Origin of the sequence: Pseudoalteromonas sp. UG3-2, assembly GCF_037120705.1 — a bacterium.
In the GTDB taxonomy this organism is placed as follows: Bacteria; Pseudomonadota; Gammaproteobacteria; order Enterobacterales; family Alteromonadaceae; genus Pseudoalteromonas.
The window spans coordinates 2,306,858-2,364,528 of the sequence record NZ_JAWLJU010000002.1; the positions used below are offsets into that span (position 1 = coordinate 2,306,858).

Here is a 57,671-nt window from a genome sequence, read left to right on the forward strand (position 1 = left end):
TGCACCGTTTCCTTATCTAAGTGTCCCTTTGAAGACTTTGCCTTAAGCTTTCCATTCTCAATGAAAACCAAAGCTCCCTCAGAGATCAGCTGGTTATAGAGGTCATTCATATTTTTCTCAATACCTTCATTTTTGTTATTCATTGTCTCAGCCAAACTAGATTTGACTAGATGCAAAAACAACGGAAACTGTTTTTGTACTCTACACGTCCCTTGCTTGTTTACCTGAGGCGCCTAAAACTAATTACTCTAATATCAGACAATCAGTTAAGTTGCTTCATGTGCGACCACAGTCGTAACAAGAAGATACAAGTAACTCTAATAAGCAACCAAATTAGATCTATCATGCCAACTCAAAGCAAAGTGTTTTATTATCTATTTTTTCTCTGATATCCCTTCAAGCTACCTAAGACATCATAAGTTGGTGAGCCACACACCTGTTAAGTTGTTAACTACTTCAAGACTTAGTAATGGAGTGGCGTATTCCATGAGATAAATCTCCAAAACGTATGCAAAACAGCTTACTTTAATCCACGTAAATAACGAAAAGCAAGCTATCTCATTGCGTATATAACTACAGCGCAAACTCACGGCTAAACGCATCGACTCACGCGTGAGACAAAAAGCGACTTACCTATCAAATCGTATCTTATGACATATTTAGAGTAAAACTATGCCATAAGATACGGCAACGTATTACAAGTTGCAACCGTTTTGCTCGAAATTCACTCTCATTGAGCACTAATCGTGCCGACCTAAAAGCAAATAATAAGATTGATTCTTATACACTTATAATACAAACCTTGTTAATAAACATAAGCATATCTCTATAGCTTAAACGGTTCGTTAGAATTCATATTCTAATGCCTCCTCAGATTTCATAAGCTCTTGGCGCAGCGCCTTTTCTTTATCAAATTGGTTACACATCTCACATAACTGAGCAATAGTAGAAATTTCATATAGACCTTTGAGTTCAATATTTGTATACCCCTTAGCTTTCAACTCCGCAATCAGTCGCATAGCCATGATTGAATGACCACCTAGCTCAAAAAAGCTAGCATTCATACTGATCTGATCAATATTCACTTGTAATAAAGCCGCTAAGATACCTACAACTTGAACTTCTACATCAGTAACGGGTGCAACATATTCTTTTTGTAATTCACTGCTATCTAGTGTGGGAAGTGCTTTTCTATCTATTTTACCATTGGCTGTTAACGGCCAATCCACTATTTCCACAAGAAAACTCGGCACCATATACGCGGGTAACTCACTGTCTAACGCCAACTTCACACTCTCTATTAGCGCGTTATTATCCGTTCCTGCATACTCGTTTGATGGTTTAAAATAACCAACCAATTGTGTCGAGCCAGAGAGCTGTTGCGCAATAACCAGTGCCGAGTCAACCATATCTAGGCTGCTTAATTGATGCTCTATTTCACCCAGCTCTATACGTAGACCATGAATTTTAACCTGATGATCTATTCTACCTTGATATTCAATTACACCGTCAGCTCTAAACCGAGCAAGATCACCCGTTTTATATAGCCGCTGGGAACAATTCTTTTGCTCCTCATTGTAAAAAGGATTTGCTATGAAACGTTCAGCGGTTAACTCTGGGCGATTTAAGTAACCTCTGGCTAAGCCGTCTCCCCCTATATGTAGCTCTCCCACAGCCCCTTCAGGAACTAGGTTCAAGTTAGGATCGAGAATATACAGCTGAGTATTATCAATAGGCTTGCCTATCGGTACTCCTTTGCTGATATCTCCAGAGCAATCCCAGTAACTCACGTCAATGGCCGCTTCCGTTGGGCCATATAGGTTATGCAATTGGCAACTCGGTAATACCTGCCGAAACGCTTCAACTTGGCTTTGTTGTAATGCTTCTCCACTACAAAAAACTTGTTTCAAGCTTAAGCAATCCGAAAACTGCTTCGTTTCTAATATAAGCCCTAACATGGAAGGCACGAAGTGCAATTTAGTGACCTGATGCTGCTCAATAAGTTGACACAAATAATCTGGTTCTTTATGCCCTTCAGGTTTAGCAACAACCAGTTGTGCACCATATGCAAGCGTCCACATAAACTCCCATACCGAGACATCAAAACTATAGGGCGTTTTCTGTAACACTCTGTCATCATTGCTCATACCATACTTATTATGCATCCAGTGAATGCGATTGAATAGTGCTTGGTGTTCAATCATGACACCTTTTGGCTTGCCAGTAGAGCCTGATGTATAAATCACATAAGCTAAATTGTCAGTACTCAAGCCCAACTCAGATTTAGCTTTCGTACTTGGGTCATATTGTGCAAACAAGGTATGGTTATCTAATGCTATGACAGGCACATCCAAACAGCTTGCAGCCGCTATACTACTTCCTTGAGCCAACACAACATTGAGTGCCGCATCTTCCGCCATGTATGCTAATCGGGATGAGGGGTAACTTGGGTCGATTGGCACATAAGCGCCGCCCGCTTTTAATATAGCTAGGATACCAATGACCATTTCTACAGAACGCTCAGCGCATAAGCCAACAATATCATCTGGCTGAATGTCATGCTCTTTACGTAAATAATGCGCTATTTGGTTGGCTCTAGCATTTAGTTCGCCATAGCTTATATACTCTTCAGAAAACACCACCGCCACACGCTCTGGTGTTTTCTCTGCTTGTTGCTCAAATAATTCATGAATACATTTGTCTTTCGGATAAGGCATCGCTGTATCATTCAGCTCACAGACCAAGCGTTCTTGCTCATTTATTGACAATATTGGCAGTGAACACAAGGAATCGCCTCCGCTGGCTACTATGCTAACAAGGCCATTCAACAGCTGACAAAGGTGCTCATTAAGCGCTTGAATTCTGTTCTCATTAAAAATACTAGTGTCATATTCCCATACTAAAGTCACACCAGAGTCACTCATACTTATGTCAACATCGAGATCAAATTTTGCGTGAATATAATCAGCATGGTAGGTCTGCAATTCGACATTGGGTAACTGGTATTTCTGCTCTGAGTTATTACCTAATGCATAGTCACTATTTGTGGTTAATAAAATCTGGAATAAAGGTGAGTGTGTTTGATTTCTTGGGATTTTTAGGCGTTCAACCAACTGCTCAAAAGGTACGTCCTGATTAGATTGAGCATCTAAGTGCACTCCTCTAATATGAGAAAAGTAGTCACTCAATGAGGTAAACCCTGTATTAGCTCTCAACACTAATGTATTGGCAAAAAAGCCCACTAAAGGCTCCAACTCAGGCTGGAGTCGGTTAGCGATAGGAGTACCTATAACAATATCATTGCTATTACTATGACGCGAAAGCAACAAAGAAAGCATACCATGTAGCAACATAAATGGTGTTAACTGATACGCCTTTGCAATATCACTCAACTCCTTAGCAACCGCTCCTGGTAACTGTCCATGTACAATACCCACACGACTGGAGCTACCTTCAGAGCGCGGCTTATCTAAAGGCAAAGAGTGCACTACGGGAAGCTCGTCTAACTGCTTTTCCCAGTACTCTAGTTGCTGTTCTAATACACCATTATTAAGATATGCTTTTTGCCAAAATGCATAATCCGAATACTGAATATTTAGTTCTGGCAAGGGGTGAAGCATGCCTGATATATATGAATGATAGAGTGTAAATAGCTCTTTTAATATGACTTCTATTGACCAACCATCTGATGCAATATGATGCATATTAAACAGTAAAACCCCGGACTTCTCTGCCCGCTTAACATAGCTGACCCGCAGCATAATATCATTACTTAAGTCAAACGATTGGCCTATGAGCTCTTCAACCGTGTTTTTTAGTGCTGCGTCTAACCGCTCCTCAGGCAAATGACTAAGATCCACTTCTTCAATATCAAAAGCAAACGAAGCCTTGTCTTTTACCTGCTGAACAGCGACCCCATCTCGCTCATGATAGGTTGTACGCAATATTTCATGCCGCTCCACGATTGTGCGAAATGCTCTTTTCAATACAGTTATGTCAAGATCACCACACACATCAAACGCCATGGGCATATTATATTCTTGAGTACTACCTTTTAAGTTATCAATAAACCAAAGACGCTGCTGAGCGTATGATAGAGTATTACTAAGGTCTGTTTGTTGAGACTTAATAACCTTTTTATATCCTTCGGTTCTGAGATAGTAAATAATTCGTTCTTTATTATCTTTTATTCGCTGTATCAACTCAGGGACGGCATATTCAAAGTTTATTTTAAGTTGATCATTCTCAGCTAGTTCAAATGAGATCTGAGCTTCGCTGCACTCAGCAATTAATTTTTTTATGTTTTCCACAGAAGTTTTACCTTTTTAAAGTAGTGTTAGGCTTACAGGAAGTCCCAAATAATTAATAAAACGTGTATTACAAAGCTTCATCGTACTAACACATGAATAAGACTTATCCTATGCCTGACTTGCGCAATGATAATATTACTCATTGAACAGTAAAACGCTTCACTGCTCAAAACGCAGCTACTGCGATACAATAACTACACATCAAAGCAACCAACCTCAATACTTGAGGTAAACGCACTCACTCAGCTCACAAAGAGTGTAGAGTCAACTTTTTTGTTCTTTGCTTTCCACCAACTTTCAACCACTAAGGTTCTTAATAACCAGCGATCTTTGCCGTCAAACTTTGGGTTGTAAGCGTTGCGAGAATGCACTACACGGCGATTGTCAAAAATTAACATCTCACCTTCCGCTAACGTTAAAGTCAAGTGTCCTTTATCTATAGACTTTTTGACTGCAGCAAGAGCTTGGGCTGAAGCATCACTGCATGCTTCCATATATGCTGGATCATAAACAATCTCAGGGTCTTTAGTGCCATCGAGTACTCTTACTCTGGTACTGCGTAAATCCCCATCATTAACGAACGTAATATCCTCCCAAATTAAGTAATCCGACAAACTCAGCTGCTTTCGCTCTTTGCCTGTTAGCTCTAAGTGATTTGCAGGCATTAAATATGTCTTCACCTCAGGATCATCTCTTAGGCATAATAACGTCACATAGTCAGCTTTTGTCTCATGAAAACCATCTTCAATATGCCATTCTAGAAATACACTATTGGTTCCTACCTGCTTACAAGAGTCTTTTTTAATCGGATAAATATCATCAACAAGCCCACTCGTGATTTTATCTTTGAAGTTATATACGTACCCAAGCGACACTGAAATTATTGACTGTAGCAGCGCAGCAAAGTCTCGCTCTTTGCCCTTAATTTCTCTTTTAGTTAAAGGGGTATCACGCAGCCCCTCTTGTAACGGTAAGTTTTGGATTAATAGATAGCTATACTCACCACCTTTAAACTTAAATTCCAATAACTTCTTTTTGACCCTACTTGGAAACTTGCTCCACGTTTCCAAGTAGCTAAATGTTATATCGGCACCGTCTGTAGACTTTTCGGCATGATGTTGCTTGACTAGCCGCTCTATTTGCTCTTTTTCTTCATCTAGTAAAGTGAGAGTCATACCCTCACAATCGCGCTTTATGTTTTTATTATACTTCTTGGGGCTAAGTTCTTCTGCCAATTCCATGTTTTTCTCCAAATCATTTGTATCACCAAGCCAAACTCGTGACTTGATGACAAGGGCTACACGATACTAAGTCGAACATAACCCTCACAATAATATTTTTGATGATTATATAGTTATCGAGTTTTTCTTTTCTGGTACAACGGTGCCTGCCTGGCTTTTCATGGCCGCTCTAGACTCTTCCACTAACCCAGCAATCGCTTTGATAGTGGGAAATTCGAATACATCTTTTAATGCTATGCTCACTTCATACTCTTCATTAATAGCTGCCACTAAACGACTGATTAGCAATGAATGTCCCCCTAATTCAAAAAAGTTGGCTTCTGTGCTAATTAGATCAGCATCAAGAGTAAGCAACTCGGACCAGATTTTTACAATATTAACTTCTAAATCAGTTTCCGGAGCAATATACTCTTGTCCTGAAAGTGCTCGGTCCGGTTCTGGCAGTGCCTTTTTATCTATCTTTCCATTTGCACTGAGGGGCCAAGTTTCTATCATCACAATGGTCGTTGGTAGCATGTACTCGGGTAACTTGTCTTTAAGTGCCGCTCTTAATGAGGCTGTAAAGTTTGTTTCTAACTCTTGTTGTGGCATGTCAGCAAAAGGAGCACTTAGTGGCTTAACGTATCCTACAACTTGCAGGTTACCTTTTATTTCTTTGGCTAAAGCGACTGCTGAGTCTACTTCATCTAATGCTGAAATTTGACCTTCAATTTCACTTAGTTCAATCCTAAACCCTCGAATTTTTACCTGTTCATCTGCTCGCCCTATAAACTCTAAACTCCCATCAGCTAAGTAACGAACAAGGTCACCGGTGCAATATAGCCTCTGCTCAGGAATATCATCACTTTCACAGCTTACAAACTTTTCGTCCGTTAGCGCTGAGTTATTAAAGTAGCCTTTTGCTAAACCATCTCCAGCTATGTACAAGGTACCTATGACACCTTGTGGAACCAATTGGTGTTCATCATCTAGTACGTAGAAAGAGGTATTTGGAAAAGGTACACCAAGAGGAATAGAGCCACTCTTTAGATCTTCGATACTATGAGCACCAGTGTCAAAGTAACTAGCATCTATTACAGTTTCTGTTTGTCCATATAAATTATAGATCCGAGTCTGTTTATCAATGACACTATGAAGTAGCTCAAGATCATCTACTTTCCAAGCTTCACAGCCAATGGATAGGTATTTAAGTCCACTTAAAAGTAGTTTATTCTGTTTCAGGTACTGCCCGAGCTCCCTTATAACACTTGGCACAAAATCCCCATATGATACTTTATGCTGCTCAATCAAAGTATGTAAGTCAGGCGCCGAAATCAATGTTTCATAAGAGCACACTATTAGCTTTCCAGCATTGCTACACAACGCCTTAATAATATCACCCAAAAGAATGTCTACTGAAAGCCCAGCCATTTGTAATACTGTTAGAGGCGATTTATCGATCGCAAAAATACTATCCCATCCAGCCTTTCTCGCGAGCAGTCCACTGTGCTGAACCATAATTCCTTTAGGCTTGCCAGTTGTACCTGAGGTATACATTACATAAACGAGATTGTCCGGCGTCAAACCCAATGACTCATTATCTAAGTTATCGGTTGACTGCTCTGAGAGTAGCGAATGGTTTCCCTCAACTAAGCCATCCATAGTCACTATTCTTGATTCTTCTATATTATCAATTTTAGTAACCAGTTTAGACTGTGTTAGAACAACTTTAGGTTCTGTTTCAGTAGTAATCTCTGTAAGCCGAGCACTGGGGTGACTCGGGTCCAGTGGGACATATGCCCCACCAGCTTTCAGAATACCTAAAATACCAATAACCATCTCTAAAGAGCGCTCAACGCACAGGCCAACTAGGGTGTCTGGTACTATGTTATGACCAGACCTTAAATAATGAGCCACTTGGTTTGCTTTATCGTTTAATTGAGCATAAGTCAGCTGTTGATCCGCAAATACCACCGCGACCTGATTTGGAGACTTTTTGACTTGTTGTTCAAATAGTTCATGAATACACTTATCGGTGCCATACGCTTGCTTAGAACCATTTAGCTCATGTACGAGATGCTTAACCTCAGACTCTGACATCATAGGCAATGACCGTGGCGTCATTTGTTTAGGCTCATCAACCTGACTAATTGCGTCAAACAGTGCACATAAATGTTGATTAAGTTGCTCAATATACTGGCTTTCAAATAAACCACTATCATAAACCCAGTCTAGGCTGGCTCCCTGTTCATTTATACTGACGTTAAGTTCGATATCAAACTTAGCTTGTACTTCTTCTAAATGACGAGCCCGTAACCTAGCCTCTGGCAAAATTAATGTTTGACTACCGGAACTGTCGTTGACACCAAAGTCGCTACTGGTTGTCAGCATAATTTGAAATAGTGGACTACACTCATTGCTTCTCGGTACTTGTAAGCACTCAACAAGCTGTTCAAATGGCACATCTTGATTAGATTGCGCCCCAAGATTGACTTGTTTTATGTGCTCAAAGTATTCACTTAGTGTCTTATGCTCTGTATTCGACCTTAATACTAGGGTATTTGTAAATAGCCCTATAAGCGGTTCCAACTGTGCTTGAGTACGATTGGCAATAGGTGTTCCAATAATAATGTCGTTGCTGTTACTGTGCCTTGATAGCAATAGCGAGAATACAGCATGCACTAACATAAATGGTGTTAACTGTAACTTACTCGCTGTTTCACAAAGCTTTTTCGCGACATCACTGGACAGCAGTCCCTGTACGAGCCCTCCGGTTTTTTGTTGATTTTTCAAACGAGGAAAGTCATACGGCAAACTATGTATCATCGGGGCATCTTGCAGCTGTTTTTGCCAGTAACTCAGCTGACTCTCCAGCACATCTCCAGCTAAGTATTCCCGCTGCCAATGACTATAGTCTGCATATTGAACCTCCAGCTCAGGTAAAGGGTTTGGATTCCCTTCACTAAATGCGTGATAAAGAGTAATAAACTCTTTGATTAATAGCTCTGTTGACCAGCCATCGGAGGCAATGTGATGCACATTAAATAGTAGCACTCCAGAGCTTTCAGATTTGCGAATATAGCTTACTCTCAACATGAGATCCTGCGCCAAGTTAAATGGTGCATTCATATCGATTGAAATAAGACTATTCACCTCAGACTCGAGCTTCTCACCCGTGAGATGCTCTAGATTTTCAACTGTAATTTCAAAGTCAACCTCTGATGTATCACGAATGACCTGACGTACCTCGCCAGAGTCAGAAAGATATACTGTACGTAGCACTTCATGGCGTTCAATAATTGTTTCAAATACACGTATCAGAATTTCAAGATCGAGCGTACCGATGATCTCAAATGCAACGGGCATATTATACTCAGCGGAGCCTTTATGCATACTATCAATAAACCAAAGCCTTTGCTGTGCAAATGAGGCTATATTAAGCTCATTATCTAGTTTTGGGCACGCGCTAATATTAGGAATATTGGAGCTTGCTTGCTGCTGAAGCAGCTCAACAATTTCACCTTTTTGGGCAACTATTTTTTCTTTGAGTCCTTCATCCATTGCGCCTGGCGGTGCTTTGAATGCCAAGCTCCCCTTATCCAGATATAAAATAATGCCTTTACTATTTACCTCTTTTAACAGCTCAACAACCTTCATAATACACCACCTTCCATATTTTCTAATTTTTCATCACTTGCACTATTTAAAAGCAGTAATGGTTCGATATATGCCGCAAGATCAGCGATCGTTTTGTTTTCGAATAGCACTCTTACGCTAATGTTAATATTGAACTCCCCTTGGATACGGTTTAACGCTTTCATAGCGAGCAATGAGTGGCCACCGATTGCAAAAAAATCCTGTGACGTACCAATCATCATTGAAGTATCTAGAAGCTCTTGCCAAATTTCAGCCAGCTTAACTTCAACTGCAGTCTTGGGGGGAACAAAACCGGCATGCGTATGATTTTGCGCAATTGTCGCTAATGCCTTAACGTCCAATTTACCATTAGATAAATATGGAAATGCCTCCTGCTCTATAAGCTGTGTTGGCATCATATATTCAGGTAGCTTGCTTGCGAGCAATTGAGTAAGTTCAGCTTCTGAAACTTTAGGTGCGATATAAAACAGGGCTAGGCTGCCCCCAACAGCAACACACTTAGCCTGCTCAGCAAGACCCGCATTAAGGATTACCATCGCAACTTCATCAGGCTCAATTCTATACCCATTTAGCTTAACCTGATTATCCAGTCGATCTAAATACATCAGATTGCCATCTGTTAATACTTGAACAAAATCACCTGTTTTGTAAAAGTGCAAGCATGTAGTATCACAATAGACCATCGCATCTGCAGTAAGTGATGTTTGACCAAAGTAACCTTTAAAAACTGAATCTCCAGCAATCTGTAGCTCTCCGGATTCACCAACCTCTGCAAGACAACCATCTTCTTTAATAACTCGACTATGCAAGTTATCTATAGGATAGCCGATAGGCACAAAGTCCGTTGATACTGTGTCATCATAACGCCAGAATAAAGCATCTATGCAGCATTCAGACGGCCCGTATAAATTAACAACCTCACAATTAAATGCTCTCATCGCTTTGTCTGCAGTTGCACGTTTGAGCGCCTCCCCGCCACAAAACACACTTGTCAATGCGTAGTCATTTGCCGCACCAACTTGTTCAAGTAATAGTTCTAGCAATGATGGCACTAACTGTAATCGCGTAATCGCATACTCTTGCATCGTGCGCTCAAATAAATTTAAGTTATAGTTAATGTCACTGGTCGCAATGACCATAGTCGCCCCAACCATCAGGGGGCTCCAAAACTCCCAAAGAGATGCATCAAAGCTCGCCGACGTTCTTTGTAAAAATCGTTCCTTAGCAGTAAAAGAAAACTCTCGATTGATCCAACTCATGTGATTGAGTAGTGCTTTGTGGCTTACGCTGACACCCTTTGCTTTTCCTGTTGAGCCTGACGTAAATAAGATGTAAGCCAAGTCATCTTCATGAATGTTGATGTCTGGTGCTTCGGTTGAATACAAGCTTAGCTCTAAACTTGTGTAATCGACATTATTACAATCAGGCAACGAGAAGTCGCCTAAGCTAATTACTGTACTAACCTCAGCATCTTTTAACATCCCCACGATCCGCTGCTCAGGCAAGTCAACATCAACAGGAACATACGTTGCTCCTAGTTTCATTATCGCCAACATGGAGATAACAAACTCAACTGAGCGCGCTAGGCACAATGCAACATTATCCCCTTTGCCAACACCTTGTTGCAGTAGGTGGTTAGCTAACTGATTAGCCGCTTTGTCCACCTCTAATAACGTTTTCTCTTGGCCGTCCAGTTCAATTACTTTTCCTTCACCTGAAGCAACTGCTTTATTGTAGTGGTCTAAAACTGTGGAGCCGGTCGCGGTTACATTTTGACCGCAACCGACATATTGCGGCGCAGTTTTAGGGCTAGATATACCAATATTGACAGACAAAGTGGTCTTTATCTGGGCAAGTAGATAAATAATGGTCTGTTGCTCAATATACCGGCTGTCATAGATTAATTGCAGACGACTTTCACTTCCTTGCTGAATAAACATAAACTGTAGCTTACAAACTTCAGTTACATGTTTTATTTGTTCGACTTGTAGCTCTGAGCTGTCCGTTGCTATAAGACTATCAAAAATAAAGCTAAATCCTGCGGTTTCATGGTCATGAGTTTTACTAAAACATTCGGCATAATCTTTCCCATTTTCGCTACAAATTTCCTCTTGCTTAAGCGCTTCATCAAAGCATTGCTGTGCGTTCGGGAATAAAGGTACAGCTCGACTGAGAGGCCCTATAACATCGGCCAAATCACTGTCTGAACGACTATCAAACATTCGCGCTAACTCTGCTTTGGGCGCAAACTTTTTAAGTGTTTGACGTAAGCTAGCACAGACTACTTCGGCGCTAGTTAGCCGGTGTTCAGCTGCATAGTGAGCGACTTCCCTATAGATATCTCCTAAGCCGATCTGCTCATCTTGGTATTCCTGTTGGCTTTCACCTTTGTAACGCTGTAATGTGCACTTATCTTCAAACGCAGCAACACTCTTGTCTCGATCCCAAAACTGACGTATGTCGGCTAACTCCTCATCTAATAAGAAATCTGCTAACCAAGGCGCCAGCTCTTCATACTGAATTACGTCATCTTGCAGCCAGGTTTCTACTTCATTTAAGCGCCCGCTGCCAGCTTTGGTGATGGACTGCAGTAATTGCATGAGAGTGAAGCTATCACAGTTTAAGGCCGGCAACTCAAGGTAGCACCAATGCTTTTCTCTTTGTGCTGCAATAACTAAACGCAACCAAGGAGTCGCGACCAGATCATCAGCATCACAACTGGATAAATTTGAGAGCTCTCGTTTCCTCTGAGCTATTTGAGCATCACTATAATCACTCCAATCCTCGGTTACTAAGTCTACTGTTGCATTTGAGCAAATGCGTTGCCAAAGCGCTCCATATTCATCCACTTCATAAGCTGTACGAAGGATGTCAAAGCGCTCTACAAGTTTGTTCAAGTAGATATTGATTGCTTCTATATCTAAGTCTCCGCTATATAAAGCACTAATTGCACCCTGACGCATTGACTTATCAGGATTATTTTTCAGCTGAATCCAGTGTGAGCTCTGAATTGGAGATGCCAATACTTTTTTATTCATTGGGTTATTCCTTATTTTTTTCTGAATCGCTCATGCAAAAATTGTTTATTACTATATTTTTTAATATCCACAACGTACTGAATCACCACTCAGAATCGATTTCAAAATTACAAACTGTTACTTCTTTGAAGCATTTGATTTTGGGTAGTCTATAATCACAAGACTTATTGACTCACCCTCTTCTATTTTCTGTTTTATACTATTTTCATTCTGCGCTATTAAAAGCTAAGTTAGCTTTACCTAAAGAAAGCCTGTTTCCATTTCTGACTCTGTTACTGGTTGAGAAGGGGGCGAAAAGCAACCATGGTGAATAAAGTGTGTGAGCTCTTCTTCTATTTCACTGAGTACTGCACAAATATTATTTAATTTATCCTGGTTTCTGCGTAGTTCAACCTGCTCACCGACAATACTGAAATCAATGTATTTTTTAAACGAAGTAAAGTCTTTAAACTGAGCGTAGCAACCCGTAAATAGACCTTCCCAGCCTGCAAATGGTGGCGGAAATCGAAACTCATCATGCTCCTTAAAACCATATTTAGGATTTGTAATAATAAACTTCATGGCAATACCGATCCGTTCAAATTTGGATGGCCCCGAGGAGTGGAATTGGTTTGCCCTAAATAAGTATGCATCACCTAGTTCAGGTTGCACAACACTGGTGCTAGTCATTTCGCTTTTAGGTAAAACCGCTATCTTTCCTTTAGCATCATGATAAAGGTAACTATGGCGAAGTGTTTCAACATCAACACCAGTAAACTCTCCAGCTAAAGCAAGGTAATCGGGTGCCTGAGTTGCCCCGTCGACGAGGAAGTTCGTTTTAGGTACATTATTTTTACCATAAAGGCTGGGGACCTCTTCCGAGGTCATTACTTCAAAGAGCGGTTGTTCATTAAGATTTTCTAGTGCTGATTGACGATAAAGAGGGATCCATAGGTTGTAACATGGTCCCATCCATTGATCGATAGAATCAACATGCCACTGATATTTGTTCTCTTTATTCAACTCAGTAACAGGCCTAACGGCAGAGTTCTGTAAGTTAACTGGCGCAACAAAGTCGTTCACATAAGCAATATCACCTTGGCAAATGCCTGGGTAAATTTCACTTAAGGAATCGACAACTATATTTAATAACTCATCACTGTGAGCCTCTACAAACCGTCTATTGACATAATGCAGCTGATTATAAAAACAGTCTTTTGCCTCAACTCCTCGAATTGTGGAGCGCACTAAAGCGAGTAAAAGCTCATGGGGAATAGCTTTGTCTAGTTTCAACATAAACATAGATCCTTTTATATCGTAAAATTATTTTTTCTGACTAACTGGCCTTAAAAAAGCGTAATTTAGATTTTAAAAAGTCAAAGAAAAACAGGCCGTGATTGCCAAAGCAGTATTCTAAAGAGCATTTCACGCTCACTACTACGCAAACTTTTTTGCTAGAATTTTAAATATACTACATGCACTAAATGCCAATACATTTAAACATCTAGTAACAGCCACCAAACATTTTTAAAACTAAGTAACAGAAAAACTCTGTTATTCAAAGGTTCAGTCAGCATCTCACACGTGAGATGCTGACTGAACCTATATTGAGATTTCATCCCATTGCCACGAGGACTCGGCGTTCACCTTTGAATGGCTTGCGACCATGGGCAACGAGCCAGTTATCTAGCAATAAAACATCTCCCTCACGCCAATTAAACTTCACCTCCTCGTTTACATATGCCTTTCTTAGCGCCTCAACAGTCATATCGTCAATATCACTACCATCGCCATAGCATGTTGAATACGGAAAGTCTGCAAGGGCTAGATCTTCTGCCATTCTAGCCCGTACATCAGGGCATAGATTATTTGTATGCCAGAATGATATATGATTGAACCACACCTTATCCTCACTTAAAGGGTGTTTGTGTACTGCCTTTCTCACCTGCTCAGTTACCACTTTATCATCTGAAATTGCTGTCACTTTTAGGTCTGCTTTCTCTGCATACGCTTTAATCTCTGCGATATTAGTCATGCCGAATGCTTTTTTAACCGTAGGTCCATAACCATTGCCATAATTTCTACGCAACAGCCATCCATCCCTTTGTTCAAATTCAGAAATAATGCCATCATCAATTCGTTCAAGCACTTTACGTACATCGGCTAACTGCGTCTGACCACCACTTTCGGGCGCAGTTAAACAGCAAAAAGCTAGTTTCTTAGGAGGTTCAGTAACATAGGACAATTCATTATGTAATGCAATTTCCTGATCTGAAGGAAACTCTGTAGCTGTATAGACACCCTTAGATAGTTTAGTTCTAGGCGTTGCGCCTTCAACATACTGCGCCGTGTCTCTGATACTGGCAGCAACAAATTGTTGAAAATCCTCTTCACTATGAATATTAAAACCTCGAAACAAAACAGCTCCAAAGCGAGCAAGATCTCGTGTGATTTCGGATTCATTTTGACTATACCAAGTCGGTAAATCAACGTTTGCTGCGCTACTCTTATACACAATTGGTAATGTTGGCGACTCTTCTAAAAAAACCTTTGAAACAAGTGAACTTTGCGGCGCTGTGTTGCCATTCTTTTTATTACGCCATTTGTTAAAACTCATGCTACATTTCCTTCAACTGAGAGTTGCTTCTTACTTCTCGCAGACTTAAATTTTCGCTTCACAGAGCGCAATTTGCTGCGGGCACCTTCATTCAATACCATTTTCACATCCGCTAACGTTTTACTCTGCATTTCATGCGATATTAACATCGCCATTATTTTTTCTATTCTGCTAAGACTAGACTGTTCAAAGCTACTGTTGCGTAGGCACCACTGGCCTTTTATTTCCTTACCATTAAAATCGTCCGCAATTAATAGGCTCACCGGACTATCGCAGGGAAAGTTATGCTTCTGAAGCAGCTCAGAACGTATGAACTTAAGTTGATAGACAAAAATAGAATCCCAGTTAGTGCCAAACTGCTTATTGTACTGTTGTGTCACCCAACTTTGCTCTAAAAATCCATTCTCTTCACTGCGTAGTAAACTCGTCAAAATATCATTAAGCTTTGTAAGTACATTCCCATGTTCGCTAAACGAACCTGACATAAAGCCAGCGCCATTAGAAGATGGTAATCCCGATACTGCAGTTAAAATACAACTACTTTCGGAATAAACAGCTAACGCTAAATTATAAATAGCAGCAAATGTGTGTGCTATCGAAGTATTATACTGGTTCGCTAGTCTACTGATTCCAGATGATACTTCCTTATTGCAGAAAAAATCAACTGTTTTTGTATTTATTCCTTGCTGATTAATACTCAACTCCAGTAATTCAGGCTGAGGCAAAACTTCTAATTCATCTTGCCAACCTCTGCTATGTCGCCACAGAGTATTGCGTTCAACAGTACCACCATCAGTTATAGGCATATTCGCTACCAACACGTATGAACTGGGCAATATATAGGTCGGCACCGACTTTTTTAGTGCTTGCTGCAATATTTGCAACTTCTCTTGCTGCTCTTGCTTATTGCCTTCCAACCTTAAATACACCACACCATCAACCACCGCGACTTGAGTTGTTTCAAACTGAGTGGATATTTTTTGCTCCAAGAAGAGATCATCTCGACTAGTCTTTGTTTCTCGAATGTGCACTAACTCGATAACTCCTTGATTTGTCTTCCTCACAAGTAATCCACTGTTCTCCAAATTGCCACTACTTTGTCCCGAAATGTATAAATAGCCTATGGCGCCATTAGGCACTTGATTAAATTCATCATACATAACTTTAGCTTGCTGTGTGTCACATAAGCTGCCTAGCATCACTGGTTCACCGGTCGATACTTGCCCTGAACATACATAATTAAGCAAGCCCACACTAAGTCCTGTAATGACCGGGTACAGTTCACTCCATCGCCACAACAGTGCATCCGCGCCGGATTCTGCATCAACAATGATTTTCTTTAATGCATAATCTGGACGCAGCGGTACATTTGCAAGAATCGAGTTTGACAATGTTAAGTGTGTGATCTGCCTTTGTACTAGTGTCTCTACTAACCCTTTTGTTTCTGTTAATAAGGATAGTTTTGAGCCTGCAACAATCGCTGCCAGCCAACTTGTTCTATAAACTTGTTCCATATGTGGATGGAGCAATAGAACTGACTCGCGGTCTAGCTCCATCAACTTTTGCTCTTTGAGCACTTGTTCTAGCAGCATACCTTGATTCATTTGGCCACTACTGGCTGCGCTATCAGCTAACGCAGAGTTGCTTTGCGAAACTTTAACCTCTTCAAGATCCAAGTTTTCACCTGAGTATGCTTTCAGGTCCGCTTCTGAAGGAAATAAAATACAGCCATTGGAGCTCATTTCTACGCCATTATTAGGTAGTAACACACTGCTATCAGGGTCTACCGTCAGTGTACCTAACCATTGGTTGTTTTGAATGGCACCGTGATACTCATATCCACTTCCAGCTTTCAGTACGGCCAATTGAGCAATGTAACGTGAAATCCCATGAATAGCACATATGTGCACTAGCTGGTTATGTTTAAGTCCGTTAGAGAGCAGATATCTTGCCAGTTGGTTTGCTTTGGTATTAAGCATTTTATAGCTCATACGCTCTGAACCACATTCAATCGCTATCGCATCACCTTTCTTTTCAACCTGGTCTTCAAACCGTGAATGTGCCGGCGAAAATGATGTTGCAGCGGCCTGAGGTGTAGTCATCGCAACAGCTGTAGGGGTTAATGCGAGTTTATCCACCGCAATGTCTATGTCCATTGCTAACTGGCGCAATATTACGGTGAAACTACTAGACATCGATTGAACCGTTTGAGTATCGAACAAGTCAGTTGAATAAGTGAGGTTGAGCCATAATCCTTTTTCACCTTCTTCGGCCACCATTTGTAAGTCATATTTAGTTAATGAGTTTTCGCCCATAACTGGATACGTGCTTAAACCATCGAGCTCAAACTCTGATTTCTCCGTATTTTGCAGTGTGAACATCACTTGAAATAATGGACTATGACTTAGCTCTCTTGGTATTTTCAAACGCTCAACTAACGAATCAAATGGAATATCCTGATGATCGAATGCCGTGAGCGTATTTTTCTTATTACGATTAAGTAAAGAACGGAAACTCTCCCCTTCTTTCCACTTTGTGCGATAAGTCAAACTATTGATAAAATACCCAATCATAGACGCTACCTGTGGATGCGTACGGCCAGCAATTGGGCTGCCGATGACCACATCACGAGTGCCACTCCAACGCCCGATCAATACCGAAAAAGCAGTATATAGTATCATAAACAAGGTCGCTTGATTTTCTCTTGCCTTCGCTTTAAGACCATCAAGTTCTTCAGCATCAACAAACCATGAATAGGTTTTCCCTGTAAACTTTTGTTGTGCGCCTCTAGGTCTATCTAAAGGCAAAGAGTGGCTGTATGGAGCCCCTTTAAGCATCTTCTCCCAATAAACCAACTGTTCAGATATTCTGGATTCATTGTAGTAGTTACGCTGCCAATGCGCATAGTCACAATACTGAACATCTAACTTTGGCAATGGATCTACCCGTTTTTTGCAGTAGCTTTCATACAATGCCACAAACTCTTGGACCATAATGGCCTGTGACCATGCATCAGAAGCAATATGATGTAGGGTAAAAAATAAGATATGGTCTTGCTCCGACCGCGCAACAACCTTCGCTTTCAACATCAAATCTGCTTGTAAGTTAAAAGTTTGATTCATTTCTTGAGCCGACACTTGCAATATCCGCTGCTGTTGTTCCTGAGGAGCAAGTTTTGTTAAGTCAATAACCGGTAACTCCCAATATTGCAGCGGTTGAACTTTCTGATAAACCTCTCCATCTTTCTCAACATACGCCGTTCGCAATACCTGATGACGCTCAATAAGCTTATTTACCGCCCACTGCACAGCAGCCAAGTTTAGCTCACCTTTTAAGCCAAACGCAGCATGTATATTATACTGATTACTCCCTCCTTCGAGTTGATCAATAAACCATAAACCTTGCTGGGCAAAAGTTAGAGGGAGCTCTGCGTTTTTATCTACCGGAGTTATGATCGTTTTATTTTCTGCCTCTTTCTTTTCCAGCTCTTGTTTACGGAGGTAAGCACTTATTTCATTTTTATGCTCTCGAATCTGCGCTTTTAAATTTTCAGGAAAGCTACCTTGTTCACTAATATAAGCCAACTGCTCACCTTTTAAGTAAAGTACAATGTTGCAAGCTTCTGCATTTGCGATGATTTGTTGTGGTAAATTCATTAAAACACTCCTTCTTCTACAGCTTTGCCTGCTTCTAATAATTGTGCTTTCTTATCTTCCGCTAGGCTTCTTTCCTGCTCAGTGGCTATTTTTTCTGCTAATTGACTTACAATTGGCTTTTCGAAGAACTCTTTTATCGATAGCGCAGCCTCATTAACAGCGAGCTTGCTTCTTATCTCACTTATCACCCGTGTCACGACGAGAGAATCACCACCTAAATCAAAGAAGTTATCCTCAACTCCAATTTGCTCAATCCCGAGCACCTGTTGCCAGATAGCAACGAGTTTTTCTTCAATCTCATTGCGCGGAGCAATATAGTCGCTATCTAACTCTGGGCGCTCATAAAGCACTTGCTGTGACTTCGCCGCTTCGAGATCTCTATCCACCCACTGGCTTAAGCGTTTCTCCAACGACCCAGTGGAGTGAATAAGCTGAGGGTAGTGCGAGTTGCTGAGCATAGCCGCAAAAGCCTGTACACCTTCATCTGGAGTCATTGAGAAGTCATCCAATGTTTCTTCAGAAAAGCTCCAGCCGTCCCAGTTCACACTAATCCAACGCTCATCTCCCTGTGCATGCTTATTTTGAGCAAAGGTATCCATGAAAATATTGCCGGCAGCATAAGCAGTAAACCCAAGCCCCCCAAGTACCGATGAAAGGGAGGACATAAGAAGACAGAAATCAAGCTGGCGCTCTCGCAATAGCTCATCTAAAACCAAAACACCATTTACTTTAGCGCGATATTGGTTATCGAAGTCCTGCTCTTTGGTCTCCGCTAAAGCAGTCATTGAACCATGTAATTGGCCAGCAGCATGGATGACACCAGTCACCTCACCAAACTTGCTCTCCGCTATGCTCATGGCATCTTGCATTTGTTGCAAGTTTGCCGAATCAGCACTGAGAATAAGCACATCCGCGCCATTTTCTTCTAAGGTATAAATTCTGCGAATTTTCTCACATAGTTGTGGATCAGCATCACTATCTAATAATGCATTCCAAGCTTGCCTTTCCGGCATTGCTGAGCGCCCAATGAGTACCAGTTTTGGCCGTACTACAGTTTCGCTGATATATTGCGCCAATAGTAAGCCGATGTTACCTAAGCCACCGCTGATAAAATACACCCCTTCATCTTTTAGGCTAAGGGCTGCTGGCATCTCACCTTGGTCTAACACTGCCTCATAACATGGTTCCCAGCAATGATTACCACGTAGCGCAACAGTCGCTACTCTCTGCTGAGTTAACAATTCTAGCGATAGGCGTCGAGCCATTGCCGCGATGGCATCATCGTTTACTGCATGATTTAAGTGAACGTCAATCTGGCGACAATTCAACTCGGGATATTCTTGTGGAGCAACCTTACATAAACCTTTAATCGTAGATCTGCCTAATCCAAGCTTCTCTTCTCCTGTCACGTTTTCCACATCGTTGGTCACGAAGTCGACACTAAACCCTGCATCCAATCCCGCTTTCACGATTGCCTGAACAGTATAAAGCGCACTATATACACCGCTACGCTGCTCTTGCGTGAACTCGCTCATGCTCTGGGCCTGCCGCGATTGTACTTCAGCAATGCTGGCTAAATGCACAACATGTGCTAACTGTACCTCACTCGTGACTACACCAATTAGCGTTTCATAATCCAAGCTGTTGTTAATATCAAAGCTAAAGCGCTGCTCGTCAATGCGACTAAAGCTGCTACCAGGGTAAGCCCGATATACGGTATGCCCTTGTGCAAGTAGCTGCGATGCCAAACCTTCTGCGACACCATAGTCATCCATAAGCAACAACCAACACCGGCTTCCCGTATCAAGTAACGGCTTCGTTTGCTTGGGCATAACTCTCTGTTTCCATGATGGTACAGACCACCATTGTTCAGCAGGTAGTTTCGCACCCATAGGGGTTGCGCTTACTGTGGCACCAGCCGCTGCGTCAATCCAATAACGCACTTTCTCAAACGGATAGGTCGGCAAAGGAACCCGTCGTCCAGCTTGCTCTAGGTTAAAGCGATGCCAGTCGACTGCAACACCATGACTCCACAAAGTACCTAATGCATCCAGCAGCTTGACCTGATCACAACAGGACTCATTGGGGTGACGAGTAATCGATAAGACCTGCTGTTTCCGAGCTTGGTGGTTTTTCTTCACTAAGCTGGTTAAGCTTCTGCCCGGGCCGACTTCAATAAACACCTTATGTTCAGACAAACACTCACAATCAGATAAGATTGCATCAATACCATCTGCAAATAAAACGGTACCTCTAAGGTGAGCAACCCAATATTCAGGGCTTTGTGCCTGTTCATCCGTGATAAACGTTCCAGAAACATTGGAAATATAGCGTACCGCTGGAGGACTTAATTTTACTTGCTCAACAACCTGCAAAAAGTCATCCAATATCACATCCATCATTTTTGAGTGGAATGCATGTGAGGTATGCAGTGGTCGACAATCTACTTCGCGCTCTTCTAGTAGAGCGTGTAAATGCGACAATTCTTGTGGCGACCCAGCAGCAACGCAATTATTTGCTGAATTTACTCCAGCTAAACAGGCGCCGCTAAGCTCTAATAAAGGTCGCAAATGCTCCGCTGGCATAGCGATTGATAACATACTACCTGGTGCAGCCTGCTGCATCAGATGACCTCGAGCACAAACCAGTTTTAGTGCATCTTCTAGTGTCAATACACCAGCTAAACATGCTGCCACATATTCACCGATGCTGTGTCCAATCATAACATCAGGTTGAACTCCCCAAGACTGCAAAAGTGTGGCCAGGCCATACTCAATTACGAATAAAGCGGGTTGAGTTATCCGAGTATTTGCAAGCAGTGCCTGTGCAGCTTCTTCGGTAAGCTGGCTACTCATTTCAGGGTAAAGTATCTCCCTAAGATCAGCGTCTATATCTGCCTTAATCAATTCAGCACAGCTATCAAATACAGCTTTAAATTGCGGCTCTAGCAAGTAAAGCTGTTTAGCCATATTAATATATTGCGCACCTTGACCTGGAAACATAAATACGACTGCACGTTCATCAACTTCATTACGAGTAACTTTGGGACTAGCGCTCAATTGGGCTATAGCCTCATCAATCGATGTACAAGTCACATGAGTACTATATTCGTATTGAGCTCGGCCTAACTGTAACGTATAGGCAATGTCGTGTAAGCTGACGTTGTCCGCTCGTTTTTCCTCGAGATGCGCACGTAAGTTATCACAGGCTGCTTTTACAGCATCGCTGGACTTCGCTGACACAGGCAGTAGCAAAGTATCTCTCGGAGAGGTACTCGCCTCGACTTCTGGAGCTTGTTCCATCACGACATGTGCGTTGGTGCCACCAATACCAAAAGAGCTTACGCCAGCGCGCCTAGCCTGGTCATCATCACAGTGCCAGTGCTTGCCCTCTGTATTGATATAAAATGGTGACTTCTCAAAGTTAATTTGCTCATTGCTCTGATTATAGTTGATCGTAGGCGGAAGCTGTTGATGCTTAAGAGCCTCAATGACTTTAACCATCCCAGCTGTACCAGCAGCAACGTCCAAGTGGCCAATGTTCGCTTTTACCGAGCCTAAAGCACAATAACCCGTTTGCTCCGTCTTAAAAGCGTTTCTTAGCGCCTTAATTTCGATAGGATCACCAATCTTAGTGCCAGTCCCATGCGCCTCAATATATTGAACAGTATTAGCGTCAACGTTCGCATTCTTTAGCGCTTGTTTTATGACTGCTGTCTGACCCGAAATACTTGGAGCCATGTAGCCGACCTTGTCTGTGGCATCATTGTTAACTGCAGTACCTTTTATCACAGCATGAATGGTATCTTTATCCGCTATTGCTTTATCTAACCGTTTTAGCAACAGTACACAGCCACCACTTCCCCCTCTGGTTCCACTTGCATCAATATCAAATGGCCGACAGTGACCATCCGCAGAGTTAACACCACCTTCTTGATAAAGATATCCGTCAGGCTTAAGTGAAGCGATGCGCGCCCCCCCTGCCAGTGCCATTTCACATTCGTTTAGCAATAAGCTACTACAAGCCTGATGCACATTAACCAAAGAAGATGAACATGCTGTAAGTACGTTCACACTCGGGCCCGTTAAGTTCAATTTATATGATATCTTTGTCGCGAGAAATGACGGGCTGGTGCTTGCCACTAAGCTTTGCGATGCACTGTTAACTATGTCTGGGTTGCATAATAAGTTTTCTATCAAATATGCGCTGTCAGTGACACCGACAAATACACCCACATTTTTAGGTTTCGAGTGATCACCGTAGCCCGAATGCTCCAATGCGTCAGAAGAAACCTCCAACATAAGTCGGTGCTGTGGGTCCAATAGTTCAGCTTCCCGAGGCGTATAGCCGAAGTGCTTAGCATCAAAGTCAGCCACACCATCCAAGACATCCATAGACTTAATAAAGCGAGGGTCTTTCAACAGTGCAGGCTCAACCCCTGCGGCTAACAACTCCTCATCACTGAAGAAAGTGATGGACTCTTTACCTGCGCTAATATTTTGCCAAAATTGATCTACGTTAGCGGCGCCAGGAAAACGCCCCGCCATACCGATAACAGCAATATCGGTACACTCTTGTGATACACATCTCGTCGTCAACTCTGGCTGTTCTACCTCCATTTCAGAGCTACCACTTGACAAAAACTTAGCCAGCGTAGCGATCGTTGGATACTCAAATAAGTCTGTGAGTTCAACCTCAGCATCTAACTGCTGCTGTATTTCTTTTTGCAATTTGATACTCAGTAGCGAATTACCACCAATTTCAAAGAAGTTACTATTAGCTGATACATTTTCAAGCTGCAAAACATCACACCATATTTGTGCAAGCGCTTTTTCAGTATCATTATGAGCCGCCACAAAGTCACTATTGATTGCCTTCTCTGTTGGGTTTGGTAAAGCCTTTCGATCCATTTTCCCATTAGCGGTGAGTGGCCATTCAGTCACTGTAACAATAGCACTTGGTACCATATGTTCAGGTAGATTCAGCCCTAGTCGCGCCTTTATCTCGGCGACGAAATGGTCATCTGGGTTTACCTCTCCACTCGCTTTCACGTACCCCACGAGCTGATTGGAGCCTGCAACTTCATAAGTAGTTACCAAGGCTGAGTTCACACTTTCTAGCTCTTCTAGTTGTGCTTCTATTTCGCCAAGCTCGATTCTAAACCCTCGTATCTTAACCTGATCGTCAGCGCGTCCAATAAAGGCTAAATTACCATCTGGAAGATAACGAACTAAGTCTCCCGTGCGATATAACCGCGCGGAGCTATTCACTTTCGCCGCATCATAAAATGGGTTTTCAACAAACCGTTCGGCGGTTAGCTCAGGCCGATTTAAGTACCCTCTCGCCAGCCCTTGACCACCAATGTAAAGCTCACCGATACAGCCATAAGGTGCCAGTGCTCCATCATGCATAATAAACAGCGATTTATTTGGTAACGCTTTACCAATACTGACGGGCTCTCCGCGATGCAGCTCTGCAACACTACTCCAGACAGTAGCTTCAGTTGGACCATACTCATTGAATAGCTTAACCCCTGTATCAGAGAACTTTTGATAATGCTTTTCAACGACATTACTTGAACAACTTTCGCCAGCGACGATCACACCTCGCAGCGCCGGTAAAGAATTACTGTCAACATCATTTAGGATCAGATCGTAAAAGCTCGGAACCATCAATAAATGGCTGATATCGTGCTTTTTCAACTGACTAACAATGTAACTAGTGTCCGCCTTTTTATGCGCACTAAGTAGACATAGCTTTGCACCACTGGTTAGTGATGAGAAAACCCCAGCAATCGAACTGTCAAAAGATATTGATGAGATCAAAAGGAAACTAGAAAAGTCATCGTAGATGTCAAACCGGCACAGCGTTGAGTAAACCAGAGACTGATGTTCAATCATCACACCTTTTGGCTGGCCTGTTGAACCTGAAGTATAAATCACGTAGGCAAGATTTTTCGGCTTAAGATTCACAGCAGCGGTTGATATATTGGCTGTTGAGTACTGCGAAAATAGGTGTGACGTTTCACCTACATCACTATTGCCTATGTTATCGAGGGTAATGATCGTACCTTGAAAATCGGTCAAAACATCTTGCAGGTGAGATTGACTCAGTACAACCTGTAATGCCGCATCTTCAAACATATAATTGAGTCGCGACTGAGGGTAGTCCGGGTCTAGCGGGACATATGCAGCTCCAGCCTTTAAAATTCCTAGAATACCAATAACCATTTCTAACGAGCGCTCAACACATAGACCAACAAATGTGTCAGGGCTAATACGGTGGTTCTCACTCAGGTAGTGTGCTACTTGGTTTGCTTTTTCATTTAATTGCCTATAGGTCAAGGACTGATCTTCAATGACGACAGCAACATTGTCCGGACAGCGCTCTACTTGCTGCTCAAATAGCTCATGAATACAGTAATCTGCCGAGTGTGGTAGCTCCACACCATTGAGCTCATTTACCAATTGATGAGTCTCTTGCTCACCCAGCATAGGTATAGCAGGTAGAGCAATACCCCTCTTACTCTGCAGCTCCGAAAACTCGCACAGCAAGCGACATAAGTGTGTATTGAGCTGCTCAATATGTGCTTCTGAGAACAGACTTACATCATAAGTCCAACGCAACCCAACGCCTTGCTCACTGATATTAAGATCAATGTCTAAATCAAACTTTACTTGAATTAACTCAGATGCACTGGCACACAGTTCTACATTGGGTAGTTGAAACTTATCAAGCCCAGCATCATCGATACCATAACTAGTACTGGTGGTCATCATGATTTGAAATAATGGATTGTAAGCTTTGCTACGTGGCACTTTTAGGTGGTCGATTAGTTGTTCAAATGGCACGTCTTGATTTGATTGCGCTTCCAAGTGCACCGTCTTTATATGCTCAAGATAATCGGCTAATGTACTGTGTTCTGTATTAGCTCTCAGTACCAGTGTGTTAACAAAAAAGCCAATTAGCGGTTCTAGCTCCGCTTGCATACGGTTTGCAACTGGCGTCCCAATCACAATATCATTACTATTACTATGACGAGACAGCAACAGCGCTAGGGCACTGTGTAACAACATAAATGGTGTAAGTTCATACTCCTTTGCTACCGCAAGTAACTTTTTGCCGATTTCATCCGGTAGCGCTCCATGAATGACTGACGCCTGCTGCTTTTTCGCAGCAGGCCGCGCTTTGTCCAGTGGTAAAGAATGAACAGCTGGAGCCTCATCTAACTGCGATTGCCAGTATGCCAGCTGTTTTTCCAGCACTTCACCTTCAAGGTAGTTTTTTTGCCACTGTGCATAATCCGCATATTGTACCTCTAACGGGGGGAGCGGGTTTTCTTGTTTAGCACTGTATGCTTGGTATAGCGTTACAAACTCTTTTGTTAATACTTCGACAGACCAACCATCCGAAGCAATGTGATGCATATTAAATAATAAAACACCGGCATCTTCAGATTTCTGAAGGTAACTCACTCTTAGCATTAAATCTGACGCAAGATTGAAGGAGGTCGTGATGTCAGCATCCATTCTTTGAGTTACCGCTTCAGTTAAGGCTTCCCCCGCAAGGTGACTTAGATCCTCAACCTTGACACTGAAGTCGATCTCATTCATCGGTCGTATACGCTGTACCATCTGCCCCTGTGACTCCTCGTATACAGAACGCAATACCTCATGACGCTCGATAATTGTAGAGAAAACCTGATTAAGTACCTGTAGATCAAGCACGCCTTTGGTTTCGAATGCCATCGGCATATTGTACTCAGGAGAACCACCTTGAAGACTATCGATAAACCATAGACGTTGCTGTGCAAAGGAAATATCCGCTTTGCCCTGATCTCGAGCAACCACTTCAATTTTTTCTCCTCCACCGGTTTCGCTGTACATAGAGTTTAATTGCTCCAAGTAAGCAACTAAGGAAGTTTTATTGGCTTTGATTAGATCTCGAAGCTCTGCAGTGATAGCTCCCTTAGGCGCTTTCGCTTTCAATTGGTTGTTTTCATCTAAATAAAGATCGATATCGGATTTAGCTAATGTATTTAGTATAGTTTTTGCGTTCATTTTAAAACTCGACCTCTTCAATTTCGTTTTCAACACGTTGAGTCAAACGTTGTTTTAATTCTTTTTTGGCTATTATTAAGTCGCAGAGCTGTGCTAGCTCACGGATATAGGGCGCTTCATATAGCGCTTTCAAATCCAGAGAAATACCGAACTGAGCCTGGATATGGCTGAATAAGCGCACCATCAGGAGTGAGTGTCCACCGATTTCAAAGAAGTTCACTGTGGTGCTTATGGTGTCTGGCTCTAAGTTCAATAATTCCGCCCATATGGTGACTAAAGCTTTCTCAGTTTCAGACTCTGGAGCAGTATACTTGCCCATGAGCGCCGCGCCATCAGGCTCAGGCAACGCTCGCTTATCTACTTTGCCATTGGCTGTTAACGGCCAACTAGGTACAACGATCAGCGCACTAGGTACCATGTGATCTGGTAACGATGACAGCAACTCCGCTTTAACTTGAGCAATCAGGTCCCCATGGCTTTCTTCGGTAATTGGGCTGTTGGGTTTTATATAACCAACCAGCAGCTGCTGCTGTTCAAGCTCTTTGGCCATCACCACGGCTGAATCAACTTCTTTTAGCCTTGTTAGGTGTGTCTCAATTTCACCTGTTTCTACCCTAAAGCCTCTTACTTTGACTTGATCATCTACACGGCCGATGTATTCCAAATTACCATCAGTTCGATAACGGACCAGATCACCACTACGATAGATGCGCTTAACCGCTCCTAGTGGGGTGGTGTAAAGCGTAAATTTTTCACCGTTTAGTGTTGCTCTATTGAGGTAACCCCTAGTTACGCCATCACCGGCAATACACAACTCACCAATGGCTCCCATTGGTGCGGGCACATCACCGTTTAAAATAAAGTGTGTTGTATTGTTAATTGGCCGCCCAATCGGCACACTGCCATCACACAGTGATAAGTCATCCGCTTCAGCAATCGTAAACGTAGTGCAACCTACTACTGTTTCTGTGGGCCCGTACTCATTGATATATGTTGCTCTCGGCAAACAATTTTTCCGCCACTTTTCAATCACTTTAGTGGTCAGCTGCTCACCTCCGATCACCAAACTATGTGCTTGGTCGCAAGGCTTGCTGCCAGCAAACAAAGGATATAAACCATCAAGATGAGTTGGAGTGAGCTTAAACAGCCAACTGTCCCCTTGCTCAAACAAGTACCAAGCTAGCTGCTCAAACATGCTAAGCATGTCTTCTGGCAGCACCACTAACTGTTTTCCAGAGATAAGTGGAGTGAACAAGCTTGTTACTGTCGCATCAAAGTTTAGCGACGTACTCATCACAGCCCCTGCTTGATTAGGCTGTAAATAACCCAGAGCGTAGGTAAGATAGTTAACTACGCCATGATGCTCAACCAGAACCCCTTTTGGCTTTCCAGTAGAACCAGATGTATAGATAACATACGCTAAGTGTTGAGATGTTAAGCCCAAAGACTGTATATCTAAGTTGCTCGCTGGCCAGTGACACAGGTTACTCTGATACTGATCATTCAATAATGCATCCAGAGCGATTAAGTCACATTCATAGCTGGAGTACAAAGACTCAAACTGAGTCTGAGTTAAAATTAGGCTCAGCTCAGCGTCGTTGATCATAAATGCCAAACGCTCCTCGGGATAACCAGGATCAAGAGGAACATACGCGCCACCCGCTTTCAGTATCGCCAAAATAGCAATAATCATTTCCTCACTTCTCTCGACGCTCAAGCCAACTAAAGAGTCCGGCTTTACGCCATAAGAGCCGCTTAGATAATGTGCCAATCTGTTGGCTTTCTCATTCAACTGTCGATAGGTAAGCTGTGTTAGTCCACACTGTAATGCAACCCGATCTGGATACTGTTGTGCTTGGACTTCAAATAATTCGTGAATGCAGCGACTTTCATCGTACTCGACCGCCGTACAATTCAGCTCAGCGAATAACATCTCTAATTCTGGCTGTGGTATTACAGAAATATTTTTGACCGCCGAAGACTCTCCAACACTATTCAGTAAGTTTGTTAAAGCTTCGATAAAGTAGCCGTGCAGCCTTTGTGCACAAATTCCATTTGCGGTCTGAATCGTCAAATTAAAGCCACCCGACAAGTCATAATCGTCAATGTTGACGAAAATAGAGTAATTATTTCTCTCATGGGCTCCTAAGACTTCCCAACCTTCTAATAGCTCGTTTTCTCCCTGCAGTTCAAGCGAGTGTCTATAGTTAAGAACGGAGTTGAATAATTCACCACCGAAGGGCGTCAGATTTAATATTGACGAAAGTGGTGTTTGCTCAACATCAATAAGTGCTCTCAAGCTTCCCGCAACTTGATCGATCGCTGCATCTGCACTCATTTCGGCCAACGTTACTTTGAGTGGCAAGGTATTAATAGCCATTCCCATTGTTCTTTGGCTACTTGCAAAATTATTTAGTCTGCCTGACAGTACAGTGCCAAATATCACCTCTTGATTACCAGTGCATTGAGAAGCCACTTGTGCCCAAACGGTGTGGAAAATGGAAGAAATGCTCTGACCCGTACGTTTAGAAGTGCTGCGTAGCTTTTCCCCTAGCTCCATATCAATACGGTGACTATATGTATGTTCTGGTGCAGTTGTCGTGGAGTCAAACAGAGTCGTTTTCTTTTCTACGGTAGCTAGCTGCTGCTCAAAAAACTGAATTCCTTGCTCATCACTATTTTTCATCTTCGCATAAGCTACAAGGTTCCGATAAGGTGTCGGCGGTAACAACGCTTCTGCTTTACCCAACATTATCGCGCTCAGCTCTTCTACGAGAATATCTAAGCCAATATGGTCGATAATCAGGTGATGATGCTCAACAAGTACAATGAACTCGTCAGATCCTACGCAGCTACCGACTTTTAGCTGTAGAATAGGTCCTTCATGGAGTGAAATTCGTGGTGACTTATAGCTTTCCAGCTGTGTACGCCCCTCTCCTAGCGTCTCATATTCATCAAGTGTTATATACTCGACCGAAACCTCACAGTGACTCAGTACAACCTGAACAGGCTCAGGTAGCTCTTCCCAGAAAAAGACTGTTCTCAACGTATCATGGCGCTCAATCAGAACCTGTAGAGCGGTCATAAATTGCTCAAATCGTGTTTTCCCGGTCAGCTTCAAGGTAAACGACGTAAGATATAAGTCTTCCTCTTTATCTAAAATATGATGGAAAAGCATCCCCTCTTGTAATGGGCTAAGTGGATAAATATCCGCAATATTCGCTTTCCCTCCAGGCACTTTGTTAAGCAACCCTGATAATTCTCGCTCTGTTAGATCCACCATATTAAGCTGCTCAACAGTTACATCCTCGTTGTCAGCAATTAAGTTCCTTGGTGGCACAAATGCTTCTTCCTGCTCATCAAGTTGCTTCACGTTGAGTGAAATTTGCTGGATTGAAACAGGTGACAAAATATCCGCAATACTAATGCTCAAGTTATGCTGCTTAAACATTGATTGAACGTTTAACGCAAGCAGTGAGTGACCTCCTAGCTCATAGAAACTGCTAGAGGTGCTAATAGCATCGTTGTTTAACTGTAACACTTCTGCATAAATATCAACCACCAAGCACTCAAGCTCAGTCTTAGGTGCGACATATTCTCCTAGGGTTGTCGCTGTATCAGGCTGAGGAAGTGCCGCTTTATCTATTTTTCCATTGCCATTAAGCGGCCACTCATTCACAACCACTAGCAAAGTGGGGACCATGTAATCAGGCAGCGTCGACGCTAATTCACTTTTAATACTTGCAACCAGCTCTGCTTTTTCAGCATCGCCCAGTGAGGCCGTAGATTTAACATAGCCCACCAGTTGTTGGCTGCCAGAGATTTCCTGTGCCACCACAAGCGCTGACTCAACGGCAGCTACAGCAGTAAGCTGCGACTCAACTTCACCTAATTCTATTCTGAAGCCACGGATCTTGACTTGATCATCGGTACGCCCGACAAATTCAATATTACCATCCGCTATATAGCGAACTAAGTCGCCGGTACGGTATAAATACTTCGAACTATCGAGGTTAGCCTCACTGTAAAATGGGTTACGGATAAAACGTTCAGCTGTGAGCGAGTCTCGTTTTAGGTAACCTCGGGCCAAGCTGCTCCCACCAATATAAAGCTCTCCGATACAGCCGAAAGGCACTAACTCCTTTTTATCATCAAGAATATACGCCGTATTATTGTTAATTGGCCGACCTATAGGGGCGCCGTTCTCAACCTTCTTCAAATCACATGCAGTGGCATACACAACAGCCTCAGTTGGGCCGTACACATGCATTAAACTGATGTTTGGATACTGTGCTTTAAACTGCGCTACCGCCCGAGTATCACAGCGCTCTCCACCAAATAGCACCTGCTGTACATGGGTATTGGAGAAAGCTCCATTCTCTACTAGAAGGTTAAATAGGGCCGTTGTCGTAAAGAAGTTAGTAATACCGTCATTCTGGATTTGCCTTTGGAAGTGCTTGGCATCCAATGCTAACTCTTGAGAGTATAGGTGTAATTCCGCGCCTGAAGTTAGACTGTAGAATAAATCATATACAAACCCGTCAAAAGCATGAGAAGACAAACTTGCTATTTTGGCGGAATGCTCCAAACTTGCGTACGTTGCAGAAGAGACAAATGCAACGACACTTTGATGCTCAACCATCACACCTTTTGGCTGCCCCGTAGAGCCAGAGGTATATATCACATATGCTAGGTTGCTAGCATAGAGCTCGGCACTGGGATTATTAGTACTGTAATGGCCACCTAAAGCCATAACAGTGTCATCAAGAATGCCATCGAGCATCAAAGTGTTGCCGTCAAAGGTATGCAAAACAGAGCTGGCTTCAGACTGACTAAGGACAAGCTGCAAACCGCTATCTTGACACATATACTCAAGACGTTCTTGAGGGTAAGCTGGGTCTAACGGCACATAGGCTCCACCAGCCTTCAAAATAGCTAAGATCCCAACCACCATTTCTAACGAACGTTCTACACATAAGCCAACTAACGTCTCAGCAACTACCCCTTGCGTTTCAATCAAATAATTAGCCAGTTGATTCGACTTTTCGTTAAGAGCCGCATAAGTCAATTGCTGCTCATTAAATACCAGTGCGATCTGTTCCGGCTGTACCTTCGCTTTATACTCAATTAGCTCATGGATGCATTGCTCTTTAGGGTACTCAGTTGCAGTGTCATTTAATTCATCTAATAAAAAGCTCCGCTCGTCATCACACAGCAACGTTAGTTCAGATAACTCTCTGTTGCTTGATTCAAGCTCAACAAGTTGCTTAAGCACCGTATTAAAATGCGTCGCCATAGTCAGAATAAAAGACTTTTCGAATAACGCAGTAGCGAAATGCCACTGGCATGAGGTTCTGCCTTGGCTCTCAATACAGTTTAGATGCAACTGAATATCAGTATGCTTTTGCTTTGGCTCAATAATCTCAACGTCCATTGCTCCCAGCTTTTGTACGCTTGACTCAAATGCTGAGTAAGTAAACATAACCTGAGTTACCAGCTCATTGGCTAGTGACGATGTCCTTAAGATGTCACTCAATGGTAATGCTTTATGCTCCATAATTTGGTTTAGCATTGCTTGATAACGTGGTAGAGCTTGTGCGACAGTCTCTGACTCTGCACACTTAAAGCGAATAGGTAATGTATTAACAAAATATCCAACCAATGGCTGAAGCTCTGCATCGTCTCGGTTTGCAACAGGGGAGCCAATCACCACATCCTGCTGCTGACTGTACTTCGCAAGCAGTAACGTAAAAGCAAATTGGAACAAGGTGTACATCGTAGTGTTATACTTGCTACATAGTTGCTTAAGACTTTTGCTCAAACTGTCAGCAACAGGCAAAGTCACAGTCTCTGCGCTCAAAGACATGTTTCCAGTATTACCATTTTGAGCTAAGTTGAGAGATTCAGGAGCGTCGCTCAAATACTCCGACCAGAACTGTTTATCAATATCGGCACTACTATGCTGGAGGTAATGCTCTTGCCACAAACTGAAATGACCATATTCGTGTTCAAGTGCAGGAAGAGAAAACTCTTGGCCACTCACCAATGCACTGTAAACCAAGTTTAGTTCTTTATTAATTAGCTCCAATGACCAACCATCGGTAGCAATATGATGACATTTAATAAGCAGATAGTGCTCAAATTCTGACTGACTTACCACGCAGGCTTTTAGCAGCAACTCTTGGTCTAATGCAAACTCATGCTGCTGGAAAGACTCAATGGCAACATTTAGCTCACCTTGCTGATGACTTCCATCCGAAGCCATTGAAACCGGTAGCTTAAACTTTGGGTTTGATTGGATTGTTGCGGTTAGTACACCACCAATGTCACGGTATGTCGTGCGTAACTGCTTGTGCCTCATAATGAGTATATTGAAAGCCTGCTCCAGAACCGCTGAATCAAGCTTGCCATTTAAACGTAAAATTCGAAAAAAATTGTATGGCTGTCCTGAGGTCAGCTGCTCCAACAACCACATTTGTCGCTGCCCAGCAGAAATAGCCCCAGACTTCTCAAGTGGTTGTGAAAAAATCGCAGACTTCTCGTTTCTCCACTCTAGATCTTTAATTATTTCGACTAGCTGCTGTTTATTATCCTTTATGAAACCGATTTGCTCTTGTTGTAAGACACCCTGTGGAGCATTAACTTTCAGCTGTTCTTTATCAACACTCAAGGACACATTGTTATTTATGCAATAATCTAAAAAGGTACTAATATTCATAACACGACTCCTTTATGTTTAAGCGTGGGCCACTGCTGGCTGTACTTTTTTTTCAAATTGAGTTGCAGCTGATTGCTCTATGCTTTTTATGGCGCCAGTTTCCATTTTGATAACTGTATCGGCACAACCGAAATATCTATCGTCGTGCGTGATAGCAACGACCAGTTTTCCTTTAGCTTTCAACTCGGGGAGTACTTGGGTATAAAAGAAGTCTTTAAACTCAGGATCTTGATCAGCCGCCCACTCATCAAAGATGTAAATATCTTTGTCTTCCATAAGTGCTACAAGCAAAGCTAAACGTCTTCTTTGACCGTCGGAAAGCTTGGTGGTGGTAAAAATATTTCCCACTAACTCCGTCTTCCCCGTCAACTTAAACATATCCATATAACGCTGTACTTTGTCACGATCGATTTGCTCTGTTGAAATATATAGCTTTTTAAACAGGTGATAATTCGAAAAGATAACTCCAACCTTTTCACGCATTTGCATTAAATTACTTTCAGTGATAACTGAGTCGTCAACTTGAACACAACCTTTTGTAGGGCGATAGTGGAACGAAATTAGTTTACTTAACGTTGATTTGCCAGAGCCATTGCCACCAACAATGAAGTAAATATAGCCCTTTTGAAAGCTTAAACTCACGGGCTTCAACGCAAATGCTTCATCCACATCATCAGACTCATACTGATACTGCGCATTAGACAAAGACAGCGTTTGCCAACCTTCACTGAAAACGGCATTTCTGCTTGTGCTATATATTTCAGGTTCTAACTCTTGTAACTGGTGTACCCTCTCCAATGATACCTGTGCAATTTTTAACGTTTGCATCATAGATAAAATACTGGCTATTGGGCCCGTTATATAAAGTAACGCCATCACAACACCAAATTGGCTGCCACTTGAGCTGAGATACTCTGAGGGCAATAGAAACACGACAGCACCGATAACAAAGAAGCAAATCATTTCACTTGCATTACCTGCCAGGTGAATAATGGCATCTCCCCGCTTTTCTTGAGAGGTCGAGCTCGAAAGTGGATCTGCAATTTCTTCAGCAAGAAACTGCTTACCTTTCTCATGACTGAGCTTCATTTCGTAGGCTCCAAAAATTAGCCCTCGGATCCCTTCTTGCAACGTATCTTTGTCATTACGAGAGCGTGTATATAGGCCTTTAGCAAATAACACTGGAAGTTGGAACAGTAACACACCAATAACAATAGCAACGCAAATGAATGCGAATACTTGCAAGTCAAGATAAGCTAGATATGTCAGCATACCTAGCACAGTTACCATTGATACTATTATCATCGGTATAGCGACTGCAGCATCGGTTATTCTATTCACATCATCTACCACGATGTTTAATATTTTAGAAAAACCGATTCGCTCAACTGTATCGACACCTAAAGCTTGAATACGCTTGGCAACATTTAGCTTAAGATCCGCAGAAGCGGATTTAGCAATGTTATTAACAAAGATCACGGAAGCCACTTTAGTAAGCAAGATGGCAGTGACAAAGATAAAAAAGCCAGCACTCCCTTCTTCAAGCACTACGTAGTTTGACACCTCCAATGTGCCTTTTTCTAACCCACTTAAAATAAACGGAATGATTAAGCTATATAGCGCTCCTGACAACATGCCTAACATAACCGCTAAGACAAGTTGCTTGGGCGAGTAATTATATAAAAGCTTACTAAGTGAGGTTAAATTTTTGTTTTTTTTCATTGTCATCACTCTTTTTAAAATACTAATTCTTGATTATTAGTATGCTCTGTCACTGTGGCGTTAAGCTGCTGTAGCTTTTGCTTTTCCAGTTCCAAATCAATTTGCTTTGCACATAAACGAATGGTTGGTGTCGTCATAAATGAGGCTATAGATAGCTCTATTGAGAATAAAGCATTCGCCCTCGCTACCAGCTTACTGGCTAGTAAAGAGTGCCCACCTAATTCAAAGAAATTACCTTCCACAGAAACTGATGGGGTATCGAATAGTTCACTCCACAAAGCCTGTAGTGCTTTTTCCGTAGCGGTTTCTGGCTCAACATAACTCATAGTTAGCTGCGGAATTGGCAGTGCCTTGCGATCCACTTTACCGTTTGCATTGAGTGGAAAACTGTCCATACAGTAAAATAGGGTTGGCCTCATTGTTTCAGGAAGCTGCTTGGCTAACTGCTCTTTAATTAGCTTGATCACCTCTCCCTCTTCAGCACCTTCTTGAATACTAAAATAGAGCACTAATAAAGTTTCACTACCCTTTATCACCTGAGGGTGTACCACACACTGCGTCACCATATCGATAGCATTTGTGCAGCACTCAATATCCCCCAACTCAATACGCACACCACGCAAACTAATTTGGTTATCTAGCCGACCATAAAACTCATAGTAACCATCTAAATTGCGCTTTGCTCTATCTCCTGTTCTGTAGATACGCTGTTGTAGTTTTTGCTCATAAATAAAGTGACTCTTCGTCTGCTCTTCGTTATTAGTGTAGCCTGATGCAAGTGATAAACCTGCGACACATAACTCACCACTGACGCCATCTGGCTGTAAGGCACCATGTTGATTCATAATATAATAATTTACATTAGGGTGTGGCTGACCAATACAGTAGCTGGACAGCTGCACCGCCTTAGCATCATAACTACTGCTCACTACCGATGATTCCGTCATTCCATACAACACCCGAATTTCCACATTATCTCTCCAGGCACGCAGCTTTTTTAGTAATGCTTCAGGTACTGGCTCACCACCCACCAGCAACAACCTTAAGTTTGCATAGCAAGTTTCATCTAAGTGCTGTACTTCATCTATCCAAGAGGACATCAGACTAGGCACGGCATGTAATACAGAGGCACTTTGGGTATTTTCAATTAGTGTTGGTAGTAAGTTCACATCATTTCGGGTGACTATTTCGACTGTTCCACCACTAACAAGAGGAACGAATATTTCTAATAAAGATACACCAAATGCTTGAGAGCCGATTGTCGGCATAACATCATCGCTTGAAAACTCAAATACTTCTCGATTTGCGATAATGGAATAAAAAATACTTTCATGCGAAACCGCCACCCCTTTTGGAATGCCAGTCGAGCCTGATGTATACAACACGTAAGCAATATCACTCAGCGCTATCGCTGGCATCACAGCAGGCTTCTCGCCAGGCTTTAACTGAGATAAGGTAACGACCTCTTGTTGCCAATACTCCGTTTCAGCAGTGAACTCACCGTCTTCAGTTATGATACAACTCAGATCGGCACTTTTGCATATTTGGGATATTCGAGCCTCTGGGTAGCTTGGGTCAATAGGGACATACGTAAACCCTGCGCGCATGATACCAAGCATAGCAACAATCATATCAATTGACTTTTCCATGCAGACAGCGATTCTGCTTCCAGCAGCATAGTCAAGGTTGATAAGAGAACCAGCGACTCGTGCGACCTGATCGTCTAATTCGCCGTAAGTTAAGCTTCTCTCTCCCTGGCGAATGGCTACTTTGTTCTTAGCGGTTGAGGCTTGTTCACTAACAAGAGCTGGTAAATTTTTAAACTTATCAAAGTTACTCTTTGCGACTTCCTCAACAGCTTTAGTTACAGTAAAATCAGCTTTTAAAAAGGGCAGTGTTGGTTCAGCAATAAGCTTTGTAATGAACAGCTCAAAGTACTCACCTAAGCGTGATATCCACTCACTACTAAATAAGTCAGTGTTGTATTCCCATACAAACGCAAGCTGCTCCTCTTTAGTGAAAACATGAATTGAAAAATCAAACTTAGAAACATCCTGATCGTTTTCAAGAAATTCAACACGGCAATTTTCAAGCTCGAACTGCTCGAGTGCATTATCCTGAGCAACCAACATAATCTGCACTAATGGTAAGTGGTTAGATTGGTTTTCAACACCAGCACATTCCACAATCCTATCAAATGGTACATATTGGTATTGCTTGGCGTTTTGAACTAGCTCTTGGCACTGCGAAACAACAGCGTCCAAGTCGTCATTATTGGAGAATTGAAATCTAAATGGTAGCGTATTTGCAAACATCCCAACCGTGTGGCCTACATTTTCACAACTTCGATTGGCATACACAGAACCAAAAACGATGTCTTTGCTATCGCTCATCCTTGAGAGAAAACAAGCAAATAGAGATTGCAACATGGAGAAACTTGATACACCATAGCGCTTCGCTTCCGCTTTTATTGCTGCTGACAGCGTTGGGTCTAACAGCTGCTTTCTCCGCTTACCTACGACCGTCATGACTGCAGGCCGTGAGTATTGCAGCGGAAAATTATGGCAACTTGGCGCTCCTTGGAGCAGCTGCTGCCAATAAGTGATCCCCTGCTGCCCAAGTTCAGAGCTTAAATACTGTCGTTGCCAGTCGCAAAAATCAGCATATTGCGCTTTGACAACTGAAGGCAGTTGTTCGCCATTCATGTATGCATATGCATTGGAAAGTGTTTGCAAAATTACCTTTGCAGAAAACCCATCTGCAGCAATATGGTGAACATTGATGCTTAAAACACTGTAATCAGGGAGTTGAAAAACATGTGCTCGTATAGGCCACTCTGTAGCAAGGTTAAAGCGATAATTCGCTTCTGCCCGAAGTGCCTCAGCTAAGGCCAATTCATCCTGTAACTGTGTATACGGTAATTCAAAATCAGTCATATCTTGCACCTGCTGCAAGTTATTAGACTCACTATATACCGTTCTCAATACATGATGCTGCGCAATTAGACTAACAAATGCTTGTTCAAGCTTATTAACATCCAACTCCCCCGTGATTTTATAAGCAACAGGTAAATTGTAGTAAGGCTGCTGAGCTAATGACTCTAGCAAGTACATGCTATTTTGATGGCTCGACATTGGTGCCGTGTAAGCTTCTCCTCGCTCAATGACTTCAATATTAAAGACACTATTCCTTGCACCATTTAAGGCTAATATTTCTTGTTTGTGGTGTTTTAGTAATGTCACTTCAGATTCAGATAACTCACTTACACTGCCCTCTAATACAAGCTGCCCATTGTGGCAGCTCAGACCGATGCCTTTATTTGCAAGTGAGTCAAATAGCTCAGACAAGCTCATAATACCAATACTCCTTTATCAGATATTTTGACTTTGGGCGTAATAACTTTGCGCATTAAATTAACGTGTTCAGCCATAGCCCTTACACTGTCTTGTTCAAGTAGACTCTGCTCACTCAGATCCACATCACTAAATAGTTGCTTAACTTCTGAAGCGATTTCAATTGCTGATATTGAATCCCCACCAACTTGATAGAACTTTGCTGCAACAGAAAGCTTTTCTACTTCCAAGTGGCGGCACCAAACAGCATGAATTTGTTCTTCTAGTTCATTCTCCGGCGCAACAAATGCTTCATCGGCTCTACTGAGTTGAGCACTAAAAAGAGGAGAAAACTCCCCAAGCAGCCAACTTGCTTTGGTTTGTTTTCTTTGGATCTTACCGCTGGACGTCATGGGTATTGAGTATGGTTTCAATAGCACGATCTCGGTCACCTTAGTCCCACATTCACGATAAATATGTGCTCTAATGCTGTCGCTCACTTCTTGGTAATTTGCTTTTCGGAAAGCTTCTCGAGTGAGTTCAGTGACCAGCACTAACGCTTCTTCACCATACTGCTCCACAGAGAACGCAGCACTATAGCCACTACGAACTGCTGGGTGAGAATGACTTGCAGCCAATTCAATATCCTGAGGGTAATAATTCTTCCCTTGGAAAATAACTAAATCCTTATGACGTCCAGTAATGAAGATTTGCTTGTCTTTCAGCAGACCTAAGTCACCGGTTCTCAAATACACAGGCTCACTTTGCTTGCCATTTAATTGGGTATAACTTTGACCAAACACCTCTGACGAAGCTTCGTTTAGTCCCCAGTAACCATCAGCGACGCTTGGACCTGCAAACCAAACTTCTCCCACAAGCCCTTCTACAAGCTCATGCTTGGTATTCGGATCGACAATACAAACGTGATGCTCTTTTTCTGCAAAACCACAGCTGACTAACTCACTCGTGAGATCCGTAGCTTTATCATCGCTTGATTGCAGTTTGAACTCACCTAATGCAGCCTTGTCACACAATATAGTTTTAGGTCTACCTTCTCTAGTGATACCTGTAATAAAGACTGTAGCCTCAGCCATACCATAGCCCGGGTAAAAGCTATTATGCTCAAACCCACAAGTGGCAAACCGATCTGAGAATTGCCGTAGCGTATCAGCATTCACTGGCTCAGCGGCATTGTATGCAACCTTCCATGAAGATAAGTCAAGCTTATCAATTGCGGCATCAGAGACTTTTTTTGTGCATAGGTTATATGCAAAGTTTGGTGCGCCACACATTGTTCCTCGATAATGATGGATCGCTTGAAGCCAGTTTACCGGTTCTCTGACAAATGTCGCTGGAGACATTAAAGTTGAACTTGTGCCCAAATAGACAGGCCATAAAATCGCGGTTACAAGGCCAAGGTCATGGAATAAAGGTAGCCAGTTTACGAACACATCCTGGTCGGTTGCGTCCGAAGTTTGTGTTAAATGGGAAACATTACCAATAATATTCTTGTGGGAAATCATTACTCCTTTAGGGGTGCCAGTTGATCCAGATGTGTACTGGAGAAACGCCACCTGATCGAGTTCAAGATCTCGATTTACGTGTGGTTTTGTTTCAGGCAAAGTGTCAACCGCAATCGCTCTCACTTGCGCTTGTAATGTAGGGTCATAGGCAAAGCACTTTTTAATCTTATCGATTTCCGTTGCAATGGTAAGCGCTACTTTTGCGTTACAACTTTGGGCAACCTTAGTAATTCGATCAACCTTGCTACTCTTACTCGGTTGATAAAGTGGTACTGCGATCACCCCAGCAGCAAGACACGCGTAAAAGGTCACAACATAGTCTAAGCCTGACGGAAATAGAAGTAATACACATTCACCGGGCGCAGCTTGATGGCGGATCTGTTCAGCTCGAACCTGAATTGCATGCCAAAGTTGCGAGTGCGTTAGGCTAACTGGGGTAAGATCTTTATCAGTTAAGAAGCGAAATGCCACTTCATCAGGTTTGTTTTGGCTATTCTTCTCTAGAAAATCTATAATAGTATACTTCATATTAACCTCTTAATACGCACCAGCGTGCTCTAGCTGTTCAAATAAGTTTTGAATACTGGTTTTTTCAAACTGTGACGTTTGCTCCTTCTTTTCAATGAATTCGAACATAGTTCCCGAGTTTTTATCTCTGAGCGTAAAAATTTGCTTTAGCTGATCACCAAAAATCACATCCGTCGAAAATGCTAACCCTAAGTCCAACAGCCGATACCGAGTTTCCTCTAGGTTTTCGACCTCAATAGCCACATGCTGAACTCCAGGGCCATATTCATTTATAAAGCGCGAAACTTGAGATGCCTCATTTGTTCCTTGAACTAAAACAACATTAAAGCCATTGCCACATAGCTCAGCAGCGAGCATCCCTGAGAACTTACCTTCAATTTCACGACGCTTTAGCAGTTCAAAACCAAGAATCCCACAATAAAAGTCTATTGCTTTGTCTAGATCAATAACTGCAATTGCAAGATGATCAATACGGCTCGTATGGTCTAGTATATATTTCATTTTATTTTCCTTTATCGCGCGTACCGGCGGATAACTAGCTGCCAGATAAGCTAATTTAAGTATGGTTATTTGTTATTCATTCTATCTAAGTGGAGGTCCACTCGTGCAAAATTAAAGTGCTTTTTCGGTTCTAGTGGTTATCTCCTTTACGCTTCCAACGATATACCCAGTTAAAATGGACAGGCTCTACCCCTGTAGTAAATGGTTCCCCCCAGGCAGTAGCGTTGTAGGTCGATACTAGTTTGTTGCCGGCACGATGTAAGAAAGTAAACTTACGAATGTGACCAAACGCTAACTCATTCTCGCTTGTACCAATTTGCGCCATAAGTTCCAAGCAGCGGTCTAGTTCAGTAACCACTGAGCCATCTTTTTTATCGCATTCAAAGCTAACAACATCACCTTCATTGGTGATCACCCAAAAGCCACTAAAACTAATAGGCCCAGCATTAATCTCGATTTCACCATTATTTTTGAAATCAACATCAACAAGTGACAAGCCATCTGTATTTTCTAGTTTGAAACGGCCAGGTAACAAGGAACTTGGTTCGACATAGCTTTTCGTTAGAAAGTCGTGGCTATAAGTTTCATTACTCTCATTATAGAAAACAACGCTTGAACCACCTAAAACGGTTCCTGTGAATCCCATATTCCAAGCAGCTCCGCTGGCAAGCTCAATAAGCATTTCTTGATCATTTTTGTACTGCCATGTAAATGATTGCTCATTATTTTCTGTCATATTACTAGGATCTGTAAAAGTAATACTCCCAGTGTTGTCCGCATTAAAAAGCACTTCACTCCCAGCGCCATCAGCACTATGCACAAAACCAGCAGGAAGTTTGGAGTAATAGGTTTCATTAAAGTTTACATTGAAGTCATTGCGTAATGAGACCATTTCGCTAAATAATATCGTATAACGCTGTAGCTTTCTGAATTCAGACAAATCCAGCATATCTTCGGTTAGGCTTTCTGGAAACTTGATTTCTCGCTGGATCAAGTAGTCAATAATATAGCTATCATCAACCCCCTTTCTCAAAACAACGTCACTTACTGTCGTTTCAACCTCCAACTGAGTATCAGTTTGTCCAGAGACTTCAAACCAGCGTTTATCTGTGATGCGATTACTATCTTGTACAGCCAACGGGAGCACTTCCTCTGCACTCGATAAATTACCTAAAAAGGTACTATAACGGTGAGTTGATGATGCACTTATGGGTAGACTGACACTTACTTGGTTATCAATAAGCTTTGTAATAATCGGATTATCAAAGTTTTTTGATTGTTTAAGAAAAAACTTACCACTGACAGCTGTTAACTCAGCTAAGCTAGTGCGAGTTAAATTAATGCTTACCGTATCGTCTATCACGCCGTCTAAATCTCTGTCAGAGCTAATCTCCCACTGCGCAGCCCTTACATCGTTTCCGGTTAACTCAATCAACTTACGTGACTTAACTTCACAATAATCCACTGGCACAATAGTGCATGTGTTATCTATTACATTGATCGTTATCAGACCGCTGTTTTCTAGGCTCCAATGAAACTGATAAATTTGACCGCTTTCAATATATCGGCCTGTTTTAACCTGAGACTGCTGAATTCCTTGATTAGGAAATACACGATTATAATGACTGCTATGAAACTCTATTTGTACATTATCACTTTCCCACCCACCAATAAGCGACTTTTCATTCTGTAAGTTTATAGCTTTCTGCTGCTGCGTTGCTTGCTGTTCATCATAGTGTTCTTCTGCACACCCTAGCAATGTAGCTAAAACACAAGTTACCAAGATATATCTCATAGCTATTCCTCTAAATTTTTGTTGCGATGCTCTTGCACAGCGAATTCTGCAATTAATTTCCGTTGTTCTTATGCACTAATGCACCATTAAATAGGCGTCCGAAGCCCTTCACTTCTTCAGCGCTTAGTTCCCCCATTAGCTCTTTAAGTAAAGCGAATCGAGTCATATAGTCATACTTTTGTTGAATCAAACTCAGCTTTTCAGACAAAAGCTTCTCACGATTATCAAGCACCCGAGAAAAAGGGCCAACACCATTAAAATATTCATCTGCAGCACTTTTCAGAGCCAAATCTGCCGCTTTGACTGCTTCACTATTGGCCATGATAGAACGGTGCATCGCATTTAAAGTAAGAAAGCTATGAGATATTTGTTGCTTAACCTCATGCGCCTTTAACTTCTTCAGAGCACGCTTTTGTTTTACCAAAAGCTGAGCGGCGGTACTGGCCGAGGTGGTCGCACCTCCACTATAAAGGGGCATTTCTAGATAAACACCAGCATTCCAGCCTTGGCGCTCTAAGGAATTAACAGCTTTGTAATTGTAAGTATTGTCAGCACGGCTCTCTGTGTAGCTAATTCGCCCAGTCACTGTTGGCAAATGTCTAGACTTTTCTGCTTGCCACTTTTTACTAGCCGCGCTCAAATCTAACACTGCTAATTTATAATCCAAGTTACCTTTAAATCGTTGCTGCAACGATGATACATCGCGATTTGAGTTGTGTAATACAGGCACCTCGCCAGATAACTTCTGGATAGCGCTAACTTCGACCTGAGTTATTAGTGACAAGCGTTCGAATGCTGTGTGTAACTCATTTTTAGCAATCACCTCATCAGCTTTTACCTTTAATTGCTGAGACTCCGCACCTTTGAGCTCACTTACTTTAACTAACCCTAAGGTATAGCGGCTTTTTATGATGCTGTTTTGGCTCTCGTATGCGTCTAATGTATCTTGAATGAACAATAGCCTTTCACGCGCTTTCGCAACTTCAAAATAAGCACTGAGGAAGTCTTTTGTGTAGTTAGATAACGCTCTATGAAAGCGTACTTTAGCTCGGATAGCAATATCTTGACTTGCTCTATAACTATAGTATGTCGGTAAATCAAATATACGCTGATTTAGACTTAACTCCAGCTGTCGACTCTCCGTAGCAGACAACTGCTTTAGCTCGTAGTGTAGTAGGTTACTGCTGGGTGACTCGTTCTCTAGCCTATTGTGATTTACGTTTGCAGTTAGTTTTAGCTCAGGCAAAAGCTGGGCAAATGACTGCCTTTCTCCTTCAACTTCAGCTAAGTATGCAGACTGCTCAGCATGAACAAATAAGCTGTTCTTAGCCCCCTTTCGATATAGTTCAAGTAACAAGTTTGCCTGCGCACTAGCACAACACAAAAAGTACACACAAAGACAAAAAATATTAGCTTTCAATGAAACCTCCAAAAAAGCAACGCACATCTCACGAGTGAGATACTTCCCTCTTCACATCAATACGAATACAAAGCTCTCGGCTTGGTATGGTGTTGCTCTTACTTAATTTACTCAGCAACGAAGCTATAATGACTTACGCGATAAATGCTCAACTAGCTAAAAGTTAAGTGTTTTGTCTTAGTAAAATCAACTCCATTAAAAAAGTCGTTCAATTTATTAATTATTTTCTCTTGCTGCGTATCTATAAAAAAGTGACCACCATCAAAGGCAACTGAATCAAAACCAAGAAATAATTCACCCCACATTTCAACTTCTTTCTCAGATACCGCATCGCTTTTGCCATAAAACACAGTTACTTCCGAGGGAACTGTTACACTTCCTTGATATGAATATTGCCCTGCCACCTTAAAGTCTGCACGTAACATAGGTAGGTAAAGCTCCATGAGCTCTCGGTTAGCTAAAATTTCCTCAGGTGTTCCTTTCATTCGTTCTAACTCGCGCATAAACTCCGAGTCTTCATATTCATATACTTTGTCTTTAAAGCACTGCTTTTGAGGCCCAGCACTTCCAGAGGCAAAAAAGTGCTGTGGCGCTTTGAGCCCTAGCTCTAATGCACTGCAAACGACTTCAAAACCAACTCGACTTCCCAGACTGTGACCGAATATGACATAGTCTTTAGATAATAAATGGGTTATTTTAGGTACAAGTTCCGCAATGAGTTCATCCATACTATCTATAGGTGCTCTATCGAAATGAGCCCCTCTTCCTGGTAATTGAATGATATTTACTTCAACGTGTTCAGGTAATTGACTGGGCCAAGAGCAAAAAGAACCAACACTGCCACCTGCGTAGGGAAAGCAGATTAACCTTACAGTTGCATTAGGTCTTGGTCTTGGTGTTATGTACCATTTATTCATATATATCCCACTTAGTATCAGTTGAGCTGTTGGCTTAATTGTTCCAAATCCATTTCAAGCTGCAGGTCAACAGCCTGAGACTGTAAAAATACACCATCCAAAGCATCAACTTTACCTCGTGAATAGCCTTGCTCATACGCCCACTTAATAAGCTGTAACTCTTTGCTGGATAGTGACTTCGTAATTGGCATGCTACGTCCCTTTGTTTTATTGTAGAGTTTTACGTATTGTTTTTCTTCAGTATTGCGGAGCATTTCGACCACACCTCAACTATTAACATAACGACAAGAAATAAAGCTTTGTTGTAAAGAGCTTCACCATTTCGACACCAACAATATTACAGTTAAGTTGTGACTTGTGGTAATTATGAAATGTTATTTAATGCACGTTAAAGAAACAAATAAACACATGAATTAAAAGGATAAATAAAACAATATTTAATTCTATCAAAATAACAATTGTCATTATTACCAGCTACTTTAAGACGCAAACTAACTCTGAGCCTACAACCCCTCTATACATCACATAATTATAACAATCCATTCAACGCCCGTGTTCTTAATCAGGGTGCTAATTGATATCAAAGAAATCTGAACCTAAAGGAAGGAAAAAATAAAACATAAACAACAAAATCAAAGACTTAAAAAATAACCTTATCTTAATATATTACTTTTAATCACAGTAAAACAGCCGCACGTCCAATAGTATCGTAAGCAAAATGGTAACAGCTCTTTCATGTTGGCCTTTAGGGCGGAGAGAATTAGGTATTGGCTTAACCAAAAGTGCTTTGTTACAATGAGACATAAACTGAAATTATCTTACAACTTTGAGGCCTGTAGTGCTTGCTTGCGCGGAGCCGTTCTTACAAGCTTCAAGGGTGTTACGAAGACAGCAATCGGCTGCTCTTGTTGTACCTATTTTGTAATCTATTTAATTGAGCATAATTAAAATGTCCGAAAAATTAGAACAACTCATATTATCGAATGTGAATAACAAAGAACTGTTTCACTCCGAGACCTACGAATATCAGTCGCTATTTCTCAGCTCGGTTGTACCCGACCCCTCAAACGCTAGGTTTATGCCTTGTATCTTTATGGAAGATGAGCACGCCAAACAGTTTGTAACCCGTAATATTTCTAAAAAGCAATTGAGTAAAATATATCAAGCGGAAGATCATGTCCTGATAGGTAAATCATGCATAATTAACTGTTTAAAATATGGCAGCCCAGAGTGGAAAAAAGCTAACACTACAATTGAATCGATCGTTGAGCTGGGTGAAAATATTGCAGTGTCTGAGATGATTCAAGCTCCTACAGTTTACCCAGATGAAGATGGAAAATATAAAATATTAACGGGCCACAGGCGCTTCTTCGCTCTTGTTTTCGCATACGGCTTTGGGCATGTAGCGCAATTCAAAGTTTATGAAAAAAAACCGCTTTTATCTAAAGTTAAGCAGTTTCAGGAAAACGCTAGTAGAGAGGACTTGCCACAGTATGGCAAGTTACAAGCGTTTTTATCTGCAATGAGAGAGATTGAAGCCTTAGATCAAGCTCGATTGAAGGTAGGAGACAAAAAGCTAACAGTAAGGGATAAAGCCAAGAATTTGGGAATTTCTATGGGAGCTTATGATAACTATAATGTCCTCACTCGATACCCTGAGGTCATTAATGCATATGAACAAGGCCTGTCTCACTCTTTTTTAAGCGTCAAGAAGGTAGTACTTAAGGTTGAAAATGAATATAAATTAGAACATAACAAAAGCCAACTTAACCTTTCTGACAGAAAGCAGATCGGAAAAACCATTGAGCAACAACTCATAGGCCCCAAACCTAACAGAAATAAAAAACGGCAACTTAGTATCAAGGAAATTCCATCGGTCAACGTGCTTAAAACTCTGCTATTTAAAGATGTTTCAACGCTTAACACGGAAATTGATTGGCACAGCCTAGATTGGGAAGATAATCAAAGTGTAAATGCTGCAATAACTCAACTCATTTCCGTTATGGCAGAGCAAGAGTTTGAAAAGTAAACTCTTTTACAACTGACCCAGGGTGATAACTATTAAGTCTAACCTATTATGAAGACGAGGCTTTGGTGTCTACTAGTTAAAACTAAAGCTGACAGTTAACTGTTTTTCAATCAGTGGCTGTCAGTTTATGCTTGAGCTAAATATTTTGTACTAGCTCAACAATATTGCCAGTGTGATTATATCCAAGCCGCTTGGTACTTATATCGTCAGTACCACTTGGTAGTTGCACTAATATATTTGATGGTACCTAGCATTATCAAGGTACCATCTGCGAAGGTTGCTGATCAAAGTAATTGGCTCTCAAGATAGTGACTACTTTGTTTCGAGTCAGGCGATTATCTAACCAAAGACAAGCAACTTGACTTATCAAAGTGTAAATTTATTTCTTTTTTTGGCTCTATCTCTAATATTTTATTATTGTAGGATGGTAGCTCAAATGTAGTCAGCAGCTGCTTGCCTGTGCTTCCTGTCACTGTTAACTCAAGTGCTTCACTGTCTAAGCAGAGCCATAATGAATCGGCAATTTTCGCTCTCTCATATTGCGAGCCGGAAAAGCCAACAATCGCTAAAACCTCAGAGCTAGACACAATAGAGGCCAAAGACCCAGCTTGTATACTTTCATTAGCATTAACACTATCCGTAATAATAAATTCCACATAGCCAGATTCTTGTGCACTCATACTTTTTGTTTGCTGCTCTTTACTCGAGCGGTACTTCAAGAGTGTTTGCCCTTTCTCTACCCGCTCTCCTGGCTTAACTGGAAGCTCAACAACTAAAGCAGCTTCTTGGAAGTAATAAAAGACTTCTGAAGGCTTTGTGATCTTAATATTCCCTGTCATATTCGCTGTTGATAACAGCAATAAAGGTGCCAAACTAATGGAACTCAATACAATCTCCTAAATATCTAAAATAACTAACCACTCACACAAAACCACCTTGTCACCCAATTAAGCTCATGGGCATTTGTCACCTTTTCTAGCCGTGAGCAAGCAAAAGTTAAAGTGAAAGGATAAAACCTGTTTAGGCTAACCAGTTGTATAGCTTGTATAGTCATGTGTGATAAGCGGCTTTACATCTGGTATTTGGGTAGGCGCTAAGTCTCCTCCTGCAATTTTACGTGTATGTTGTAGCTCTACTCCTTTAGTGTTTGATAGCTTTTTTAATTGTTTCTTTTTTAGTGTAAGTAACATGATCACTTTACCTCTAGTTGCTATTTAGTTCTTATATTTGCGAGTGTTGATTAATTAACCTGTTGTGTAGCTTGTATAGTCATGCGTGATTCGCTCCTTTGCATCAGGCAATTGGTTAGACGCTAAATCTTCTCCCCCTGCAACTTTACGTGTATGTTGTAGCTCTAAACCTTTGCTGTTTGATAGTTTTTTTAATTGCTTCTTTTTTAGTGTTAATAACATGCTTAATTTCCTAATTTTGTAGTTATCTTGTAGTACAGCACCCTTGATTGATGAATCACCTGAGTGCCTAATAACAATAGCTAACTTGCTTAAACAGTAGTAATTATCAAAGCTTATTTTTAAGATAAGAAACCTCCTTTAACTACATGATTTAAAAGATTTTAAAAAACATTCGGAAGCGATACCCTCCTAATAATAATTACTGTCTGTATAATTTTAAGAAACACAGTTCTGCTTTAGTCAAACCGCAACCTTTACTAATAGAAGATAATCCAATTATTGAGATCTTGAATGACAAAAGAGCAAACAGAAGCCACAAGCAAAGTGTGAACAAGAACCCTTAGCAACCATAAACATATTCAGTACCTAGCCGACAGCGTCTTTAGGTATTATTGCTAAATTAGTTAGTGAAACTACAAGCAAGTCAAGACAAGGAACCCGCTTGCAAAATCATCTTTCGAGCGAATACAGAGGTTCTACATATATTCGAGAAGCCGATTCACGATTCCATGACTCACCTTTTGCATTGCGCAAAAAGTCAAAGCAGAAGCCAAACTTTAGAATCATCAACGAGCTCTTACTTTATGGAGCCAAGAAGCCTCTGTTTGTTCTAGACTTCTTGACTTAACGAAATACATATTCGGCCTAACAGCGGCTTCTGTAACAGTAAACGCATCATTTCTGTCATTTTTATTGCCTTTCACAAAAGCTTTTACATGGATTGGTGGTATAAGTCTGACTGCAAAGTCTAGCTTTTCCAATTCACGTCCCCAGTAGTTTGAACCAGAGCACGCTTCCCTAGCTATGACGGCATCTGGATATTCCAGTAAGAAGGTAAATAATTTATTTCGCTTCAACGCTTTCTTTATTAAAGACACACTTTCCAGCCTGATTTACGCCACAAACCTGTAAGTATTCTTTGCTAAATCTATTCCTATTAGACATACTTTCATCTGAAGACCTTTTGTGATTTATATTGAATAGTCAAATCAATAATGACGCATTACGACGTCGTTTGCACTCGAGGTGTTCATCTCATCATCCTCCATGTAGGCAAGGCGAAAATTTTGCTATTTAATTGTTCTTAAGAAGAAAATTTTAACGCAGTTAGCGTCGAATCTGTTCCCTCAAATTGAGCCAGTATAAATGCGTATTGGTATTAACGAGTTGAGCTGAAAAAGAAAGTAACGCAGCTGTATATCCAGCTTGGTAAACCAATTCAGAGTGTTTACATCGAACATTTTGAATGGTTGGATTTACACATCTTAGATAGTGTGCAGATATAAAAACTTGCAACTGAGTGGCTTTGGACTTATACCAACGAGAAACCGAATATGGGGCCACTAGAAGCGTCCCCTCTCAAGTTATTAATACAAGCGGTTGAATAAGAATAGTTGCTGCTTAGAATGCCGGATCGCACAGTTATTTTCTCGGTTTTTATCATGCAAAGTCTTACTGCTGAGCAAGCGAATGCTGCTCGCTGGGCTTCTATTATTATTCGGAGTTACGATACAAGCTAAAGCCCTAAAAAGGTGACTAACTGGCAACAAGGCTATGGTTTCACACATCAATTGTTGGGAGAGCCTTTATATTTAAGCTTAAATAGGTGATTATTAATGGGCTTAATTATATCGACTAATAGCTTTCCCCTATTAAATTCAATATCCTTAATTCTCCCTTGTCCCGGTAAGGTAAATAATAACTTCGCGCTGTCGTCTGTCTGATAGTCAATTTGATAAATATTATATCCATCGGTGTGGTATATTTGATCTCCAGCTACTGTAAGTTTATGCTGGCTGAACGCTTTCGGCAGGGCAACTTCTATAATTGACTCACCAAGTTTGCGATCAAAAATTTCAACTTTGTCTTTCGTTGACAAAGAAACATATAAGTCTTTGTTAATTGAAGAAAGCCACAGCACATCCTGCATAGGCAAGGTTGAGATCAGCTTGCTTTCCCTTGAATAGATATATGCTTTATTTTTCGACCTTTCCACTGATACATAACCAATATCACCATTTTGTAAAAAATCAGCCGATATCACTCGCCCTGTAGTTTGGATTGTGTCCAATAAGCGCCATTTATTCGAGTCATATATCTCAAGTCGATTTTCAAATTTCAGCAATACCTCTTGGTAGTCTCTGCGAGCTTCAACATCAAAAAGCTCTTCACTTGTTAGGCGGGAATCAACAATAGAACCACTTTCGTCCAGTTCGAACAATGTCGCCTTACCGTTTTTAACTGCAACCGTAAAGTAGCCATTTTCCTTCGGTGAAGATGATCTATGATATGCAACCTCTTTGTTCAACTGGTTAAACTGCAAACTTTTAAGGTTTAGCTGATTTAACTGATGTAAATATGGATACCCAACGACGAGCATATTTTTCCAGTCTATCGACTGATAACTCGAGTAGCGGCTATCCCCTAGGGCTTGAATTTTTTTAACTAACTTTTTTGATTTTAAAGAATACTCATAAATTTTCTTTTCAAATGGCTGCATCCAGATAAGTGTATTACGAGCACTATCATAATTAACAGACCATATCCTGTTCTTAGACTCGTAAAGCTTTACTAAGTTACCTCCTTCAGATTCTGTCATATAAAGTTCTGAAAACCCAGGCTGGCGACGCTCAAAAAACACACTATCAAGAGATTCGGAGTAGTGAAGAAAATGATCCCCATGTGAGTTAATATTTGGAGAAGTAATCTGAAACTCTTCACCTGTCGCTAAGTTTCTGTTCACCAGTGCCGACAACTCATCTCTGTTTCGGTAATTATTTTTTGTATAAATAAAAGAGTTTTCACCTACGCCAGCCCCAAATGTCATACGTAGTTCGCAATCAAATAGAGGTCGGTTAGCTGAAGTAAAATCGCGGCTAATCTTCCATACCTTGCAACTTTTATTTTTAATATCTACCACTCGGTAAAACAAAGACGAGCTGTCTGACGCCCAGCCCATTGGAAAAAAATGAAACTTCTCTTCACCCAACCGTTGCTCTTTACCATCCCTTAAATCCTTAACTACCAGATAGCTTTTATCTTGATCTTCAGGAATAAAAGAGAAAGCTGCATAATTTTTGTCTGGTGACAATAGTAATATATTATACTGACCATCCATCCAAGACAGGGCTTGTTCCTCGTATTTTTTTTTGCTCAATTCAAGCGTGCTACTCTTACTAACTTCATGTGGCAAAGAGTAAAAATACCCTCCTACTAGAAAGGTAAGTGTAAATATAATAATAGAAATAAAAATAAGTGGGCTTTTTTTGCGTTTATCGTTTACCTCAGGTTGTATCCCTGAAACTTTCCCTTGCTTTTGAGGTTGAGGATACTCCGCCTCTTCGTGATATATAACTATAGGCTCGACAAAAAAGCTATAGCCTTTCCGGTAATGTGTTTTTACTATAGCCCCTTTCTGTCGATCGGATTTTAGAACCTTACGAAGTTCAGATATCGCTCTGTTAATGGCATTATCATCAACAAAATTCTGTCTCCAAACATCATCAACAAGATCTTGCCTCGTAATAATCTGGTCACAATTTATGGCCAAATAACAAAGAATATTGAATAAAAGAGGCTCTAATTCGCGCTCAACTTCCCCATCAGATATGCATTGGCGTCGTGGATCTAGTGTCCATGCACCAAATATAACTTCTTTTACCTTTCTGGAAAAATTAACTTCATTCATGATGAGCGCAATATAATTATAATTAATTCCTTAATTTTATATAATGACACATTGAAAACAACTACTTATTACAATTACATAAAAAAATAGTTACATTTGTACCAAATAACGCACAAAAAACACTCTTTCACACTAAAGAAATAAAAAATTTAATGAAAAAGTACCAGCAAGTGACAGCCAATAAATATAACCGGCATCAAAGTCCGTGCTGACTATTCTTACATGACCATAAAAAAACCCACACTCTTCAGTGTGGGTTTTTTATAACCAGATAGGTGGTTGGCTATTTGCGCAGCTGGCGAATAACGCGTAGCTGTGCAAGCGCTTCTTCTAGTTGAACAGCAGCGCGCTGGTAATCCAACTCGTCTGCAGAACCTGCAGCCATTTGCGCATGCGCTTCACGCTTGGCTTCTTCAGCAGCTTGCTCATCAAGTTCTTCAGCACGCATAGCAACGTCCGCTAGGACTGTTACTGTTTGTGGTTGAACTTCAAGCGTGCCGCCGGCAACGTAGATAACATCTTCAGTGCCATCTGTTGCAACCAAACGAACCATACCAGGTTTTAGGCCAGTCAGTAGTGGCGCGTGGCCAGGGTGAATACCAAGTTCACCTTCGCTACCGGTCACTTGAATCGCAGTTACGTCACCAGAGAATAGATTCTCTTCAGCGCTTACTACGTCAAGATGTACTGTCATTGCCATAACAACCCCCTAATTACATGTTTTTGGCTTTTTCAACTGCTTCGTCGATTGAGCCAACCATGTAGAAAGCCTGCTCTGGCATGTCATCGAATTCACCGTTTAAGATGCCTTTGAAGCCAGAAATAGTGTCTTTCAGTGAAACGTATTTACCAGGTGCACCTGTGAATACCTCAGCAACGAAGAACGGCTGCGATAGGAAACGCTGGATTTTACGTGCACGAGATACAACTTGCTTATCTTCGTCAGATAGCTCGTCCATACCTAGGATTGCAATGATGTCTTTAAGCTCTTTATAACGCTGAAGAACTGTTTGAACACCACGTGCAGTGTCATAGTGCTCTTGACCAATTACTTGTGGGTCAAGCTGACGAGACGTTGAATCAAGTGGATCAACCGCTGGGTAGATACCTAGGGCTGCGATGTCACGGTTAAGTACTACCGTTGCATCCAAGTGCGCGAACGTGGTTGCTGGTGACGGGTCAGTCAAGTCATCCGCAGGTACATATACTGCTTGGATTGAAGTGATTGAACCAGTCTTAGTTGACGCGATACGCTCCTGTAGTACACCCATTTCTTCAGCTAGTGTAGGCTGGTAACCTACTGCTGAAGGCATACGACCTAGAAGTGCTGATACCTCAGTACCTGCTAGGGTATAACGGTAGATGTTATCTACGAAAAACAGTACGTCACGACCTTCGTCACGGAACTTCTCAGCCATTGTAAGACCAGTTAGTGCAACACGTAGTCGGTTACCCGGTGGCTCGTTCATCTGACCGTATACTAGCGATACTTTATCTAGTACGTTTGAGTCGTTCATTTCGTGGTAGAAGTCATTACCCTCACGAGTACGCTCACCAACACCTGCGAATACTGAGTAACCGCTGTGCTCGATTGCGATGTTACGGATAAGCTCCATCATGTTTACGGTTTTACCTACACCCGCACCACCGAATAGACCAACTTTACCACCTTTAGCGAATGGACATACAAGGTCGATAACCTTGATACCAGTCTCTAAAAGCTCAACTGAGCTGCTCTGATCTTCGTAGCTTGGTGCTGCACGGTGAATAGACCAACGCTCTTCTTCACCGATAGGGCCCGCTTCATCAATCGCGTCACCCAGTACGTTCATGATACGACCAAGTGTTTTAGTACCTACTGGAACCTTAATTGGCTCAGCAGTACCTTCTACTGAAGTACCACGGCGTAAACCGTCAGTACTACCTAGTGCGATACCACGTACCACACCGCCACCTAGCTGCTGTTGCACTTCTAGTGTCAAACCAGCTAAGTCGCCATCTGTAACTTTTAGTGCGTCATATACGGCTGGCACGTTGTCTTGTGGAAACTCGATGTCCACAACGGCGCCGATAATTTGGACGACCTTACCTAAACTCATGTCTATTCCTCTTATTAAACTTTGCCGAAGCGTTACACGGCCGCCGAACCAGAAACAATCTCACTGATTTCTTGTGTGATTGCCGCCTGACGCGCCTTGTTGTATACCAGCTGTAGCCCATCAATTAAGTCGCCTGCATTATCTGTTGCGGCTTTCATCGCAACCATACGGGCGGCTTGTTCAGAGGCAGCATTCTCAACTACACCTTGGTAAACCTGAGACTCAATAAAGCGCACAATAAGTGTCTCTAAAATTGCCTCTGGGCTTGGCTCATATAAGTAATCCCAAGCGTGAGCTGATACTTCTTCTTCAGCTTTTGGCAAAGGTAATAACTGATCGATAACAGGCTCTTGCTTCATTGTGTTAACAAAGTTGTTGTACACAACGAATAAGCGGTCAATTTTGCCTTCAGAGAATGCATCTAGCATTACTTTTACAGGACCAATTACGTCCTGAACTGAAGGCGTATCTCCCAACCCCGACTTTTTGGCTTCTAGCTCACCGCCAAAACGCTTAAAGAAAGCAGCTGATTTACTGCCTAGTGCTGCAAACGATGCTTCAACACCTTTTTCTTTCCACGCTTTCACGTCTTTTACTACCTTCTTAAACTCGTTTGAGTTCAAGCCGCCACAAAGACCGCGATCGGTAGAGATAACAATGTAACCAACTCGCTTCACTTCGCGTTCCTCAAGGAACGGATGGTGGAAGTCAAGATTAGCCTGAGCAACACGACCGATCACTTTGCGTAAGTTTTCAGCGTATGGACGACTTGACGCGACGCGTTCTTGTGCCTTCTTCATTTTTGAAGCGGCAACCATCTCCATTGCGCTGGTGATCTTCTGAGTATTCTTGATACTCCCGATCTTGCTTTTTATCTCTTTTCCGCTGGCCATGACTCTCTCTCCGAATCTCGGTGAGTAACAGTGCTACTCACCTTAATAACACATTACCAAGTTTGCGTAGATTTGAACTTCTCAAGAAGCTCTTTAAGCTGCGCTTCGATCTCGGCGTTGTAGTTACCAGTTTCATTGATTTGAGCCATTAGCTCTGCGTACTCGCTTTTCGCAAATGCGATTAGGCTTGCTTCGAAGTCTAGAAGTTTGTCTACTTCAACGTCTTTCAAGAAGCCTTTTTCTACTGCGAATAGCGATACTGACATTTCAGCAACAGACATTGGTGCGTACTGTTTCTGCTTCATTAGCTCTGTTACACGCTCACCGTGTTCAAGCTGTGCACGTGTTGCATCGTCAAGGTCAGAAGCAAACTGCGAGAACGCCGCAAGTTCACGATACTGAGCTAGCGCTAGACGGATACCACCACCTAGTTTCTTAACGATTTTCGTTTGCGCTGCACCACCTACACGAGATACCGAGATACCAGCGTTAACAGCTGGACGGATACCTGAGTTGAACAAGTCAGTTTCTAGGAAGATCTGACCATCAGTGATTGAGATAACGTTGGTAGGTACGAATGCAGAAACGTCACCACCTTGAGTTTCAATGATTGGCAATGCCGTCAATGAACCTGTTTTACCTTTCACTTCACCGTTTGTGAACTTCTCAACGTACTCAGCGTTTACACGTGATGCACGCTCTAGAAGACGTGAGTGAAGATAGAATACGTCACCTGGGTATGCTTCACGGCCTGGTGGACGCTTAAGTAGTAGTGAGATTTGACGGTAAGCAACAGCTTGCTTAGACAAATCATCATATACGATTAGTGCGTCTTCACCGCGGTCACGGAAGTATTCACCCATAGTACAACCAGAGAACGGCGCTAGGTATTGTAGCGCTGCAGATTCTGATGCTGAAGCCACTACTACGATAGTGTTTTCAAGGGCACCGTGCTCTTCTAGTTTACGTACTACGTTAGCAATCGTAGATGCTTTCTGACCAACCGCTACGTACACACACTTAACGCCTGTGTCTTTTTGGTTGATGATGGCATCGATTGCTAATGCTGTTTTACCAGTCTGACGGTCACCGATAACTAGCTCACGCTGACCACGACCAACTGGGATCATCGCATCGATAGATTTATAACCAGTTTGTACTGGCTCATCTACTGATTGACGCTCGATTACGCCAGGTGCGATTTTCTCTACTGCTTCGAAGCCATCGTTATCGATAGCGCCTTTACCATCGATTGGTGCACCTAGAGTGTTAACAACACGACCAAGTAGACCGTTACCAACAGGTACTTCAAGGATACGACCAGTAGATTTAACTTTTACGCCTTCTTTAAGGTCTGCGTATGGACCCATAACTACTGCACCTACTGAGTCACGCTCAAGGTTCAATGCAATAGCATAACGGTTGCCAGGAAGCTCGATCATCTCACCTTGCATACAGTCAGCTAGACCGTGGATGCGGATGATACCGTCGGTAACAGATACGATAGTACCTTCGTTACGCGCTTCACTTACAACTTCAAACTGTTCAATGCGTTGCTTGATCAGTGCAGAAATTTCTGTGGAATTAAGTTGCATGCTCTTTTTCCCAATTACGATTGTAGCGACGTAGTAAGACGTTCTAGCTTGCCGCGCACAGAACCGTCAATAACGGTGTCGCCAGCTTTAATTACTAGACCACTTACGATAGCTTCGTCGATGCTACAATTCAGCTTAACTTTGCGTGCGAAACGTTTCTCAAGTGCCGCGACCAATTTTGCTTGCGCGTCATCGGCAAGCGCTGTTGCTGAAACCACATCTACTTCGATTTCTTTTTCATAGTCTGCTTTTAATTCAGCAAACAATTCTGCAACAGCTGGAATGGCGGCTAAACGCTCATTTTCGGCCATCAGCTTGATAAGATTTTGACCTTGCTCATTGAGTTGCTCAGCACATAGCTTGATGATGACTTCAGACTGCTCAGCTTCAGTAGCAATGCTACCTAGTAGCGTCTTAACCTGTTCATCGCTGGTCACTTGACCGGCGAAGAACAGCATATCATTCCAAGCTTCAACTGTGCCTTTATCAACGGCAAGTTCAAAAGCCGCTTTAGCGTATGGGCGAGCGATAGTAGTCAATTCAGACATGCTCAGACCCTCCTACTTAAAGCTCAGCGACAAGTTTTTCAACGATGTCACTGTGTGTGGCTTGATTGATTTCACGCTCTAAAATCTTCTCAGCGCCAGCGATAGAAAGTGCCGCTACTTGAGTACGTAGTTCTTCTTTCACACGGTTGCGCTCAGACTCAATTTCAGAGTGTCCCTGAGCAATGATTTTTTCACGCTCTTGCTGACCACGAGTTGTCTCTTCGTCAACAATTAGCGCAGCACGCTTCTTAGCTTGTTCGATGATTTCGCTAGCCTGTGCTTTTGCTTCTTTAAGCTGCTCTTGCGCTTTTTCGCGCGCAAGCTCAAGGTCTTTTTCAGCTTTGTCAGAGGCAGCTAAACCATCTTCAATTTTTTTCTGGCGAGCTTCAATCGCACCATTTAGTGGTGGCCATA

28 protein-coding genes and 1 pseudogene (2 of these 29 running past the window's edge) are annotated in these 57,671 nt (G+C 41.9%); 1 reads left to right on the forward strand and 28 read right to left on the reverse strand.

The window, feature by feature from the left end; genetic code table 11:
• The 18 genes from R3P39_RS13400 to R3P39_RS13485 all read right to left on the reverse strand — a co-directional run.
• A protein-coding gene (locus R3P39_RS13400) for an amino acid adenylation domain-containing protein (protein WP_336568057.1) crosses the window boundary here: on the reverse strand, positions 1–143 show its 5' portion. 7,246 nt of this gene lie to the left of the window's left edge; 143 of the gene's 7,389 nt are visible here — the first part of the coding sequence; it begins with the start codon at positions 141–143; its stop codon lies beyond the left edge, outside the window.
• A 702-nt stretch (positions 144–845) separates the two neighbouring features.
• Positions 846–4,310 carry a non-ribosomal peptide synthetase gene (locus R3P39_RS13405; protein ID WP_336568058.1) on the reverse strand — a complete coding sequence of 1,155 codons (3,465 nt, stop codon included), beginning with the start codon at positions 4,308–4,310 and terminating at the stop codon, positions 846–848.
• A 242-nt stretch (positions 4,311–4,552) separates the two neighbouring features.
• Entirely contained in the window at positions 4,553–5,551 is a 999-nt protein-coding gene (locus tag R3P39_RS13410) for a TauD/TfdA family dioxygenase (RefSeq protein ID WP_336568059.1), read from the reverse strand.
• 105 nt (positions 5,552–5,656) lie between these two features.
• Complete coding sequence (locus R3P39_RS13415) at positions 5,657–9,187, reverse strand: non-ribosomal peptide synthetase (RefSeq protein ID WP_336568061.1); 3,531 nt, start codon at positions 9,185–9,187, stop codon at positions 5,657–5,659.
• Positions 9,184–12,225 carry a non-ribosomal peptide synthetase gene (locus R3P39_RS13420; protein ID WP_336568062.1) on the reverse strand — a complete coding sequence of 1,014 codons (3,042 nt, stop codon included), beginning with the start codon at positions 12,223–12,225 and terminating at the stop codon, positions 9,184–9,186. Before R3P39_RS13420 ends, R3P39_RS13415 begins: the two co-directional genes overlap by 4 nt.
• Before the next feature lie 240 nt (positions 12,226–12,465).
• Positions 12,466–13,500 carry a hypothetical protein gene (locus R3P39_RS13425; RefSeq protein WP_336568063.1) on the reverse strand — a complete coding sequence of 345 codons (1,035 nt, stop codon included), beginning with the start codon at positions 13,498–13,500 and terminating at the stop codon, positions 12,466–12,468.
• A gap of 319 nt (positions 13,501–13,819) precedes the next feature.
• On the reverse strand, positions 13,820–14,821 hold the full coding sequence (locus R3P39_RS13430) for a TauD/TfdA family dioxygenase (RefSeq protein WP_336568064.1): 1,002 nt from the start codon (positions 14,819–14,821) through the stop codon (positions 13,820–13,822).
• Positions 14,818–18,477: a condensation domain-containing protein gene (locus tag R3P39_RS13435; protein ID WP_336568065.1), complete on the reverse strand. Its 3,660-nt coding sequence runs from the start codon at positions 18,475–18,477 to the stop codon at positions 14,818–14,820. Before R3P39_RS13435 ends, R3P39_RS13430 begins: the two co-directional genes overlap by 4 nt.
• Positions 18,477–26,537: a non-ribosomal peptide synthetase/type I polyketide synthase gene (locus R3P39_RS13440; RefSeq protein WP_336568067.1), complete on the reverse strand. Its 8,061-nt coding sequence runs from the start codon at positions 26,535–26,537 to the stop codon at positions 18,477–18,479. The genes R3P39_RS13435 and R3P39_RS13440 overlap by 1 nt, the downstream gene beginning before the upstream one ends.
• A gap of 1 nt (position 26,538) precedes the next feature.
• The gene (locus R3P39_RS13445) at positions 26,539–33,255 is read right to left on the reverse strand and encodes an amino acid adenylation domain-containing protein (protein ID WP_336568068.1); all 6,717 of its coding nucleotides are present in this window, start codon (positions 33,253–33,255) and stop codon (positions 26,539–26,541) included.
• Positions 33,256–33,273: 18 nt separating this feature from the next.
• The gene (locus tag R3P39_RS13450) at positions 33,274–34,977 is read right to left on the reverse strand and encodes a cyclic peptide export ABC transporter (protein ID WP_336568069.1); all 1,704 of its coding nucleotides are present in this window, start codon (positions 34,975–34,977) and stop codon (positions 33,274–33,276) included.
• Between the two features lie 14 nt (positions 34,978–34,991).
• Positions 34,992–38,330, reverse strand: a complete 3,339-nt coding sequence (locus R3P39_RS13455) for a non-ribosomal peptide synthetase (protein ID WP_336568070.1) — start codon at positions 38,328–38,330, stop codon at positions 34,992–34,994.
• Positions 38,327–40,360 carry an AMP-binding protein gene (locus tag R3P39_RS13460; protein WP_336568071.1) on the reverse strand — a complete coding sequence of 678 codons (2,034 nt, stop codon included), beginning with the start codon at positions 40,358–40,360 and terminating at the stop codon, positions 38,327–38,329. The genes R3P39_RS13455 and R3P39_RS13460 overlap by 4 nt, the downstream gene beginning before the upstream one ends.
• A 9-nt stretch (positions 40,361–40,369) precedes the next feature.
• Complete coding sequence (locus tag R3P39_RS13465; protein WP_336568072.1) at positions 40,370–40,861, reverse strand: VOC family protein; 492 nt, start codon at positions 40,859–40,861, stop codon at positions 40,370–40,372.
• A 130-nt stretch (positions 40,862–40,991) separates the two neighbouring features.
• Entirely contained in the window at positions 40,992–42,656 is a 1,665-nt protein-coding gene (locus R3P39_RS13470; RefSeq protein ID WP_336568074.1) for a hypothetical protein, read from the reverse strand.
• Between the two features lie 52 nt (positions 42,657–42,708).
• Positions 42,709–44,013, reverse strand: a complete 1,305-nt coding sequence (locus R3P39_RS13475; protein ID WP_336568075.1) for a TolC family protein — start codon at positions 44,011–44,013, stop codon at positions 42,709–42,711.
• Positions 44,014–44,228: 215 nt separating this feature from the next.
• Complete coding sequence (locus R3P39_RS13480; protein ID WP_336568077.1) at positions 44,229–44,993, reverse strand: thioesterase II family protein; 765 nt, start codon at positions 44,991–44,993, stop codon at positions 44,229–44,231.
• A 17-nt stretch (positions 44,994–45,010) separates the two neighbouring features.
• Positions 45,011–45,184: a hypothetical protein gene (locus R3P39_RS13485; RefSeq protein WP_336568079.1), complete on the reverse strand. Its 174-nt coding sequence runs from the start codon at positions 45,182–45,184 to the stop codon at positions 45,011–45,013.
• Between the two features lie 758 nt (positions 45,185–45,942).
• Between R3P39_RS13485 and R3P39_RS13490 the strand changes: the two genes are divergently transcribed.
• A complete protein-coding gene (locus R3P39_RS13490) occupies positions 45,943–47,022 on the forward strand; it encodes a hypothetical protein (RefSeq protein ID WP_336568081.1) in 1,080 nt (359 codons plus the stop codon).
• A gap of 335 nt (positions 47,023–47,357) precedes the next feature.
• Here the strand turns inward: R3P39_RS13490 and R3P39_RS13495 are convergent, their stop codons facing one another.
• From R3P39_RS13495 to atpF, 10 genes and pseudogenes are all read right to left on the reverse strand, one after another.
• Positions 47,358–47,909: a hypothetical protein gene (locus tag R3P39_RS13495; RefSeq protein ID WP_336568082.1), complete on the reverse strand. Its 552-nt coding sequence runs from the start codon at positions 47,907–47,909 to the stop codon at positions 47,358–47,360.
• A gap of 357 nt (positions 47,910–48,266) precedes the next feature.
• Positions 48,267–48,434 (reverse strand): hypothetical protein, encoded by a 168-nt coding sequence (locus tag R3P39_RS13500; RefSeq protein WP_336568083.1) that lies wholly within the window; start codon positions 48,432–48,434, stop codon positions 48,267–48,269.
• 569 nt (positions 48,435–49,003) lie between these two features.
• Positions 49,004–49,387: pseudogene (locus R3P39_RS13505) on the reverse strand (IS110 family transposase); the annotation flags it as partial.
• 614 nt (positions 49,388–50,001) lie between these two features.
• Positions 50,002–52,122 carry a winged helix-turn-helix domain-containing protein gene (locus R3P39_RS13510; RefSeq protein WP_336568084.1) on the reverse strand — a complete coding sequence of 707 codons (2,121 nt, stop codon included), beginning with the start codon at positions 52,120–52,122 and terminating at the stop codon, positions 50,002–50,004.
• 283 nt (positions 52,123–52,405) lie between these two features.
• Entirely contained in the window at positions 52,406–52,822 is a 417-nt protein-coding gene (locus R3P39_RS13515) for a F0F1 ATP synthase subunit epsilon (protein WP_336568085.1), read from the reverse strand.
• 13 nt (positions 52,823–52,835) lie between these two features.
• Positions 52,836–54,221 carry a F0F1 ATP synthase subunit beta gene (gene atpD, locus R3P39_RS13520; protein ID WP_336568086.1) on the reverse strand — a complete coding sequence of 462 codons (1,386 nt, stop codon included), beginning with the start codon at positions 54,219–54,221 and terminating at the stop codon, positions 52,836–52,838.
• Positions 54,222–54,253: 32 nt separating this feature from the next.
• Complete coding sequence (atpG, locus tag R3P39_RS13525) at positions 54,254–55,114, reverse strand: F0F1 ATP synthase subunit gamma (protein ID WP_336568088.1); 861 nt, start codon at positions 55,112–55,114, stop codon at positions 54,254–54,256.
• Between the two features lie 53 nt (positions 55,115–55,167).
• Complete coding sequence (gene atpA, locus R3P39_RS13530) at positions 55,168–56,709, reverse strand: F0F1 ATP synthase subunit alpha (RefSeq protein ID WP_336568089.1); 1,542 nt, start codon at positions 56,707–56,709, stop codon at positions 55,168–55,170.
• A gap of 14 nt (positions 56,710–56,723) precedes the next feature.
• Positions 56,724–57,257 carry a F0F1 ATP synthase subunit delta gene (gene atpH / locus R3P39_RS13535; RefSeq protein WP_336568090.1) on the reverse strand — a complete coding sequence of 178 codons (534 nt, stop codon included), beginning with the start codon at positions 57,255–57,257 and terminating at the stop codon, positions 56,724–56,726.
• 16 nt (positions 57,258–57,273) lie between these two features.
• A protein-coding gene (atpF, locus tag R3P39_RS13540; RefSeq protein WP_336568091.1) for a F0F1 ATP synthase subunit B crosses the window boundary here: on the reverse strand, positions 57,274–57,671 show its 3' portion. The gene runs 73 nt beyond the window's last position; the window shows 398 of its 471 coding nt (coding positions 74–471); the start codon falls outside the window, past its right edge; the stop codon is at positions 57,274–57,276.

Excerpts from the sequence above, each read along its gene's own strand:
- R3P39_RS13410 (WP_336568059.1), bottom strand. The coding sequence starts at position 5,551 with ATGGAATTGGCAGAAGAACTTAGCCCCAAGAAGTATAATAAAAACATA.
- R3P39_RS13415 (WP_336568061.1), bottom strand. The coding sequence starts at position 9,187 with ATGAAGGTTGTTGAGCTGTTAAAAGAGGTAAATAGTAAAGGCATTATT.
- R3P39_RS13420 (WP_336568062.1), bottom strand. The coding sequence starts at position 12,225 with ATGAATAAAAAAGTATTGGCATCTCCAATTCAGAGCTCACACTGGATT.
- R3P39_RS13425 (WP_336568063.1), bottom strand. The coding sequence starts at position 13,500 with ATGTTGAAACTAGACAAAGCTATTCCCCATGAGCTTTTACTCGCTTTA.
- R3P39_RS13430 (WP_336568064.1), bottom strand. The coding sequence starts at position 14,821 with ATGAGTTTTAACAAATGGCGTAATAAAAAGAATGGCAACACAGCGCCG.
- R3P39_RS13435 (WP_336568065.1), bottom strand. The coding sequence starts at position 18,477 with ATGAATTTACCACAACAAATCATCGCAAATGCAGAAGCTTGCAACATT.
- R3P39_RS13440 (WP_336568067.1), bottom strand. The coding sequence starts at position 26,537 with ATGAACGCAAAAACTATACTAAATACATTAGCTAAATCCGATATCGAT.
- R3P39_RS13445 (WP_336568068.1), bottom strand. The coding sequence starts at position 33,255 with ATGAATATTAGTACCTTTTTAGATTATTGCATAAATAACAATGTGTCC.
- R3P39_RS13450 (WP_336568069.1), bottom strand. The coding sequence starts at position 34,977 with ATGAAAAAAAACAAAAATTTAACCTCACTTAGTAAGCTTTTATATAAT.
- R3P39_RS13455 (WP_336568070.1), bottom strand. The coding sequence starts at position 38,330 with ATGAGCTTGTCTGAGCTATTTGACTCACTTGCAAATAAAGGCATCGGT.
- R3P39_RS13460 (WP_336568071.1), bottom strand. The coding sequence starts at position 40,360 with ATGAAGTATACTATTATAGATTTTCTAGAGAAGAATAGCCAAAACAAA.
- R3P39_RS13465 (WP_336568072.1), bottom strand. The coding sequence starts at position 40,861 with ATGAAATATATACTAGACCATACGAGCCGTATTGATCATCTTGCAATT.
- R3P39_RS13470 (WP_336568074.1), bottom strand. The coding sequence starts at position 42,656 with ATGAGATATATCTTGGTAACTTGTGTTTTAGCTACATTGCTAGGGTGT.
- R3P39_RS13480 (WP_336568077.1), bottom strand. The coding sequence starts at position 44,993 with ATGAATAAATGGTACATAACACCAAGACCAAGACCTAATGCAACTGTA.
- R3P39_RS13485 (WP_336568079.1), bottom strand. The coding sequence starts at position 45,184 with ATGCCAATTACGAAGTCACTATCCAGCAAAGAGTTACAGCTTATTAAG.
- R3P39_RS13490 (WP_336568081.1), top strand. The coding sequence starts at position 45,943 with ATGTCCGAAAAATTAGAACAACTCATATTATCGAATGTGAATAACAAA.
- R3P39_RS13500 (WP_336568083.1), bottom strand. The coding sequence starts at position 48,434 with ATGTTATTAACACTAAAAAAGAAGCAATTAAAAAAACTATCAAACAGC.
- R3P39_RS13510 (WP_336568084.1), bottom strand. The coding sequence starts at position 52,122 with ATGAATGAAGTTAATTTTTCCAGAAAGGTAAAAGAAGTTATATTTGGT.
- R3P39_RS13515 (WP_336568085.1), bottom strand. The coding sequence starts at position 52,822 with ATGGCAATGACAGTACATCTTGACGTAGTAAGCGCTGAAGAGAATCTA.
- atpD (WP_336568086.1), bottom strand. The coding sequence starts at position 54,221 with ATGAGTTTAGGTAAGGTCGTCCAAATTATCGGCGCCGTTGTGGACATC.
- atpG (WP_336568088.1), bottom strand. The coding sequence starts at position 55,114 with ATGGCCAGCGGAAAAGAGATAAAAAGCAAGATCGGGAGTATCAAGAAT.
- atpA (WP_336568089.1), bottom strand. The coding sequence starts at position 56,709 with ATGCAACTTAATTCCACAGAAATTTCTGCACTGATCAAGCAACGCATT.
- atpH (WP_336568090.1), bottom strand. The coding sequence starts at position 57,257 with ATGTCTGAATTGACTACTATCGCTCGCCCATACGCTAAAGCGGCTTTT.